Consider the following 54,173-nt stretch of genomic DNA (forward strand, 5'->3'; position numbering starts at 1 on the left):
GGGTCGTGACGCTCGGCGCGCACGTCGTGCTGCTCTTCGCCGCCTCCGACACCCCGCCCGACGCCGCCGATCCCCTCACCGGCGAGGACCCGGTCCGCACGCCGCCCCTGCTCCACGACCTCGACGGAGTGGACGTCGACGTCGACATCACCCCTCCGGCGCAGCCCGGCTCCCTCTCGCTCTCCGTCGCCGCCGACGCCGTCGACCTCGCCGAGTCGGGCTCCACCGCCCTCCAGCGCCGGTTCACGGGCGGGCTCCCCACGGTCACCGTCACCGACTCGCGCGTCGGCGCGCAGAACGACTGGTACGTCCTCGCCTCGGCGAGCGCCCTCACCGGCCCGAGCGCCTCGATCGGAGCCGACCACCTCGGCTGGACCCCGCGCCTGATCACCGGCACCGGCGCCGTCGCGGGCGATCCGGTCGCCTCCTCCCTCGAGGGCGGCGCGGGCCTGCGCGACGCGCTGCTGCTCGGAGCCGCCGGCGGGGCCGGCACCTGGAGCGCCGACGCCGAGCTGCGGCTGCTGGCCGAGCCGGACGTCGAGGCCGGCTCCTACCGCTCGACGATCACGCTGTCGCTGTTCGCCTAGGCGCGGACCAGCGCAACGGCCGGGGACCGCGCCCCGCGGTCACTCCTGAGCGACCGCGACCGCCACGACGAGCGCGGAGTGGACCGTCGGCTCCGAGACGGCGAAGTAGCGGCTCGAGCCCTCGATCCAGGCCTCGGTCCCACCCTCCCTGGTGCGGAAGCGGACGGGCTCGTCGCTCGAGGTCCCACGCCCGTCGGCCTTCGCGACCGCCTGCGAGCGCAGATCGGCGAGCACCTGCTCCGCCGTCGTCGCCCCGGAGGCCACGCGGTCGCGGACGGTGCGGGCGCGCACCGCGTCGATCCCGATGTCGCGTCCGGTCGCCAGCGCCGCGACCACCGCGCCGTCGCAGTGCGCGATGCTGATCCGCATCCGCTCCAGCGCCGGGTGCTCGCCGCGGAGCACCGGGCGGCCGTGCGGTCCGGAGCAGCGCTCGCAGCGCGCGTCCACGGCGACCTCGAGGGGATCGATCCCGAGCGTCTCGGCGGCCAGCTCGCGCACGAGGACCCGGCCGAGGAGGAAGCCGTCCCGGACCTCGCGCCGACTCGTCGCCTCGTAGCGCAGGCGCTCGGCGAGGGTGAGCAGGCGCAGCATCCGGTGGCGGGCGGAGTCGAGGACCTCGGGCCGCGCCCAGCGCAGCTGCACGTCGTCGGTGGCGAGGAGGGGGAGTCCGGTCATGCCCCGGACGCTACGCACGCCAGGCGACATCGGCGTGACGGGAGGGTGGCCGGAGGGAGACGGGCCGCTGTTGACTGGGAGGCGTGCAGACCTTCCTCCCCTACCCCGACTTCCACCGCAGCGTCCGCGCCCTCGACGGCAAGCGGCTCGGCAAGCAGCGCGTCGAGACGCTGCAGGTCATGCGGGCGCTGACCGTTCCGGGGTACGGCTGGCAGAACCACCCCGTCACGCGGATGTGGCGGGGCTACCGACCGGCGCTGATGACCTACCAGCGCGAGACCTGCGCGGAGTGGACGGAGCGCGGCTTCGCCGACACGTCCCTCGTGAAGACCGAGGAGGCCCTCGCCGCCGCCCCGGAGGATCTCGCCGCCTACCTGACAGGCGACTACGCGCTCCCGCCGTGGTTCGGCGACGAGCGGCTGCACCTCTCGCACCGCTCGAAGCTCGTGGCCAAGGACGAGGACCACTACGGCCCGCTGTTCCCCGGCACGCCGCCGGGGCTCGACTACCTCTGGCCCGTCGGCGCCTGAGCTCAGGCCGCGGGCGGGCGGAGGAACGGGATCGCGATGCGCGGACGGAACACCTCGCGCTGGTTCGCCTTCACCAGTCCGCAGATGATCAGCACGAAGTGCACCAGCCAGAGCACGGCGAACAGCGTGATCGGGATGCCGATCGGGTAGAAGCCCTTCGCGAGCGGGGTGTCGGAGGCGGCGAAGAGCAGCACGACGTGCGCGCCGAGCGTCACGACCCCGATCAGGATCACCGTCAGACCCCAGTTCGCCGCGTTCCGCGCGTTCTCGGCGGCGAGCCCGCCCTTCCTCCGGGCGGAGGGGTACACGGACGCCATGACGATGCCGCCCACGATCAGGCTGAGGAACGGGATCCCGATGAACGCGAGGAAGCCGAGAGCGTACGAGAGGGCGCCCGTGGGCGGTGCGGGGACGGCCTGCGGGGGCGCGACCGGAGCGGCCTCCGGGGTCGTCGCGTCGGCCGGTCCGGGGTCGGAGGAGGGGCTCGCCATGCCGACAGCCTAGGGAACACCGTCCCCCGGGTCGCGGTCAGGGTCTTTTCAGGCCTCTGGCCGGGCCTTCGTCTTCGGGGGCTCTCGGGTTAGTCTGTCGAGGTTGACCTGCCGCACGGAGCGTGCAGGGCGTCGGCCGCGGTCGTCGCAGCATCCGGGGGGATTCGCGAAGGAGAAGGTTTGGCGTCCGACAGAAGGACCACCGGTGGTGTGGTCAAGGCGATCGTGGGCTTCCTGGGCATGAGCGTCGTGGCCGGAGTCCTCGTGACCGCCACCGTCACCCCGGCCGTGGCGCTCGCCGGAGTCGCCGCGAACCAGTCGATCGGCGTCTTCGACGGCCTGCCCGACTACCTCGAGGTCGACAAGCTCTCCGAGAAGAGCAACATCTACGCGACCGGCTCCGACGGCCCGCAGCTGCTCGCCTCCTTCTACGTCGAGAACCGCGTCGAGGTGCCGCTCGACCGCATCGCCCAGGCCGCCAAGGACGCCGCCGTCTCGGGTGAGGACCCCCGCTTCTACGACCACGGCGGAGTCGACCTCCCCGGCACGCTCCGCGCCGTCGCGCAGACCTACGTGCTCGGCAACGACGTGCAGGGCGGATCCTCGATCACCCAGCAGTACGTGAAGAACGTCCTCGTCGAGAAGGCCGTCCGCAACATCTCGGACGACGCCGAGCGCGCGGCCGCGATCGACGAGGCCACCCGGACCTCCCCCGAGCGCAAGCTCCGCGAGATGAAGCTCGCCATCGGGCTCGAGAAGCAGTACACGAAGGACCAGATCCTCCAGGGCTACCTCAACATCGCGTTCTTCGGAGGCACCACCTACGGCCTCGAGACCGCCGCGAACTACTACTACGCGACCTCGGCCGCGGACCTCTCGATCGCCCAGGCCGCGAGCCTCATCGCGATCGTCAACAACCCGGCCGTCCTGCGGATCGACCAGCCCGACAACCCGGACAACGGCGCCGCGAACGGCTACGCCCGCAACAAGGACCGCCGCGACTACATCATCGGCAAGATGCTCGAGGAGGGGAAGATCTCGCAGGAGGACCACGACGCCGCCGTCGCCGCTCCGATCGAGCCCCGCATCACCCAGCCCAGCACCGGCTGCTCGACCGCGGGCAACGCGGGCTTCTTCTGCGACTACGTCACCAACGTCCTGAAGAACAACGAGATCTTCGGCGCCGACGAGGACACCCGCTGGACCAACTTCCGCCGCGGCGGCCTCGACGTCTACACGACGCTCGACGTCGGCCTGCAGGACGCGGCCGTCGCCGCCGTCGACGCGCAGGTCCCGCAGACCTGGAACTTCGACGTCGGAGCCGTCTCCGTCAGCGTCGAGGTCGGATCCGGGCGCGTGCTCGCGATGACGCAGAACAAGAAGTACTCGCAGGATCCGGACGTCCTCACGACCGACCCGTCCTACAGCGCCGTGAACTACAGCACCGATCGGGCCAACGGCGGATCCTCCGGGATCCAGCCGGGCTCGACCTACAAGCTCTTCACGCTGGTGGAGTGGCTGAAGGAGGGCCACAGCATCAACGAGTCGGTCGACGGGACGCGCAAGTCCACCTGGGGCACCTTCACGGACTCCTGCGTCTCCGGCGGCACCGACACGAGCAACGAGACGAGCGCGAAGAACGACGAGGGCGGAACCGGCGAGGTCGGCACCCCGGTGTCCTTCACGAAGACCTCCCTGAACACCGGCTTCGTCGGCATGGCCCGTGAGCTCGACCTGTGCGGCATCCGCGACACCGCGGTCGACATGGGCGTGAAGCAGGGCAGCGGCGAGGAGCTCGAGCACAACCCGTCGTCGGTGCTCGGCACGAACTACGTCTCGCCCCTCTCGATGGCCGGCGCCTTCGCCACCATCGCCTCCGGCGGCACGACCTGCGACCCCGTCGCGATCGACCGCATCACCGACTCCGCCGGAGCCGACCAGCCGGTGCCCCCGGCGAACTGCCGCCAGTCGATCGACCGCAACGTCGCCGCCACCGCGGCCGTCGCGCTGCAGGCGACCTTCACCGGCGGCGGGACGGCCGTCGCCTCCCGCACCGGCGACGGCGTTCCGCTGATCGGCAAGACCGGCACCACCGACGACGCGAAGGCCACCTGGATGACCGGAGCGAGCACCCGCGTCGCGACTGCCGTCGGCGTGTTCAACGTGAAGGGCGACGCGAACCTGCGCCTCGGCCGCTACTCCTTCGACTCCGGATCCGCCGCCACCGCGCGCCACCGCATCTGGCCGGTCGTCATGCGCGCCGCCGACGCGACCTACGGCGGGACGGACTTCCCGGAGGCCGACGGCTCGCTGCAGGTCGTCCCGAAGGTCGACATCCCGGATGTCGTCGGGCTCTCCTCCGCCGACGCCGAGGCCAAGCTCGAGGCGGCCGGCTTCGGCGTCGTGCAGGGCGGCACGGAGGCGAGCGACGCCGCGGTCGGGACGGTCACCCGCGCCGACCCGTCGGGCTCGGCCCCGCGCGGCACCGCGATCACCGTGTTCACCAGCTCCGGCAACCAGAAGACCGTGCCGAACGTGACGGGCCAGGATCTGGAGGCCGCGAAGAACGCCTTCGGCGCAGCCGGCTTCACGAAGATCACGCTCGCCTGCGCCGAGAACCCGAAGGCGCCCGACGCCGGTCAGGTCACCGGGCAGGAGCCGGCCGGCGGCTCCCCCGTCGCTCCGGACGCCACGCTGAAGGTGACGATCACCGCGAAGAAGTGCCCCTGACCGGCGCCTGACGGCTCGCGAGAACGCGTCCGGCCCGCGAGGATCCTCGGATCCCGCGGGCCGGACGCGTTCCTGTCGGACGACGGCGTCGGAGCCGGCGCTACTGCCCGCGGCCCCGGATCGCGCCGACGATCGCGACGGTCGCGAAGTAGACGATGAGGGCCAGCACGCCGAACGAGGCGAGCGCCCCGCTGGCCTCGGCCCAGGGCCGTCGCTCGTCCGTCATGGTGCCGGGCATGACGATGTCGAGGGCGAACATGCCCACCGCCAGGGCGAAGCAGACGAGGCTCAGCACGAGCAGCGCCCGGACCGCCTTGCCCACGGGGTCGTAGTAGCGCGGGTTCGACATCGTGCCTCCGGTTCTCGTGCTCTCGTGTCTATCCCGCCCGGACCGCTGTGGCAAGCCGTGGGGACGCGAAGACCCCCGCCCCTCCCTCTCCGCGGGCGCCGCTCACGATGACGGACGGTGCCGTCGTCACGAGCGGTGTCTCGCGGGAGGAGGAGGGACGGGGGTCGGAGCGGGACCGGCTACGCGGCCAGCGGGAGGGCGGCGGCCGAGGTCACCAGCAGCTCGCCGCCGACGGCGTCGACGCGGACAGCGCCTCCGTCGGAGACCTCGCCGCTGACGAACAGGTCGGCGATCCGGTCGTCGATGGAGCGCTGGACGAGCCGGCGCAGGGGCCGGGCGCCGTACTGCGGCTCGTAGCCGTTCTCGGCGAGCCAGTCGACGGCCGCCTCCGTCACCTCGAGCGTCACCTCGCGGGGAGCGAGGCGGGAGCGCGTGGTGTCGAGGACGATGCCGACGATCTCCCGCAGCTGCTCGCGGCCGAGGCGGCGGAACAGGACGATCTCGTCGATCCGGTTGAGGAACTCGGGGCGCATCGCCTCGCGGAGTCGGCCCATGACGCGATCGCGCAGGTCCTTCTCCGAGGCGAAGCCCTCGGCCGACGCGTCGCTCTGAGCGACGAAGCCGAGCGCACCCGACCGCGAGGCCAGGAACTCCGAGCCGAGGTTCGAGGTCATGATGATCACCGTGTTGCGGAAGTCGACCGTCCGCCCCTGGCCGTCGGTCAGACGCCCGTCGTCGAGCACCTGCAGCAGCAGGTTGAACACGTCGGGGTGCGCCTTCTCGATCTCGTCGAAGAGGACCACCGAGTACGGGTTCCGGCGCACGCGCTCGGTCAGCTGACCGGCCTCGTCGTAGCCGACGTACCCGGGAGGGGCGCCGACCAGCCGCGAGACCGTGTGACGCTCGCCGAACTCGCTCATGTCGAAGCGGATGACCGACTGCTCGTCGGCGAAGAGGGAGCCCGCGAGGGTGCGCGCCAGCTCCGTCTTGCCGACACCGGTCGGGCCGAGGAAGAGGAACGAGCCGACCGGGCGCGAGGAGTCGCCGAGGCCTGTGCGGCTGCGGCGGACGGCCCGGGCGACCGCGGTGACCGCGTCGTCCTGGCCGATGACCCGCTGGTGCAGCTCGGTCTCGAGGTGCGCGAGGCGCTCGCGCTCCCCCTCTGTGAGCCGCGACACCGGGATGCCGGTGGCGCGGGCGATGACGGCCGCGATCTCGGTCTCGCCGACGACCGCCTCCGCGGGGGCGCTGCCGGTGGCCGCGTCGAGCTCCGCCTGCACGGCGCTGATCTCGTCGCGGACGCGGGACGCCTCCTCGTAGTGCTCGGCCGAGACGGCCGCGTTCTTGTCGGCCTCCAGGGTCGCCAGACGCTCGAGCAGAGCTCCGGTGTCGACGCCGGCTCCGAGGCGGAGGCGGAGGCGCGCGCCGGCCTGGTCGATCAGGTCGATCGCCTTGTCGGGCAGCACGCGGTCGGTGAGGTACCGGGCCGAGAGCTCGACGGAGGCGCGCAGGGCCTCGTCCGTGAAGCGCACGCGGTGGTGCTCCTCGTAGGCGGGGCGAAGGCCGTGCAGGATGGCGACCGCGTCCTCGATGCCGGGCTCGCCGACGCGGACCGGCTGGAAGCGCCGCTCCAGTGCCGGGTCCTTCTCGATGGTGCGGTACTCCTTGAGCGTGGTGGCGCCGACGAGGTGCAGCTCGCCTCGGGCCAGACGCGGCTTGAGGATGTTGCCCGCGTCCATGCCGCCCTCGCCGCCGCCGCCCGCACCGACGACGGTGTGGACCTCGTCGATGAAGACGATCAGCTCGCCGGAGTGCGCCGCGATCTCGTCCATGGTGCCGGTGAGGCGCTCCTCGAAGTCGCCGCGGTAGCGGGTGCCGGCCAGCATGCCGGGGAGGTCGAGCGAGATCACGCGCTTGCCGCGCAGCTGCTCGGGGACCTCCTCCGCCACGATCGCGCGGGCCAGGCCCTCGACGATGGCGGTCTTGCCGACGCCGGCCTCGCCGACGAGCACCGGGTTGTTCTTGGTGCGGCGGCTGAGGATCTCGACGGTCTGCTCGATCTCGTCGGCGCGCCCGATGACCGGGTCGAGCCGGCCCTCGCGGGCGAGAGCGGTGAGGTCGGTGCCGAACTTGTCGAGCAGCGGAGTGTCGGAGGCGGGCTGTCCCGCCTCCTGCTGCTGCGGGGCCTCGGTCTCGCGCATGCCCTGGGTGAGGGCCTCGGCGGTGACGCCGGCGCGGGCGAGGACCTGCCCGGCGGGGGCGTCCTGGCCGAGCACGAGCGCGAAGAAGAGGTGCTCGGGCTCGATGTAGGTCGAGCCGCTGGAGCGGGCGACCTGGTAGGCGTGGAACAGCGCGCGCTGCGCGCTGGGGGTGATGGTGGCCGCGTTCTGCGAGGCGTGGGCCTCGTCGGCCTGCGGGAGGCGCGCCTCCGCGGCGGTGGCGATGGCGGCGGGGTCGACGCCGATGCGGCGCACGGCCTGCGAGACGGTCTCGTCGTCGATGAGCACGCGGAGCACGTGCAGGGCGTCGAGCTCGGTCTGGCCGCGCTCGAGGGCGAAGCGTCCTGCGGACTGCAGGATGTCGCGGGTACGGGCGGTGAGGAATCGGCTGAGGTCGATTGACCGCGCCGCGCGGGCGCGCTCACCGTCGAGGTAGCGGGCGAGGAAGTCGTCGAACGAGCTCGCTCCGGCCTCGCTGTAGTTGTCGGGCACCTGTCCTCCTGAGGAAGTTGAGTCGGTTACGCTCAAGTTCAACGCAGGGGTGCCGTTCCTATTCCCGCCCCTCCCCCGCGAGATGCCGCTTCGGTCCGCGACGGGCGTACGACCGGCGTCTCGCGGGGACGGGAAGAGGCACGGACTCCGGGGAGTCCGTGCCTCTCTGCGCCGACGCGCATTTCCTCCGGGGTGGGAGCTCTAGGGGACGAGGTAGCCCGCCGCGCGGAACAGCTCGTACCACTCCGGCCGCGTGAGCGGCAGGTCGGAGCCGAGGGCCGCATCGCGCACGCGCTGCTCGTTGGTCGTGCCGAGCACGACCTGCATGCCCGCCGGGTGGCGGGTGATCCAGGCGGTGGCCACGGCGATCGCCGGGACCTCGTAGGTCGCTGCGAGCCGGTCGATGACGGCGTTCAGCTCGGGGTAGGCCGGGTTGTCGAGGAAGACGCCGGTGAAGAACCCCGCCTGGAAGGGCGACCAGGCCTGGACGGTGATGTCGTTCAGGCGGCAGTAGTCGAGGATGCCGGCGTCGCGCATGACGGACTGGTCCTCGCCGACCATGTTGGAGGCGACACCCTGCGCGATCAGCGGCGCATGGGTGATCGAGAGCTGCAGCTGGTTCGCCACGATCGGCTGGTTCAGCGACTTCTTCAGCAGCTCGATCTGGTACGGCGTCTGGTTCGAGACGCCGAAGTGCTTCACCTTGCCGGACGCGTGCAGCTCGTCGAACGCGCGGGCCACCTCATCGGGCTCGACGAGCGCGTCGGGCCGGTGCAGGAGCAGCACGTCGACGTAGTCGGTGCGCAGCGCCTTCAGCGAGCCCTCGACCGAGGCGATGAGGTGCTCGTACGAGAAGTCGAAGTAGGGGCCGTCCGGGACGATGCCCGCCTTGGTCTGCAGGACGACGTGCTCACGCTCCGACGGGGTGAGCGCCATCGCCTCGGCGAAGCGCTCCTCGCAGCGGTGCAGTTCGCCGCCGTACACGTCGGCGTGGTCGAAGAAGTCGATGCCGGAGTCGCGGGCGGCGCCGACGAGGCCGCGGATCGCCTCGTCGCTCATCTCGGGGATGCGCATGAGGCCGAGGACGACGTTCGGGGAGTCGACACCGGAGGTGCCGAGGGGGACGTGCTTCACAGGGAGTGCTCCTTCGTTGGATACCTCGTCCACGGTAGGCGCCCCGCCTGGGCGCCGTCCAACAGGGGGTCGGGGTTGCATTCATCCGGCGGAGTGGTCAATGGACCGCGTGCGCGATCGAGGACGGGACGACCTGCCGGTGCGCTGAGCGCCCGGATCCGTCTCTCATCCTCGGTTGCGTACCTTGTCGGCCCGAGCCCGCGGTGGAAGGCTTCCGGCATGACGATCGAGGTGCGCCCCGCGACCGTCTTCGACGAAGTCGCGACGATGGTCGGCCCGAAGAAGCCCGACTCGAACGTGTGCTGGTGCCTGAGCTACCGCCTCCTCTCGTCGAAGGAGAACCGCGAGCTGAAGGGGCCGGCGCGCGGGGACCGGGTGCGCGAGCTCGTGGCGGAGGATCCGCCTCCGGGCGTCGTCGCGTACGACGGCGACGAGGTGGTCGGCTGGGCGGCGGTGCACCCCCGGGCCGATACGAGCTTCGCGACGAACCGGCGCATCCCGCACGTGGACGGCCTCGACGTGTGGAGCGTGTGGTGCCTCCGCGTGCGGCCCGGCTTCCGCGGGCGCGGCATCTCGCATCCGCTGCTCCAGGGCGCCGTCGAGTTCGCCCGAGCCCACGGGGCCCCGGCGATCGAGGGCTACCCGGTCGACAACGCCGGCGCGGAGGTCGACCCGACGATGGCGTACGTCGGCACGCGCTCGCTGTTCGAGCGCGCGGGCTTCGAGAAGGCCGCGGACACGACCTCGGTGCTGAACGGCTTCCCGCGCGTGCTGATGCGGCTCGCCCTCTGACGGTTTGCGCCGACGGCTCCAGCTGGCTGGACTGGCGGCGCACCCGGTGTTAGCCTCGTCTGGTCGCTCTGAATCGGAAATTATCGGAGCGATTCGCTGTTGTACAGCGCAAGACCGGTTAGCGCAAACGAGGGGCGCGGAAACATCCACGCCCCTCGCTTACTCATAATTCAGGTGATTACTCGGTTGTTCTAAGCCGCTGCAACGGCAGGTTCAACAAGGTGCCGGAAGGCACCTTCACCCTTACGATTAAGGCAAGGCGGGAACGTTGCCCCCTGCCTGAACCATGTGACGTCGCCGTACTGGTCTGCCCACAGCCCCGGTTCAGGTACGCGCTGGCCGGTCTTCCACGTTTCACCAGGCCCCTTTGGCGTATGGCGGTAAATGTTCAATTCAAAATCCAATCGTCAAACTTAGAAGTTTCTCAAGGGTGAGCCTTGCTAATGGCGGCCCTCGCGCATGAGGGGCGGCCTCGCTGACATTTAGTCCAGCGAGGTCGCCCCTCATTTTTGCGCCTACTTCAGGCATCGGATGCACGGGCCTAGAAGTCCCAGTCCTCGTCCTCGGTGTTCACGGCCTTGCCGATCACGTAGGAGGAGCCGGAGCCCGAGAAGAAGTCGTGGTTCTCGTCCGCGTTGGGCGAGAGGGCCGACAGGATCGCGGGGTTCACATCGGTGACCTGCTTGGGGAACATCGGCTCGTAGCCGAGGTTCATCAGCGCCTTGTTGGCGTTGTAGTGCAGGAACTTCTTGACGTCCTCGGTCAGGCCGAGCTGGTCGTAGAGGTCCTGCGTGTACTGCGCCTCGTTGTCGTAGAGCTCGTAGAGCAGCGAGAACGTGTAGTCCTTGATCTCGTCGCGCTTGGCCTGGTCGACCCGCTCGAGTCCCTTCTGGAACTTGTAGCCGATGTAGTAGCCGTGCACGGCCTCGTCGCGGATGATCAGGCGCACGAGGTCGGCCGTGTTGGTGAGCTTGGCGCGCGAGGACCAGTACATCGGCAGGTAGAAGCCCGAGTAGAAGAGGAACGACTCCAGCAGCGTGGAGGCGACCTTCCGCTTCAGCGGGTCGTCGCCGCGGTAGTAGTCCATGACGATGGACGCCTTCTTCTGCAGGTTCGGGTTCTCCATCGACCAGCGGAAGGCCTCGTCGATGTCCTGGGTGTTCGACAGGGTCGAGAACACCGAGGAGTACGACTTGGCGTGGACCGACTCCATGAACGCGATGTTCGTGTAGACGGCCTCCTCGTGAGGCGTGATCGCGTCCGGGATGAGCGAGACGGCGCCGACGGTGCCCTGCACGGTGTCGAGCAGGGTGAGCCCGGTGAACACGCGCATGGTGAGCTGCTGCTCCTGGTGCGTGAGCGTGTTCCACGACTGGATGTCGTTCGACAGCGGGACCTTCTCGGGCAGCCAGAAGTTGCTCGTGAGGCGGTTCCACACCTCGACGTCCTTGTCGTCCTGGATCCGGTTCCAGTTGATCGCCTGGACGGAGTCGACGAGCTTGAGCTTCTCGGGGGGAGTCATGATTCCTTCTCGCTGCTGCGGATGGGTCGTGCGGAGGGGGGTGGGGCTGCGTGCTCTAGAGCATGCACGAGACGCACTGGTCGAGCTCGGTGCCCTCGAGCGCCAGCTGACGGATGCGGATGTAGTAGATCGTCTTGATGCCCTTGCGCCAGGCGTAGATCTGAGCGCGGTTGACGTCGCGGGTGGTCGCCGTGTCCTTGAAGAAGAGCGTGAGCGAGAGACCCTGGTCGACGTGCTGCGTGGCGGCGGCGTAGGTGTCGATGATCTTCTCGTAGCCGATCTCGTACGCGTCCTGGTAGTACTCCAGGTTGTCGTTCGTCATGAACGGCGCCGGGTAGTAGACGCGGCCGAGCTTGCCCTCCTTGCGGATCTCGATCTTCGACGCGATCGGGTGGATCGAGGACGTCGAGTTGTTGATGTACGAGATCGAGCCGGTCGGCGGGACGGCCTGCAGGTTCTGGTTGTAGATGCCGTGCTCCATGACCGAGGCCTTGAGCGCACGCCAGTCGTCCCGGGTGGGGACCGCGATGCCCGAGTCGGCGAAGAGGCGGGAGACGCGCTCGGTGGCCGGCGCCCACTCCTTCTCCGTGTAGGTGTCGAAGAACTCGCCCGAGGCGTACTTCGAGTCGGCGAAGCCCTCGAAGGTGGTGCCGCGCTCGATGGAGAGGTTGTTGGAGGCGCGCAGGGCGTGGAACAGCACCGAGTAGAAGTAGATGTTGGTGAAGTCGATGCCCTCCTCGGATCCGTAGTGGATCCGCTCGCGGGCGAGGTAGCCGTGCAGGTTCATCTGGCCGAGGCCGATGGCGTGCGACTTGTCGTTGCCGTCCTCGATCGAGCGGACCGAGGTGATGTGCGACTGGTCGGACACCGAGGTGAGGCCGCGGATCGCGGTCTCGATGGTGCGGCCGAAGTCGGGCGAGTCCATCGTCAGCGCGATGTTCAGCGAGCCGAGGTTGCAGGAGATGTCCTTGCCGATCTGCGCGTAGGAGAGGTCCTCGTTGTAGGTCGTCGGAGTGTTGACCTGGAGGATCTCGGAGCAGAGGTTGGACATGTTGATGCGGCCCTTGATCGGGTTCGCCTGGTTCACCGTGTCCTCGAACACGATGTAGGGGTAGCCCGACTCGAACTGGATCTCGGCGATGGTCTGGAAGAACTCGCGCGCCGAGATCTTGGTCTTCTTGATGCGCGGGTCGTCGACCATCTCGCGGTACTTCTCCGAGAGGGAGATGTCGCCGAAGGGGATGCCGTAGACGCGCTCGACGTCGTAGGGCGAGAAGAGGTACATGTCCTCGTTGTTCTTCGCGAGCTCGAACGTGATGTCGGGCACGACGACGCCGAGGGAGAGCGTCTTGATGCGGATCTTCTCGTCGGCGTTCTCGCGCTTGGTGTCGAGGAAGCGGAGGATGTCGGGGTGGTGCGCCGAGAGGTACACCGCTCCCGCGCCCTGGCGCGCGCCGAGCTGGTTGGCGTAGCTGAAGCTGTCCTCGAGGAGCTTCATCACGGGGATGATGCCCGAGGACTGGTTCTCGATCTGCTTGATCGGGGCGCCGGCCTCGCGGATGTTCGAGAGCGAGAGGGCGACGCCGCCGCCGCGCTTGGAGAGCTGGAGCGCGGAGTTGATGCCGCGGGCGATCGACTCCATGTTGTCCTCGATGCGCAGCAGGAAGCAGGAGACGAGCTCGCCGCGCTGGGCCTTGCCGGTGTTGAGGAAGGTCGGGGTCGCGGGCTGGAAGCGGCCGGCGACGATCTCCTCGACGAGGGCGGTCGCGAGCGTCTCGTCGCCCTGGGCGAGGCCGAGGGCGGTCATCACGACGCGGTCCTCGAAGCGCTCGAGGTAGCGCTTCCCGTCGAACGTCTTGAGCGTGTACGAGGTGTAGTACTTGAACGCGCCGAGGAAGGTCGCGAAGCGGAACTTCTTCGAGTACGCCAGGTCGTTGAGCTGCTGGATGAACTCGAACGAGTACTGGTCGAGCACGGCCTGCTCGTAGTACTCCTTCTCGACCAGGTAGTCGAGGCGCTCCTTGAGCGTGTGGAAGAACACCGTGTTCTGGTTGACGTGCTGCAGGAAGAACTCGCGAGCGGCCTCGCGGTCCTTGTCGAACTGGATCTCTCCGTTCGGGCCGTAGAGGTTCAGCATCGCGTTGAGCGAGTGGTAGTCCATCTGTGCGGCATCGCGGGGAGCGTCGATCACTGCTGCGTCCAAAACGTGTCCAATCCTTCATCGACGGCGCGGACGTCGTCGGGTGTTCCGAATACTTCGAATCGATAGAGGTGCGGCACCTCGCACTTGCGGGCGATGATGTCGCCGGCGAGGCAGTACGCCTCGCCGAAGTTCGTGTTGCCGGCGCCGATGACGCCGCGGATCAGGGAGCGGTTGCACGGATCGTTGAGGAACCGGATGACCTGCTTGGGGACCGCTCCCCCGCCGTTGCCGCCGCCGTAGGTGGGGAGGACGAGCACGTACGGCTCGTGGACGTGGAGCGTGTCGAGGGCGGCTCCGTCGCGGCGGGCGTGGAGCGGGATGCGCTGCGCCGGCCGTCCGAGCTTCTCGATGAACCGGTGCGTGTTCCCCGAGCTGCTGGAGAAGTACACGAGCCCGCTCATCCTTCGGCCCCTCTCCCCGTCAGCTGCTGTTCTCGGTCCCGCCTCCGAGGCGGCTGCGCGGCGGAGGAGGAGGCCGCAGCGGCGCTACGGCGCCCGCCGACGACGTCGCGGATCGCCGTCCGTGCGCCTCAGAGGGTCGCGATCTTGTCGGGGCGGAAGCCGGACCAGTGGTCGTCGTCCGTGATGACGACCGGCGCCTGGAGGTAGCCGAGGGCCTTGACGGCCTCGAGGGCCTTCTCGTCCACGGAGAGGTCGAACACCTCGTAGTCGATGCCCTTGCTGTCGAGGGCGCGGTACGTCGCGGTGCACTGGACGCAGGAGGGCTTGGTGTAGACCGTCACAGCCATGGGTGTCGCCTTTCGGAGGGGGGTGTCCCGGTGCCGCTCCCCGACCGGCGGCCCGCGATGCGGGCGGGGTCGGAGGGTGGTCCGGGTGAGTTCTGGGTGCCGGTGGGGCTCTCGCTCCGACCTGCTCAGCAATACTACATATAGGGGGCGGGCCGGTGTCAGCCCACTAGACGTAGTAGTTACAGCCGTGTAGTTATCCACCGGTTCCTCCCCCGTTCATCCACAGGCCGGAGTCCGTGGAACCGCGGAAGGACGCGGATCCGGACGAACCATCCACAGGTGTGGACAGAAGGATCCCGTTCACTGTGTACAACGCGCCACGGCGTGTCGGCATGCCCGACCGGTGGGGTCCGCGCGGCGGCTCGACCACAAGATGTGGTGGTCGGATCGCATCGCGGGGCATGCCCGGACGGTACGCCCGACCACCGACACCGCGAACGGTCAGAGGAGCTGCGCGGCCCACTCCCGGGCGACGGCGCGCAGGTGCGGGAGCGGGTCCGCGAGGGCCGCGGACGAGGAGCCCGCCGCCTCCGTCAGCGACACCGCCGCGGTGAAGCCGGGAGTCGGCGCCGCGATCGCCCCGGCGACGAGGAGCGTCCGCGCCCCGGCCGCCTCGGCGAGCGCGAGGACGTGCACCGGGACCTTGCCGGCGGCGGACTGCGCGTCGAAGCGCCCCTCCCCCGTGATGACGACGTCCGCGCCCGCGAGGAGCGCCGGGAGCCCGATCGCCCGTCCGACGGCGTCGGCGCCGGAGGTCGGGCGCGCGCCCCAGGCGAGCAGCCCGAAGCCCGTCCCGCCCGCCGCCCCGGAGCCCGGCGCATCGGGATCCGCGTCCAGGTGCGCAGCGAGACGGCGGAGGCCGCTCTCGAGGAGGAGGACGTCCTCGGGGCCGGCCCCCTTCTGCGGTCCGAAGACGCGGGCCGCCCCGGAGTCGCCGAGCAGCGGGGTCGCGACGTCGCTGAGCACGACCGCGCCTCCGGGCGGCAGAGGACGCAGCCCGCGGAGGTCGGCGGCGGCGAGCGCGGGCAGCGCACCGCCTCCCTCGCCGAGGTCGCGGCCGGAGGCGGTGGAGAAGCGTGCGCCGAGCTCGCGGAGCGCTCCGACTCCGCCGTCGGTCGAGGCGCTGCCGCCGATCGCCAGCAGCAGGGCGTGCGCCCCCGCGTCGAGGGCGGCGGCGATCGCGCGGCCGAAGCCGCGCGTGTGCGCGGTGAGCGGTCGGAGCGGGTCGAGCAGCGTGATGCCGCTCGTGGAGGCGAGCTCGACGACGGCTGTCCCGTCGGGGAGCAGCAGCCACCAGGCGCGGACCGGCCGGTCGTTCGGGCCGGGGACGACGACCGGCCGCCGAAGCGACCCCGGGACCGCGAGTGCGAAGGCCTCGACCGTGCCCTCTCCTCCGTCGGCCATCGGCGCGAGGACGATCTCGTCCCCCGGGCGCGCAGCGCTCCAGCCCTCGGCGATCGCCCGCGCGACCTCGACCGCGCTCGCCGACCCCTTGAAGGAGTCGGGCGCGACGACGACCCTCAGCCTGCCCACGCGCTCAGTGTGGCACCGCGCCGCCGCTCAGAGCGGGGTCGCGAGCCGGTAGCCGCGCTTGATCACCGTCGCCACGAGCCGCGGTTCGGGGAGGGCCTGACGGAGGCGGCTGACGGCGACGTCGACCGCGTGGTCGTCGAGAGCCTCCGGCGCGGAGGCCGCGAGGACGTGACGCGCGACGGTCGCGCCCTCGGCGGCGACGAGAGTCCGGAACAGCGCGAGCGCGACCGGGGTCAGCGCCACCCGGGTCCCGGCCAGGACGGCGTGCCGGCCTCGGAGCTCAAGAGTGCCGAAGGCCGTCTCGATGCGGGGCGACGCCTGCTCGAGGTGCTCGCAGGTCAGGCGGATGAGCGCACCCATCCGGAACCGGTCCGGCACGACCGGGAGGATCCCTGCCTCGACCAGGGGTACTGCGGTCACGGGGCCGACGGCGGCGGCGACCACCGTCTCGCGGAAGGCCGCCTGGAGGTCGTCGAGGCGGCCCGCGGCCTCCGCGACCGTGAAGAGCGCCTCCACCGCCGGCGCGCTGGTGAAGGTGACGGCGTCGATGCCCCCTCCGCAGACCGCGTCGATCAGCCGCAGCACCCGGGCGGAGTCCTCGTGCACGCTCCAGCGGTAGGGCGCGGCCGTGAGCACCCGGGCGCCGGCGTCGCGGAGACGCTGCAGCTGAGCCGGGTCGGTGAATCCGTGCAGCTGCACCGCGATCGTGCGGCCGGCGACGCCCTCGCGCAGAGCCAGGTCGACGAGGGAGGTGGTCGTCTCGCGCTCGCTCATCCCGTGGTCGTCGAGACCCGCCGCACGGATCGCTCCGCGCGCCTTGGGTCCGCGGACGAGGATCCGCGCGGAGGACAGCGCGTCGGCCAGCTCGATCCCCGCGGCGTCCGCGGCCTCGAGCCAGCGCCGCAGGCCGTAGGAGGTGGTGGCGAGGAGCACGTCGGGACGGGCGGCGACGATGGCGCGGGTCTCCTCCTCGAGCGCGCCCTCGGTGTCGACGCCGCGCATTCGGATGGTGGGGGCGTGCGTGACGGCGGCACCGCGGCGCTCGAACGCGGCGATCAGGTCCTCGGAGCGGCGGTCGGAGGTGACCCCGATGCGGAAGCCGTCCAGCTGGTCGGGTCGGAACCCCACGGCGGCGTCGGGATCGGTGCCGGTCATGCTCGGCCCCCTCGGGGTCTCACGCGGTCAGTGCATCGACCGCTCGGGCGATGCTCTCGGGGTCCCCCGCATCATGGCACGCGGCCTGCCGGACCACCTCGCCGATGACGATCACGGCGGGCGAGCGCGGTGCCAGCTCGGCGAGCAGGCCGAGCACTGCGCCGACCGACGAGACCGTCGTGCGCTGGTCGCGCGACCAGCCCCGCTCGACGATCGCGAGGGGCGTGTCGGCGCGCATCCCGGCGCGCTGCAGCCCGGCGACGAGGTGCGGGAGGGTGTTCACGCCCATCAGCACCACGATCGTCCCGCCCAGCCCGGCCAGATGGCCGAGCTCCTGCTCGCTGAACGGCGCATGGCCCGAGACCACGGTGAAGGCCCTGCTGACCTCGCGATGGGTGACCGGGATCCCGGCGGCGGCGGGCACCGAGATCGCGCTGGTCACTCCGGGGAAGACCGTGGAGCCGACGCCGGCCAGCCGGCACGCGCGCACCTCCTCCGACCCGCGGCCGAACACGAACGGATCGCCGCCCTTCAGGCGCACGACGTCCAGACCCGCGAGGGCCCGCTCGATCATCAGCCGCTCGATCTCGTGCTGCGGCACCGCATGATGACCCGGCGTCTTGCCGACGTCGATCAGCTCGGCGCCGGGCGCCCACTCGGCCAGGCCCTCGTGCGGACCGAGCCGGTCGTAGAGCACCACGTCCGCGTCGCGGAGGGCGCGGCGGGCGGCGAGGGTCATCAGATCCGGATCGCCGGGGCCGCCGCCGACGATGCTGACGTGCCCGACCGGCCGGGTCGGCGCGGGGGCCTCGTCGACGATCCAGGGGCAGAGCTCGGCCGCCGCTGCTCGGAGCGGCGCCGGCCCCTCCACCCACACGATCAGGGCCGGGGGCGCCGGGGTGAGCGCGTCCTCCGCCTCGTGCCGCTCGACGAGTGCGCCGGCGGCTCGGTAGCGGGCGAGCACGCGGCGGGTCCCGGAGGCGGTGCCGATCACGAGCACACGGCGTCCGGCGAGGTCGAGGGAGAGCTGCATCACGAGTCCGATCCGATCCCGGCCGGACCGACGGGGATCCTCGGCCCCGCGACCAGCACGGGTCCGTCCGGTCTCTCGTCCCGGCCGGCGGGCCGGACCTGCCCGCGCTCGCGCACGGTCGCGACGCGCGGATCCGCGGTGTCCGGGGCGTTCACGAAGGAGCGGAAGCGGCGGAGCCGGTCGGGATCGGCGAGGGTCGCCGCCCACTCGTCGACGTAGGTGTCGACGTGCGTGGCCATGGCGGCCTCCAGCTCGGCGGCGATGCCGAGCGAGTCCTCGCAGACCACCTCGCGCACGTGCTCGAGGCCGCCGGGGAGCTCCTCCTGCCAGCGGGCGGTGCGCTGGAGCCGCTCGGCCGTGCGCACGTAGTACATGACGTAGCGGTCGATGTAGCGCACCAGGGTCTCGTCGTCGAGGTCCTGCGCGAGCAGCTGGGCGTGCGCCGGCTGGTAGCCGCCGTTGCCGCCGACGTAGAGGTTCCAGCCGAGGTCGCTCGCGATGACGCCGATGTCCTTCCCCCGCGCCTCGGCGCACTCGCGGGCGCAGCCGCTGACCCCGAGCTTGAACTTGTGCGGCGAGCGGAGACCCCGGTACCGCTCCTCGAGGAAGACCGCCATCCCGACCGCGTCCTGGACTCCGAAGCGGCACCAGGTCGATCCGACGCACGACTTGACCGTGCGCAGCGACTTGCCGTACGCCTGACCCGACTCGAAGCCGGCGTCGACGAGGAGGCGCCAGATCTCGGGCAGCTGCTCGAGGCGGGCGCCGAACATGTCGATCCGCTGCCCGCCGGTGATCTTCGTGTAGAGGCCGTACTGCTCGGCGACCTCGGCGATCACCTTGAGCTTCGCCGGCGTGATCTCGCCCCCGGGGATCCGCGGGACGACGGAGTAGGTGCCGTCCTTCTGCATGTTGGCCAGGGCGCGGTCGTTGGTGTCCTGCAGCGGCGCCTGGCCGCCGTCGAGGATGTAGGCGTTCGTCTGGGTGGCGAGGACGGAGGCGATCACCGGCTTGCACACGTCGCAGCCCAGCCCGGAGCCGAAGCGCTCCATCACCTGCTCGGCCGAGTGCAGCCCGAGGATGCGGACCGACTCGAACAGCTCGCTGCGGCTGAGCGCCACATGCTCGCAGAGGGCGCGGGAGACCTCGACGCCCGCACGGATCAGCTCCGTGTCGAGCAGCTTCTTCACCAGGGGCACGCACGATCCGCACTGGGTGCCCGCGCGGGTGCAGGCCTTGAGCGGCCCCAGCTCGGTGCACCCCTCGCCGATCGCGTGGCGGACCTCGCCGACCGAGACGTTGTTGCACGAGCAGACCTGGGCGTCGTCCGGAAGGTCGCCCGAGGGCGCCTCCGCCCCCGCCGCCGCGAGGTAGGCGCCGGGCTCGGCCGGCAGCTCGCGCCCCAGCAGCGGGCGGAGGGAGGAGTAGGGGCCCGCGTCGCCGACGAACATCCCGCCGAGCAGCGTGCGCGCATCGTCCGAGACGACGACCTTCTGGTAGAGACCGCGGGCCGGATCGGCGTAGACGACCTCGAGCGCTCCCTCCGTGGTGCCGAGGGCGTCGCCGAAGCTGGCGACCTCCACGCCCGAGAGCTTGAGCTTGGTGGCGTCGTCGACCCCCGGGAAGGTCGCGTCGCCGCCGAGGATCCGGTCGGCGACAACCTCCGCCATCGCGTTGGCGGGTGCGACGAGCCCGACGGTGCGGCCGTCGATCGCGGCGACCTCGCCGATGGCCCAGACTCCCGCCCTGCTGGTGCGGCAGGCCTCGTCGACGACCACGCCTCCGCGCGGTGCGACCTCGATCCCGACCGCTCGGGCGAGCTCGTCGCGCGCCGTGATCCCGATGGAGAAGACCACGAGATCGGCGCTGATGCTGCTGCCGTCGGTCAGCGCGACGCCGAGCACCGTCCCCGTCGGCGAGGTGAGGATCGCGGTGGGCCGGTTGCCGAGGTGCAGCGCGATCCCCTGCGCCGAGATGATGCGGCCGAGGGCCTGCCCGGCGCCCTCGTCGAGCTGCGCGCTCATCAGCCAGCGGCCGGAGTGGACGAGGGCGGTGCGCGCACCGAGCCGGTGCGCGCCTCCCGCCGCCTCGAGGCCGAGCAGACCGCCGCCGACCACGACCACGATCGCGGGGCGTCCGCGCCGGGCGCGGAACGCGGCGAGCTCGGCGACGAGCCCGTCCACGTCCTCGAGCGTGCGGTAGACGCGGCCGTGCTCGGCGCCCTCGATCGGCGGGACCGTGGCGGAGGAGCCCGTCGCCAGGACGATCTCGTCGCCCTCGAGGGAGCGGCCGTCCGCGAGCTCGACGCGCAGGCGGTCGGGATCGATCGCGACGACACGGGAGGAGGTGATCAGCCGCGCCGACTCCCACAGAGCGCCGTCGCCCAGAGTCAGGTCGTGCTCGCCGTCGAGGCGCTTCGAGAGTGCGACGCGGTCGTAGGGACGGTGCACCTCCTCGCCGAGGACGGTGATCTCCAGCGCCTGGTCGCCGGCCCGGGCGACGAGCGCGTCGACCAGGCGGTGCGCGGCGGGTCCCGCTCCGACGACGAGCACGCGTCGGGGCCGGGCGGCGGGGTTCGCTCCAGGAGTCATGACGTCCACCGTAGGGACGGCCCGTTTCCCCGCCGTTGCCCCGGTGTAACAGCGTGTGACGCGCGCCTCTCGGCGAGCGCCGCAGGCCGTGAGGGCTTCGTTACGCCCGTGACACCGGAGGCGTGCTCGCACGAAACGTGCGATCCCTACCGTTGCCTCATCGCGTCCGACCGGATGCGGTGGCCCACCCGCAGGAAGAAGGCGTAGCGATGACCCTCCTCGATCGGCTCGCCCCCGCGACCGCCACCACCTGGGTGCCGGTCTGCGCCGTCGGCGACCTCGAGCCGCTCTGGGGCGAGGCCGCCCTGGTCGGCGGTGTGCAGCTCGCCCTGTTCCTCCTGCCCGACGGGCGGGTGCGGGCCGTCTCGAACCTCGACCCCGCGACCGGCGCGGCCGTGCTCTCGCGCGGCATCGTCGGCTCGCGTCTGGTCGACGGGGTGCAGCGGCCCACGATCGCCTCGCCCCTGCACAAGGACGTCTTCGACCTCGAGACCGGCGCCTGCTTCACACGAGCGGAGCTGCACCTCGCCACCTGGCAGGTGCGCGAGAGCGACGGCACGATCGAGGTCGCCCAGCGGACCGCTCTGGTCGCCGCGTCCCACGGGACCTCCGACGACGACGGGAGACGTGCCGTCGCCGCGCTGGTCGAGGCGGTCCGCCGGGCCAACCCGGCGCTGGACGTGCTCGACTCCTTCGTCGACGTGCAGCAGCCCGACGTCCCCGCGACCCTGGGCTCTCTCGAGCCGGGCCGACCGGCGGTGGTCGTGCCGCTGCTGCTCTCGGCCGGCTACCACGTGCACGTCGACCTCGCCGAGGCCGCGGCGGAGGCGGAGCGGCCGGTGCGGGTCTCGGGCGCGCTCGGACCCGATCCCCGCCTGGCGCGCGTGCTCGCCCGCCGGCTCCACGAGGCAGGGCTCGACGACGGCGACCGCGTCGTGCTCGCCGCTGCCGGCTCGAGCGACGCCGGTGCCGTCGCGGACTGCTGGACCACCGGCCGCCTCCTCGCCGCCGAGCTCGGCCGCGAGGTGAGCACCTCGTTCATCTCGGCCGCCGAGCCGCGGATCGCGGAGGCGGTCGCCGCCGAGCGCGCCGCCCACCCCGGCGCGCGCGTCGTGGTCGCCACCTACCTGCTCGCGCCCGGCTACTTCGCCGGCCTGGCCGCCTCCGCGGGGGCCGACCTCGCCTCCGCTCCCCTCCTCACCGCCGTCGATCCGCCCGCCCGCGAGCTGGTCGACATCGTCTCGGAGCTGTTCGGGCGCAACGCCTGACGCCTCCTCCCCGCACCACCACCGCTCCACCTCCCCGTCCCGAGCGCGCCCTCGCGCGCGCCGCCCACCCTCCGGAGGACCACGATGACTGCTGCACCCCCGACCACCGTCCCCACGACCGCCGCCACATCCACCGGCATCATCCGACGGCCGGGCCGCTGGATCGACGGCTGGAACCCCGAGGACCCCGCCCAGTGGGAGGCGGAGGGACGCTCCGTCGCCGCTCGCAATCTGAGGTGGTCGATCTTCGCCGAGTTCCTCGGCTTCGTCGTCTGGCAGCTCTGGTCGGTCGTCGTCGTCTCGCTGCCGGCGGCCGGGTTCGCCTTCGACACCGGGCAGATCTTCTGGCTCATCTCGATGCCGAGCCTCGTCGGCGCCACCCTGCGGATCCCGTACACGTTCATGGTCCCCCGCTTCGGCGGCCGCAACTGGACGATCGTGTCGGCGGGCCTCCTGCTGATCCCGAGCGTCGGACTAGGCATCGCGGTCTCGAATCCGGAGACCCCGTTCGGCGTCATGCTCCTGGTGGCCGCGCTCGCCGGCTTCGGCGGCGGCAACTTCGCCAGCTCGATGGCGAACATCACCTTCTTCTACCCGCACGCGCAGAAGGGCTGGGCTCTGGGGCTCAACGCCGCGGGCGGCAACCTGGGCGCCTCCGTCGCGCAGCTCGTCGTGCCGATCGCGATCACCGTCGGCGCCGCGGCCACGCTGAACCTGCCGATCGCAGGCTTCCTCTGGGTCCCCCTGATCGTCGTGGCGATGATCGGCGCCGCCAAGCGCATGGACAACCTCTCGACCGCGAAGTCCGACGTCGCCGCCTCCCTCGCCGCGCTCCGCGAGCCGCACCTCTGGCTGCTGGCCGTGCTCTACATCGGCACCTTCGGGTCCTTCATCGGATTCGCCGGCGTGTTCCCGAAGCTCATCGCCGACACCTTCCCCGAGTTCTCCGGCTTCGCCGTCGGCTCGGCGACGGTCGGCCTCGCGTTCCTCGGCTCCCTGGTGGGCTCGCTGTCCCGCCCCTCCGGCGGCCGTCTGGCCGACCGCTTCGGCGGAGCGCCTGTCACGGTCCTCGCCTTCGTCGCCATGGGCGCCGGGATCCTCGGCGTGATCGCGACACTGCCGCTCGGCAGCTTCTGGCTCTTCCTCGCCTGCTTCCTCGTGCTCTTCTCGGCGGCCGGTATCGGCAACGGCGCGACCTACCGCATGATCCCCACGGTGTTCGCCCTCCGCGCCCGCCAGCGCGGCGACGACGGCATCGGCGCCCAGCGCACGTCCGCCGCGGCGCTCGGCCTGATCTCGGCGATCGGCGCCTACGGCGGCTTCGTGATCCCCCAGCTGCTCGGCTTCTCCAAGACCGAGTTCGGCGACTACACCACGGCGCTGGGCTGGTTCGTCGGCGCCTACGCGGTGATGCTCGCGATCACGGCCGGCGTCTACCTCCGCCTCGCCGCGAAGACGGGGACCCGGATCTGACGATGAGCGCACCCGCCCCGACCGACTCCCACTGCCCGTACTGCGCCCTGCAGTGCGCGATGACGCTGACACCCGCGGCGGGCCCCGTGCCCCTGGCGGTCGAGGGGAGGGAGTTCCCGACGAACCGGGGCGGGCTCTGCGCCAAGGGCTGGACCTCCGTCGAGCTGCTGGCGAGCGGACAGCGACTGGTCTCCCCGCTGCTGCGCGGCGCCGACGGCGTCCTCGCGGAGGCGTCGTGGGAGGAGGCGCTCGACGCGGTCGCCGCGGCGGTGCGCGGCGTCCGGGCGCGGCACGGCGCCGACGCGGTGGCCGTCTTCGGCGGCGGGGGCCTCACCAATGAGAAGGCCTACCAGCTCGGGAAGTTCGCTCGAATCGCTCTCGGCACCTCCCGGATCGACTACAACGGCCGCTTCTGCATGTCCTCGGCCGCGGCGGCCGGCAACCGCGCCTTCGGCGTCGATCGCGGACTGCCGTTCCCGGTGTCCGACCTCGACGACGCCGACACGATCCTGCTCCTGGGCTCGAACGTCGCCGCGACGATGCCGCCGCTGCTCGCCCACTTCGCCGGTGCCCGCTCGCGGGGCGGCCTGGTGGTCGTCGACCCGCGCCGCTCGGCCACCGCGCGGCTGACGGAGGACGGCGCCGGCACGCATCTGCAGCCCGCTCCCGGGACGGATCTGCCGCTCCTGCTCGGGCTGATCCACCTGGTCTTCGCCGAGGGCCTCGCCGACACCGCCTACCTCGCCGCGCGCACGACCGGCGCCGAGGCGGTGCGCCGCAGCGTCTCGGCGTGGTGGCCGGAGCGCACGTCCGCGGTCACGGGCGTGCCGACCACGCTCCTCCGCTCCCTCGCGCGCCGGCTCGCCGCGGGGCGGTCGTTCGTGCTGACCGGCCGCGGGGTCGAGCAGCACGTCGACGGCACCGACACCGCGACCGCCGCGATCAACCTCGCTCTCGTGCTCGGCCTGGTGGGTCGCGAGGGGTCGGGGTACGGCACGCTCACCGGTCAGGGCAACGGCCAGGGCGGACGCGAGCACGGCCAGAAGGCCGATCAGCTCCCGGGGTACCGCTCCATCCGCGATCCGGAGGCGCGGCGCCACGTCGCCGCCGTCTGGGACGTGACGCCCGAATCGATCCCCGGCCCGGGCCTGCCCGCCACCGCCCTGCTCGCCGAGCTCGGACGCTCCGTGCACTGCCTGCTGGTGCACGGCTCCAACGTGGTCGTCTCGGCTCCGGACGCCGACGCCGTCCGCGCCGGGCTCGAGGCCCTGGACACGCTGGTCGTCTGCGACTTCTTCCTCTCCGAGACCGCCGCGCTGGCCGATGTGGTGCTCCCGGTGCCGCAGTGGGCGGAGGAGGAGGGCACGATGACCTCGCTCGAGGGCCGGGTGCTCCGCCGCCGCCGGGCGATCGACCCGCCGGCAGGAGTGCGCAGCGAGCTCTGGATCATGAGCGAGCTGGCGCGCCGTCTCGACGCCCCCTCGAGCTGGTCGGCGGTCCCCTCGGAGGTGTTCGACGAGCTGGCCCGCGCGTCCGCGGGAGGCGTGGCCGACTACTCCGGCCTCTCGCACGCCCTGCTCGACACCGGGATCGCCGCCCACTGGCCCTACCTCGCGGGCGGCACGGGGACGCCGCGCCTCTTCGCTGAGCGCTTCGGGCACCCCGACGGCCGGGCGCGCCTGGTCGCCGTCATCCCCGCCGTCCCCGTCGTCGTGGACCGCGGCGAGGAGCTGACCCTCGTGACCGGCCGCTACCTCCAGCAGTACCAGTCGGGCACCCAGACCCGGCGGGTCGCGGAGCTCGATGCGGCCCGCCCCGAGGCTCGGCTCGAGATCCACCCGGCGACCGCCTCCCGGCTCGGCGTCCGCGACGGAGCACCTGTGGCGATCGGGAACGCGCGCGGCGTGGTCCGCGCCCGCGCGAGCGTCACCGCGGACATCCGCCACGACACGGTGTTCCTGCCCTTCCACTACGCGGGTGAGCAGTGCGCGAACCTCCTCACCGAGGCCGTCGTGGACCCGGTGTCGTCGATGCCCGAGTTCAAGCGCACGCGGGTCTGGGTCCGCGCGGAAGGGACGGCACATGCCTGAGACACCTCCCGAGCGGATCGTCCTGATCGGCTATGGCCCCGTCGGCTCGCGCTTCGTCGAGGAGCTGCTGCCGGCCGTGCGGGCCGGTCTGGTCGCGCTGACGGTGGTCGGCGCCGAGAGCGACGACCCGTACAACCGTGTCCTGCTCGCGGAGTACGCCGTCGGCCGGGCGACCCGCGAGCGCCTCGACCTCGGCGACCGGACGGCGGCGGAGGCGGCGGGCGTCGTCCTGCGCCTGGGAGCGGCCGTCGTGGGGATCGACCGCGCGCGGAACGTCGTGCGGCTGCACGACGGCGAGCGGCTGCCCTACGACCGCCTCGTCCTGGCCACCGGCGCCCGGGCGAACGTGCCGACCCTCGCCGGGATGGAGCGGTCCCGACGCGAGCGGACGGTGCGCGCCGCCGATCCGGAGTCGCTCGACGCGGGCTCCCGGCCCCTCCCGGAGCGGGTGGTGGCGCTGCGCGACCTGGCCGACGCCCGGGTGGTCCGCGAGTCCGTGCGCTCCGGCGCGCGCCTCGTCGTGCTCGGGGCGGGAGTGCTCGGGATCGAGTTCGCCCTCGCGGCCGCCGAGCAGGGCGCGCAGGTGGTGGTGGTCTTCCACGGCGACATCCCGATGGCCCGCAATCTCGACACGGGCGGGGGCCGGATGCTGGCCGCGGCCGCCCGCGCGGCCGGCGTCGAGATGGTGGCGCACGCCCGGTCCGAGAGCGTCCTGCTCGCGCACGACGACCGCGGCCGTGCGCACTTCCAGGCGCTCGTCTGCGCTGACGGCAAGCAGATCGAGGGGGATCTGCTGGTGCTCTCGTGCGGTGTCGGTGCGCGTGTCGAGCTGGCCGCGGGCGCGGAGCTCGCCGTCTCGACCGGGATCCTGGTCGATGAGCAGCTGCGCAGCTGGAGCGACCCGGACGTCTTCGCGATCGGCGACTGCGCGCACGTCGCCCCCCGCGGCTCGGCCCTGCCCGACGGCCGCGTGCCCGGCGGACCGAGCGGACTGATCGGTCCGGGATGGGAGCAGGCGGACCGGCTCGCAGCGCGGATCCGGGCGGAGGCGGAGGGCCGCTGCGGCGAGGAGCGCGTCCCCGACGCCAGACCGGCGGTCGTGATGCTGAAGGCCGAGGGCGTCGACCTCGTGGCAGGAGGCGACGTGGCCCCGGAGCCGTGGGACCCGCACCGCCCGGGCGAGGAGCACCTCGAGGTGACCCTGTGGGCGGACCCCGCCCGCGGCGGCTACGCCAAGCTCGTGACCGCGGGAGGAGTGCTGCGCGGGTTCGTCTCGGTGGGTCTGCCCCGGGTCGGCGCCGAGCTCAGCCTCCTCTTCGAGCGGGGCTCGGAGCTGCCGGCGGACCGGTCGAGCCTCCTGCGTCTGGACGCCCCGGATGCGGGCGCCGCGGCGACCGGCGATCCGTTCGCCCCCGATGCCACGGTCTGCTGGTGCAACGGCGTGACGGCGGCGGTGATCACCGATGCGGCTGCGGCGGGACACGGGACGGTCGCCTGCGTCGGGCGGGCGACCCGCGCCGGCACGGGCTGCGGCGGCTGCACCGGTCGTATCGCCGAGCTGCTCGCGCGGACGGCGGTCCCCGCCTGATCGCCGCGAGGACCGGGCCTCGCCGCCTCAGCGGTCGAGCGCCTCCGCGAGGCGCCGGGTGACCGCCCGCAGTTCGAGCTCGGCCCCGCGGACGCGCTCGTCGAGAGCCGCCGCGGTGTCGGCGGCCTGCTCGGCGGCCGCCGCACCCGCCGCCTCGGACGAGGCTCGGTCGGCCGCGACCGACGCGCTGAGCTCGTCCAGCGCCTCCCGGAGGCCCGCCGACTCGTCGCGCAGCACGGAGACGTCGCCCTGCACCGCGCTCAGCTCGCCGCGGAGCCCGGCCACCTCGTCGCGCAGGGCCGCCGTCTCGGCGCGCAGCTCCTCCGTGCGCAGCCGCGCCTGCTCGAACCAGGGGGCGACCAGCCGGTGCACCGCGTCGCGGAGCACGACGCCGCCGCGGCCGAGCCGGGTGGGCGCGGAGCCGGGGTCCTGGAGGAAGTCGTGGTCAGTGGTCATCGTCGTGGTCCCGTCCGGAGAAGCGGCGGTGGAGCACGTCCATCGCCCGCAGATCCTTGTTCATGATGTCGGCCTCGAGGGTGGTGTCGGCGAGGCGGTCGGCGAGGCCCGGCCGGGAGCGGCGCTCGAGCGAGGCCTCGATCAGCTCGACGGAGCGCTCGAACGAGAGCGGTCCGCGCGCCGCGGCCCGGCCCCGCCGACCGAGCGCCTCGAGGTCCACCGCCCCGCTCGCCACGTCCCGCATCGCCTCGAGGAGCGCCGGGGCGGAGCGGGTGATCTTGATGCAGTCGACGCCGTCGATGAGGAACTCCGCTACTCCGCTGGCCGCCGTCACGATCGGCACGGCGCCCGCCGCGGCCGCCTCGACCGGCGCGACGCCGAACGCCTCTCCGGCCCAGGTCGGGAAGAGGAACGCGTCGGCGCGGCCGTGCGCGGCGAGCACCTCGGCGTGCGGCGTCGCTCCGTGGAACTCGACCAGGCCGGCCAGGCCCGCCTCGTCCGCCCGGGCGCGCCAGCCGTCCACGTCTCCGTCGCCGTAGAGGTCCACGCGGAAGTCGCGGGTCTCCTCCGCGAGAGACGCCGCCGCCTCCAGCACCAGCCCGACGCCCTTGTGCTCGCCGAGCGACGCGGCGAACGTGAACCGGGTGGTCCCGCCCTCGCGGTAGCGCCGCGGCTCCGCGGTGTCGGGGGGAACGGACACTCCGCGCCCGATCACCTCGACCTCGCCCAGGCTCAGCCCGCCGGCCTCGATCGCGTCGACGAGGGAGCGGCTGACCGCGACGATCTCGCCGCGGTCGAAGTGGTCGGGGGCCTGGGCGCCGTAGACGCGGAGCACGCGCTCGGGCAGCCCGTCGACCAGGGCGTTCGGGATGCGGTCGCCGAGGTTCCACATCCACGGCGCCTCCACCGCCCGCAGCAGGTCGATCATCGCGAGGCCGCCGATCCCGAGCAGGTTGAAGGCCACCACGTGGGTCGGCGCGAAGTCGCGCAGCTCCTCGAGCAGGATGCGGGTGTTCTCGAACCGCGAGACGGCGCTCTCGTGGTGCAGCAGCTGAGCGATCTCGCCGCCGGTCTGCGGCAGCGGGAAGTAGGTGCGCAGGCTCAGCGTGCGGTGCACCTCGACGCCCGAGGGCTCCGGCGGCAGGTAGGTCGGCGTGGTCAGCACGCGCACGGTGTGGCCGCGGGCCGCCATCGCCTCCGCGACGCGCGCACAGGTCATCTCGTATCCGCCGAGCACCTGCGGCGGGTAGAGGTTGCTCACGAACAGCAGGCGCATCAGCGCACCTCCCCTCTCGCGGACGCGTCCGCCGCGATCCGCGCCGTCACCTCGGGCGTGTAGGCCGCGCGGGCCTGGCGGTCGTTGCCGCCGTCCCAGTAGTTGACGAGGTAGAGCCCGGACTGCTGCGTGCGCGGCACGAACGGGAACAGCTGGGCCCGGGGCTCGATCTGCGCGATCCGGTAGCCGGCGTCGACCGCGCGCACGTGCAGCCAGATGTCGTCGGCGTCCGGGGCGATCTCGCGGAACGCCTCCCCGTGCGCGGCGATCTCGCCGAGGAGCGCGGCGGGCAGCAGCTGCCCGGAGACGGAGGTGCCGAAGACGTCGGTCGACGCGCGCGTGTCGGCGACCGGCGTCCAGCTCGTGTACGGAGCCACGGCGCCGTCGACGATCCCCACCCGGTGGGCGCGGTAGCAGAGCACGGTCTCGCGGGGGTAGCGCGAGCGGGCGTCGAGCAGACCCCTCAGCCAGGTGCGCGGGTACACGATGTCGTCGTCGGAGGTGACGAGGTCGCGCTCCCCCGCCCGGCCCGAGAGCAGGTGCGGGTAGTACTTCGTGTGCACGCGGTAGCCGTCGACCAGGCGGATCTCGACGCCGCGGCGGCGGAGGCGGCGCAGCGGCGCGGGCAGGTCGGCGTGCAGGGCCGGGTTGTCGAGCCAGAGCACCAGGCGCGCGGGCCGGGCGTCGCCGCGGGCGATCGACTCGAGCGCCACGTGGACCCGCTGCAGCCGCTCGCCGTGCGTGGTCATCGTCACCACGACCTCGCCCGCCGGATCGACTGCGGAGCGGCGGGAGAATCGGTTGGCCAGGGCGAGCAGCAGCAGCTCGCGCCGGAGCGCGGGCGAGGGGTGGTCGATCGGCCGGGCGGCGATCACGGCGGCGCGGCGCTCCGAGAGGCGCTGAGGGGCGGAGCGGACGACCCGGGCCGCGGAGCGCAGCCGCGTGCGGGGACGGACACGACGGCCCAGCGCCGCGAGGCGCGTGCGGGGCCGGACGCGCCGGCCGACGGCGGCGAGAGCGGGATGCATCGGTCCAGGTTAGCCGGAGGCGCCCGGGCGCCCTGCGCCGGTCAGGGCTCGTCGACGACCGCGAAGGCCCGCACCGGGAAGGTCCCGAAGCCCCGCACCTTCGGCGGCACGGCGGTGAAGCGCGCCCCTGTCGCCGGCAGCCCGCCGAGGCCGGTGAGGTGCTCGACGACGTGCACTCCCGCGGCGAGGAGGGCCGAGTGCGCGGGCCGCGATCCGCCCGACTCCGTGTCGTCGATGTTCACCGAGTCGATGCCGACCAGCACCGCGCCGGCGGCGACGAGCGCCTCCGCCGCCTCGCCGCTGAGGAAGGGGGCGCCCCTGCCGTACCCGGGCGTGGCGAAGTGCGCGTCCCAGCCGGTGCGGAGGAGGACGGCGGCGCCGCGGACGTCGAGTCCCGCGACCGCGTCCGAGCCGATGCCCCGTTCGGTGGCTCCGGTCGCGTCGACCACGACGGTCGGCAGGTCGACCAGCGTCTCGAGCGGGAGAGCGGCGAGATCGGCTCCGCCCTCGTAGCGGTGGAACGGGCTGTCGAGGTACGTGCCCGTGTTCCCGATCATCTCGATGACGTCCATCGCGAACTCGGTGCCGGGTGCGTAGGAGGCGCGGGACGCCTCACGGGTGAGGTGCGGCCGGATGCGCGGAGCGGGCAGGCCCGGGTAGGTCACCAGCCCGTCCGCGACGGTGTGGCTGAGATCGACGAAGCGGCGCGAGGAGGTCATGCGCCCGATCCTGGCAGGGGCCGGATCGGGCGCACCATCGAGATGCCGCCCCGCGGGGCGGCGTTCCCGCCTCTACTTCTTCGGCAGCGCCGCCGACAGGTCCGCGATCAGGTCGGACGAGTCCTCGAGGCCCACCGAGAGGCGCACCAGCGACTCCGAGACCTCCAGCGGCGTGCCCTTCACCGACGCGTGCGTCATCTCGCTCGGGTAGCCGATCAACGACTCGACGCCGCCCAGCGACTCCGCGAGCTGGAACAGCTCGGTCGACTCGGCGAACTTCCGGGCCGCGCGCGGCGTCGCGAGCTCGAGCGAGAGCATCCCGCCGAACCGCGACATCTGGCGCTTCGCCAGCTCGTGGCCGGGGTGCGAGGGCAGGCCCGGGTAGTGCACGGCCGTCACCGCCGGGTGCTCGACGAGGAACTCGGCGACCGCCTGCGCGTTGACGGAGTGGCGCTCCATCCGCACCCCGAGGGTCTTGATGCCGCGGACCGTGAGCCACGCGTCCATCGGGCCCGAGATCGCTCCGACCGCGAACTGCAGGAACGCGATCTTCTCGGCCAGCGGCCCCGAGCGCAGGGCGAGCGCGCCGCCGACGACGTCCGAGTGGCCACCGAGGTACTTCGTGGTCGAGTGCACGACCACGTCGGCACCGAGGGCCAGCGGCTGCTGCAGGGCGGAGGAGGCGAACGTGTTGTCGACGACGACGATCAGGTCGTGCGCGTGGGCCAGGTCGGCGAGCTCGGCGATGTCGCTGATGGTCATCAGCGGGTTCGACGGGGTCTCGACCCAGAGCATCTTCGTCTCGCCGGGGACGATCGCCCGCTGCACCTCGCGGAGGTTCGACATGTCGACGGCCGTGTTGCGCACGCCCCAGGCGCTGTGCACCCGGTCGATCAGGCGGTGGCTGCCGCCGTACGCGTCGTTGCCCAGGACGACGTGGTCGCCGGGCGCGAGGGCGGCGCGCAGCAGGGTGTCCTCGGCCGCGAGGCCGGAGGAGAAGGAGTAGGCGACGTCCGCACCCTCGAGCGAGGCGATGAGCTCCTGGAGCGAGTCGCGCGTCGGGTTCGCCGAGCGGGCGTACTCGTAGCCGCCCCGGAGTCCGCCGATGCCGTCCTGGACGAACGTGGAGGTCATGTAGACGGGCGGCACGACCGCGCCGGTGGTCGGATCGAACTCCTGGCCGGCGTGGATGGCGCGGGTGTCGAAGTGCTGCTTCTTGGGCATGGTGCGGGCTCCCTGGGTCGGAGGTGCGGAGGCGGCGGCCGTCAGGCCGTGGCGTAGGTGAGGAGGTCCTGTCGGGTGATCACCGCGACGGGCTTGCCCTCGTCGGTGACGAGGAGGGCGCTGCGCTCGGTGAGCGCGGCGCGGGCGGCGGTGATGCTCTCGCCGAGCCCGATCAGCGCGAGCGCGTCGCCCACGCAGTCGCCGAGCGGGTCGTTCATCGAGGCGGATCCGGCGAAGACGCGGTCGAGCAGCTCGCGCTCGTCGACGGCTCCGACGACCTCGCCCATCACGACGGGCGGCTCGGCGGTCAGCACCGGCAGCTGCGAGACGCCGTACTCGGTCATGATGCCGATCGCGTCGCGGATCGTGTCGGTCGGGTGAGCGTGCACGAGCGCCGGGAGGTCGGCCTGCCCGCTGGCCGCCCGCGCGCGGAGCACATCTCGGACGGTGCCCTCGTCGCGCATCTCGAGGAAGCCGTAGGAGCGCATCCAGCGGTCGTTGAAGATCTTGCCGAGGTAGCCGCGCCCGCCGTCCGGCAGGAGCACGACGACGACGTCGTCCGGCCCGAGACCGGCGGCGGCCTTGAGCGCGACGGAGACGGCGAGCCCGCTCGATCCGCCGACGAGCAGCCCCTCCTCGCGGGCGAGGCGGCGGGTCATCGCGAACGACTCGGCGTCGCTGGAGGCGATGATCCGGTCGACGACGCTCGGGTCGTACGCGCTCGGCCAGAAGTCCTCGCCGACGCCCTCGGTCAGGTACGGGCGACCCCCGCCGCCGGAGTAGACGGAGCCCTCGGGATCGGCGCCGACGATCTGCACGCGGCCCTCCGACACCTCCTTGAGGTAGCGGCCGACGCCGCTGATGGTGCCGCCCGTGCCGACTCCCGCGACGAAGTGGGTGAGCCGGCCGGCGGTGTCGCGCCAGATCTCGGGGCCCGTGGTCTCGTAGTGGCTGAGCGGTCCGTTGAGGTTCGCGTACTGGTTGGGCTTGAAGGCGCCGGGGATCTCGCGGGCGAGGCGGTCCGAGACGGAGTAGTAGGAGGCGGGGTCCTCCGGAGCGACGGCCGTCGGCGTCACGACGATCTCGGCCCCGTAGGCGGTGAGGACGTTGCGCTTGTCCTCCCCCACCTTGTCCGGCAACACGAACACGCAGCGGTAGCCGCGCTGCTGCGCGACGAGGGCGAGGCCGATGCCGGTGTTGCCGCTGGTCGGCTCCACGATGGTGCCGCCGGGCTTCAGCAGCCCGTCGCGCTCGGCGGCGTCGATGATGCGGGTCGCGATGCGGTCCTTCGACGAGCCGCCGGGGTTCAGGTACTCGACCTTGACCAGCACGGTCGCCTGCACGCCCGCCGCGACCGGGCCCAGCTTCACCAGCGGGGTGTCGCCGATGAGGTCGAGGACCGAATCGGCGTAGGCCATCCCGGTCTCCGGGCGTGCGGGAAGGGCGCGATCCAGGCTCATCCCGCCAGCGTAGCAACCGGCTCCGGGCGTGTGACGGGGGTGGGCGGAGGCACAGGTAGCGGTCTCGGGAGGGGAGTGCCGCCGGTCGCGCCGGTGCCCTATCGTGGGGGTCCGCGAGCGCCGCCGTCGACCCGGAACGGACCCCGAATGACCTCACCGATCGCCGCACCGCCGCGGCGTCCGGCCGACATCCACCTCCTCCGCCTGCTCGGCCCGGCGCTGGTCGCCGGAGTCGCCTACCTCGACCCGGGCAACGTCGCCAGCAACATGACGGCCGGCGCCCGGTTCGGCTACCTCCTGGTCTGGGTGGTGGTGCTCGGCAACCTGATGGCCTGGCTCATCCAGTACCTCTCGGCGAAGCTCGGCCTGATGACCGGCCGCAGCCTCCCCGAGCTGCTCGGCGACCGCCTGCGCGGCCGCTGGGGCCGCCGGGCCTACTGGCTGCAGGCCGAGACCGTCGCGATGGCGACCGACCTGGCCGAGGTGATCGGCGGTGCGATCGCGCTCAACCTGCTCTTCGGACTGCCGCTGCTGGCCGGCGGCGTGGTCACCGGCGCGGTCTCGCTGGTGCTGCTGCTCGTGCAGACGCGGGGCGGGGCGCAGCCGTTCGAGCGGGTGATCACGGCGCTGATGGTGCTGATCGCCATCGGCTTCACGGTCGGCGTGGTCGTCGATCCCCCGGACGCGGGCGCGACCGTCGCCGGTCTCGTGCCGCGCTTCGAGGGCTCGGAGTCGGTGCTGCTCGCCGCCTCGATCCTGGGCGCGACCGTCATGCCCCACGCGATCTACGCCCACTCCGCGCTCGCCCGGGACCGCTTCGGCCACGTCGAGGGCGTCGGCGCGCGCCGGAGGATCCTGGTCGCCACCCGGATCGACGTGACGATCGCCCTCGCCATCGCCGGCACCGTGAACCTCGCGATCCTGCTCCTCGCCGCGCACTCCCTCGCGGGAGTCGCCGGGACCGACAGCCTCGAGGGCGCCCACGCGGCCATCGGAGCGGCGCTCGGCCCGGTGGTCGCGACCCTGTTCGCCGTCGGCCTGCTCGCCTCCGGCCTCGCCTCGACCTCGGTCGGCGCGTACGCGGGGGCCGAGATCATGCACGGTCTGCTCCAGGTGCGGGTGCCGCTCGTCGCCCGTCGTCTGGTCACGCTGATCCCGGCGCTCCTGGTGCTCGCGATCGGCTTCGACCCGACGCGCGCGCTGGTGCTCAGCCAGGTGGTCCTGTCGTTCGGCATCCCCTTCGCGCTCGTGCCGCTCGTGATCCTGACATGCGACCGCCGCCTGATGGGCGACCAGACGAACCGCTGGTTCACCACCCTCGCCGCCGCTCTGGCCGCCGTCTTCCTCATCGTCCTGAACGGCCTGCTGCTCTGGCTCACCTTCGCCCCCTGAGCGGAGCGGCGGCGCGCCGTCCCACTCCTCCGCGGCCTCCTCTCCCGCTGATCGAGCGGCCCGCTCCTCGGGCGCATCGAGATCCCCCTGACCGCGCATTGATCCGATCCGAAGCCTCGCTCGTTATCCTCTGAGAGCGCCTCTCAGGCGCCTGCGCCCGCCCCAGGCGCCTTCCGCCCTCAGAACGAGAGACGCCGCCGTGCCCAAAGACACGATGTCCGCCAAGAACCGCGCCCGACAGGAGAAGCTCGAGGCCTACAAGCGCGAGCAGGACCGCCGCAAGCGCGGCTCCCGCATCTGGATCTGGTCGCTGTCGGCCCTGGCCGTCCTCGCGGTCGGCGGGATCGTCGCGGTCACCGTCTTCGGGAACCAGCAGATCGTCGAGGCGCGCGAGATCGACGGCCTGCAGACCTTCGACAACGACGCCACCCACGTCGCCGGCGCCGTCGACTACCCGCAGACCCCGCCGGCGGGCGGCCCGCACAACGCCGTGTGGATGAACTGCGGCGTCTACGACGAGCCCGTCCCGAACGAGAACGCGGTGCACGACCTCGAGCACGGCGCCGTCTGGGCCACGTACGACCCCGAGCTCCCGCAGAGCGAGGTCGACGCGCTGATCGCCGCGATGCCCGACACCTACTCCGTCGTCTCGCCCTACGAGGGCCTCGAGTCGCCCATCGTGCTGAGCGCCTGGGACGCCCAGGTCGCGATCGACTCGCCCGAGGACCCCCGCATCGACGCCTTCGTCGAGCGCTTCTGGCAGTCCTCGAGCGCTCCGGAGCCCGGCGCCCCCTGCACCGGAGGGATCGATGCGCCCGGCAAGCAGTAGGGGCCGGATCCTCGTCGCCGCGGTCGCCGTGGTCGCGCTCCTCCTCGGGGCGGCCGGCGGCTACCTCTTCGGCGCGCTCGCCCCGTTCGCCTCCGCGGCGACGCCCTCGAGCGCCAGCGCCGAAGCGGGCTTCGCGCGCGACATGCAGGTGCACCACCTGCAGGGCGCCGAGCTGGCGATGATCGCCCGCGAGCGCAGCGCCGACGACGAGGTCCTCACCGTCTCGAAGGACATCCTGCTCACCCAGCAGCAGCAGGCCGGGCAGCTCTTCGGCTGGCTGAACTCGTGGGGCCTGCCGCAGGCCGCTCCAGAGCCCTCGATGACCTGGATGGGCCGGCCGACCCTGGCCGGAGCCGCCGACGAGCACTCGTCGATGGGGATGGGGACCGAGGACGGCGTCGTGCCCGCGAGCATGCCCGGTCTCGCGACACCGGACCAGATCACCGCCCTCAGCAGCGCGTCGGGCCGCGACTTCGACCGGATGTTCCTCGAGCTGATGATCGCCCACCACCGCGGCGCGATCGACATGGCCGAGGCGCTGCTCGCCCGGAGCCGCGTGACGGTCGCCACCGACTTCGCCTCCTCCGTCGTGAAGGCCCAGGAGGCCGAGATCTCGCTGATGGAGCAGATGCTCGAGGACCGGCCGGCGGAGTGACCGCCTCCGGCGCGCACGACAGCGGCTGAGAGTGGTGCGCCTCCCCACCCGGGAGGGGCACGTGCTCTCCGCCGACGTCGTGCACGGGGCCTGGCGACTCAGACGGCGTCGGCTGCGAGTAGCCCCGCGGAGTCCGGCCGCCGATCCGCGGCTCAGCCCTGGAGGGCCGACTCCGTCTGCTGCGCGTAGAGCGAGGCGTAGAGACCGCCGAGGCCGAGCAGCTCGCGGTGGGTGCCCGACTCGACGATCCGGCCGCCCTCGACCACGTGGATGACGTCGGCCGACACGATGGTCGAGAGCCGGTGAGCGATCGCGATGGTGGTGCGGCCGCGGGCGGCGTCGTCGAGCGCGGTCTGGACGATCCGCTCCGAGACGGTGTCGAGGGCGCTGGTCGCCTCGTCGAGGATGAGGACCGCCGGGTCCTTCAACAGGACGCGCGCGATCGCGAGCCGCTGCTTCTCGCCTCCGGAGAGCCGGTAGCCGCGCTCGCCGACCAGCGTGTCGTAGCCGTCGGGGAACGACGTGATCGTCGCGTGGATGTTCGCGGCGCGGGCGGCCGCCTCCAGCTCCTCCTGCGTCGCGTCCGGGCGGGCGTAGCGGAGGTTGTCGCCGATCGTCGCGTGGAAGAGGTAGGTCTCCTGGCTGACGATGCCGATGTGCGAGACGAGCGACTCCTGCCGCAGCTCGCGCACGTCGGTACCGGCGAAGCGCACCGCTCCCCCGGCCACGTCGTAGAGGCGCGGGACGAGATACGAGATGGTGGTCTTGCCCGCGCCGGAGGGACCGACGAAGGCGACGAACTGGCCCGGCTCGATCGCGACCGAGACGTGGTCGAGCGTCGGGCGCGCGTCCTCCGCCTGGTCGGGGTAGCGGAACACGACGTCGTCGAGCTCGACCCGGCCGAGCTCGCCCGAGACCTCGCGTGCATCTGCCCTGTCCGTGATCGCCGGGCGCAGGTCCAGGTACTCGAAGATGCGGGCGAACAGCGCTCCGGCCGTCTGCAGGTCGAGCGCGACGCGCATCAGGCCCAGGAGCGGCCACATCAGGCGCGCCTGCACGGTGGTGAAGGCCACGACGGTCCCGGCGGTGACGGTGGTGCCGCCGAGGATCAGCCAGGCGGCCACGAGGTACACGATCACGGGGATGACCGAGAGGAAGATCTGCACCATCGCGAAGAACCACTGGCCGGACATCTGCTGCCGCACCTGGAGCTCGATCTGGCGGCCGTTCTCGTCGGCGTAGCGCGTCACCTCCGACTCCTGGCGGCCGAAGCTCTTGGCCAGGAGGATGCCCGAGACGCTCAGGGTCTCCTGGGTGATCGCGGTCATCTCGGACAGCGACTCCTGCGTCTTCGTCGCGATGCGCGCCCTCACCTGGCCGACGCGGCGCTGGGCCACGACGAGCACCGGAGTGAGGACGAGGGCGACGATCGTCATCTGCCACGAGAGCAGGAGCATCGCGACGACGGCCGCGATCACGGTGACGGTGTTGCCGAGGACGCTCGAGACGGTGTTCGTGAGCACGTTGGCCACGCCGCCCACGTCGTTGGCGAGGCGCGACTGGATGACGCCGGTGCGGGTGCGGGTGAAGAAGCCGAGCTCCATCGCCTGCAGGTGGCGGAAGAGGCGGATGCGCAGCTCCCCCATGACCGTGTTGCCGACGGTCGCGGTGAGGTAGGTCTGCCAGACGCCGAGGATCGCCGAGAACGCCCAGACCAGCACCATGACGCCGACCAGCTCGAGCAGCACCGGGAGGTTCGGGCGTCCGCCTGGCGGGAAGAGCCCGCGGTCGAAGGCCAGCTGAGTGAGGAGCGGGGGCACCACCGTGAGGGCGGCGCCGACGAGCACGAGGATCACGGTGAGCGTGAGCTTGGGGCGGTGGTCGCGGAAGAGTCCCGCGATGCGCCGGAGCAGGTCGTCGACCTTCGGAGCCGCCGCGTTGATCTCCCGCTGGCTGTCCGGATCGCTGCTCGAGATCCTCCCGCCGCGCGCCCCTCCGCGCATCCCGCCGCCTGCCGCGACGTCACCCATCCTGCTCACGGCTCGACCCTAGCCCCGCCCGCCTCCGGACCCCCGCCCTTCCGCCCACGGCGAAGTCGTGCAATCCCGCGCCGCGCCGACGCGCCGTCCCGCACCCGATGCCCGTGCCGGGTACCTCCCCGGTGCCCGATCTCGACACCCCGCTCCACCGCTACTCGACCACCATGCGGTCCGCGGGTCGTCAGCCCTTGGTGGCGCCGGCGAGGAGGCCGCGGACGAAGAACCTCTGGAGGGAGAAGAACACGATGAGCGGCACGATGATCGAGATGAACGCGCCGGCCGTGAGCAGCTCCCACGATTGGCCGTAGGAGCCGGTGAGGTCCTGCAGCGCCTTCGTGATCGGCAGCCCTTGTCCGGAGGTGAAGACCGTCGCGACCAGCAGGTCGTTCCAGACCCAGAGGAACTGGAAGATGCCGAAGGAGGCGATGGCGGGGACCGAGAGCGGGAGCACGATGCGGAAGAAGATCTGGCCGTGTCCGGCGCCGTCCACTCGTGCCGCTTCGATGACCTCGCCGGGGATCTCGGAGATGAAGTTGTGGAGCATGAAGATCGCGAGCGGGAGCGCGAAGATCGTGTGCGCGATCCACACCTTCGCGTAGGAGCCGTCCAACCCGTTCACCCCGAGGCCGGGGAGGATGTAGAGCCCTCCGATGCGCAGGCCGTCCGAGAACAGCTGCAGCAGCGGCACGAGCGCCATCTGGATGGGGACGATCTGGAGTGAGAACACGAGGACGAAGAGCGTGTTGCGGCCCTTGAAGTCGATCCAGGCGAACGCGTAGGCGGCGAGGCTGGCGATCGTGATCGGGATCAGCGCCGCCGGCAGCGTGATGACCAGCGAGTTCACGAACGCCTTGCCCAGGGTCAGGCTGTCGCCCGAGTTGAGCGCGTTCGCGTAGTTGTCGAGGGTGAAACCGGGGTTGGCGAAGATCGTCCACCAGCCGGTCGTCTTGATGTCGTTCGCGGGGCGGAACGACGAGATGAACAGGCCGAGGGTGGGGACGGTCCAGATGACGGCGATGATCAGCGCGGCGAGAGTGGCGCCGCGCGATGTCGTCGCCTTCTTGACCTTGCCGCTGGCCGCCTCGATCCTGGACTCGCCGCGGGCGAGCGCGCGCTCGGTGCTGCGGTCGACCGGAACCTGGATCGGAGTGGGCGTGACGCTCATCGGATCTCCCTCTGCTTGGCGAGCTGGCGGGCGTTGTAGACGACGATCGGGAGCACGAGCAGGAACAGGATGACCGCGAGGGCCGCGCTGTAGCCGCTGCGGGCGCCGAGCTGGAACTGGCGGACCATCTCGAACGCGAGGACCGTGGTGTCGGAGCGGCCACCGGTCATCGCCGAGACGATGTCGAAGACCTTCAGCGACGCGATCGAGATCGTCGTGAGGACGACCACGATCGAGGAGCGGATGCCGGGGACGGTGACGTTCCAGAAGGACTGCCACGCGCTGGTTCCGTCGAGCGAGGCCGCTTCGAGCTGCTCGGAGGGGACGCCCTTGATGGCGGCGGAGAGCACCGTCATGGCGAATCCGGCCTGGGTCCAGATGAGGACGACGACGAGGAACAGCGTGTTCCACGGCTCGAGTCCCAGCCAGTCGACCGGCGGGGCGCCGAAGGCGGTGAGGATGCCGTTGAGGAGGCCGATCTGCTCGCCCTGGCGCACGTCGTAGAAGAACTTGAAGATGATCGACGCGCCGACGAACGAGATCGCCATCGGCATGAAGACCAGCAGCTTGAAGAACTTCTCGCCGCGGCTCTTGTCGATGAAGACCGCGTAGGCGAGACCGATCGCGGTCGCCGTGATCGGGGCCAGGAGCACCCAGACCACCGTGTTGAGGAAGGCGGTGATGCCGTCGGGGCTGGTGAAGACCCAGACGAAGTTGTCGATGCCGGCGAATCCGGAGCCGTCGTTCTTCATGAACGCGTTGATGGCCGTCGTGATCGTCGGGTAGATCAGGCCGATGAGGATGAAGAAGGCGGCCGGTGCCATGAACGCGATGAGCTGGAGTCCGTAGCCCGCGCCTTTGCGGGACCGGAAGTCGAGCAGGAACAGCGCGCCGCCGATGACGGCGGCCACCACCGCGACCCAGAGGACGGAGTTGTAGAGGCCGAAGACCAGCAGGAGGACGACCGGCAGGACGACCGTCACCGCGAGCCGGAGGACCGTGTAGCCGGTGCCGCGGCGGGGCGCGATCTCGACGAAGAAGAGGATGAGCGCCACCACGGCCGCGAAGGCCAGGAGGATGAGCGGGATCTGCGCGAGCGGCGGGATTCCCGCCAGCCATTGGAAGAACCCCGAGATGGTGATGGGGGACATGGACGCCCTTTCGAGTGCGACTCTGGACTCAGGAGGGGCCCGGCCCCGGGATCCGTGGATTCGGGGGCCGGGCCGTCACAGCTGAGCCGCCACTCGGGAGCGGCGGCTCTGCTCCGCTGCTAGGAGGTGTAGCCGGCCTGGATCTCCTCGAGCGCCTGGTCGGTGCTCGTGCCGTCGATCCAGTCGACCATGCCCTTGAAGAAGCTGTCCGAGCCCACTGCCTTCGGCATGAGGTCGGACGCGTCGAAGCGGAACGTGGTGTCCGGGTTCTGGAGGATCGCGATGGAGTCCTTCAGGACGTCGCTGCCCGCGTTGGCCGGGTCGAGACCGGTGTTCGCGGAGATGACGCCGCCGAGGGAGACGCGGCTGTTGGCCCAGTCGGCGCTGGCCAGGTACTCCTGGACCTTCGCGGTGTCCTCGTCGTTCGAGAACGCGGCGACCATCTCGCCACCACCGGTGACGGCCTGGGCGTCGTCGGCCTTGACCGGCGGGGTGAGGAAGGCCCACACGTCGCCGTCCTCGGCCACGTTGGCGCCGGCCGAGGTCAGGAAGCCCTCGAAGAACGAGGCCTGGTGGGTCAGCGCGCAGGTGCCGTTCGCCATGTTCTGGGCGACGTCGCCGAAGGCGGTGGAGTTGATCGACTTCACGTCGCCGTAGCCGGCGTTGACGAGGGTCGGGTCGAGGAGGATCGATCCGACGGAGTCGAACGCGGACTTGATGGCCGGGTCGGTGAAGGGGGTGTCGCCCGCGACCCAGGAGTCGTAGACGTCGGGGCCGGCCTCGCGGAGGACGGCGTCCTCGATCCAGTCGGTTCCGGGCCAGCCGGAGGCCTCACCGGAGTTGAAGCCCGCGCACCAGGACGGTCCGCCGGTCTTCTCGGCGATCGTCTTGCCGAGCGCCTCCATCTCGTCCCACGTCGTGGGAACGGAGACGCCCCACTCCTTGAACTTGGCCGGGGAGTACCAGATGTAGCCCTTGACCGACGCCATCAGCGGCGCGCCGTACTGGGTGCCGTCGACCTGGCCGTACTTCTGCCAGTCCTCGGACCAGTTCTGCTTGACGTTGGCGAGGGCGCCCTCGGGGAGCTCCTGCACCTTGCCGGAGGCGACGGTGTCGGCGAGCAGACCCGGCTGCGGGAAGATCGCGAGGTCGGGGGTGTCGCCACCCTGGACCTTGATGCCGATCTGCTTCTCGAACTCCTTGTCGCCCGTGTACTTGATCTCGATGCCGCTCTCCTTCTCCCAGTCCGCCCAGGACTGCTCGAGAAGGGTGGCCTCGTCGCCGTTGATGGTGCCGTAGACGTTGACGACGCCGTCGGCGGTGCCGACCGTGCCGGCCGAGCTGCCGCCGCCGGCGTTCGGGTCGTTGGGGTCACTGCTGCTGGAGCAGCCCGCGAGTGCGATGCCGGCCGCTGCCAGAACGGCGACCGGGACGGTGATACGGCGGTGCAGGGATGACCGCATTCTTCCTCCTCATTGAGTGGTGGAACCAGCCGAGCAGGCCGCTCCTCGCCGATCGGGATCGGGAGGCTGTGGCGGCTCGAAGCGTGTGCCGCGACGACTCGGATGCTGGTGATGGCGATGCCAGGAGGAACTCCGAGCGGATCACCGGATTCGTGTGGGTGGGCTCCCACGGAGGGAAACCTTTCCACAAGAACGATGAAAGCACAACGCCGATGATAGAGCGCTCTCTGAGATAACGATTCGGCGTCAGAACAGCGATCGCGGCCGCCGGGCCGGGCGGAGATCGATCTCGGCGCGACGCCCGGCCGCCGGGCGGGGTATAACTTCCTGGAACCGTTTCCAGCATCGAGGCCGGACGGTCGGGAGGAACGCCGTGCCAGGCATCGAAGAGGTGGCCGAGCTCGCAGGAGTGTCGAAGGCGACGGTCTCGCGCGCGCTCAGCGGCCGGGGCTACGTCTCCGCGGGGACGAAGCAGCGCGTCGAGCGCGCCGCGACGAGCCTGGGCTACGTCGTCTCCGCCAACGCCTCCAGCCTCGTCACCGGCCGCAGCAACAACATCGCCGTGATCATCCCGATCATCAACCAGTGGTTCTTCGCCGGGATCATCGAGGGCATCGAGCGCGCCCTGCTCGCCGCCGGCTACGACCTGCTCCTCTACAACATCGACAAGCACCTCGACGCCCGCCGGAGCGTGTTCGAGTACTACCTCGTCCGCAAGCGCGTCGACGCGATCGTCGCCGTCACCCTCGAGATCTCGCCGCACGAGACGGAGGCGCTCCTCGCCCTGGGCAAGCCCATCGTCGGCATCGGCGGCGAGCTCCCCGGCATCCCCACCTTCAGCATCGACGACGTCGCCGCCTCCCGCCTCGCCACGGAGCACCTGCTCTCCCTCGGCCACGAGCGGGTCGTCCACATCGGCGGGCTCGCGGAGGAGGAGATGGACTTCCACGTCCACACGCAGCGCCGCGACGGCTTCCGCCAGGCGCTCGAGGCCGCCGGCCTCGAGCCGGGCGCGCAGGACATCGTGCCCACCACCTTCGACATCCCCGGCGGGCACAGCGCCGGACGGCAGGTCCTCGGCGACCCGCGGACCCGGCCGACGGCGATCTTCGCCGCCTCCGACGAGATCGCGATCGGGATCATCCTCGCGGCGCGCGAGCTCGGCCTCTCGGTGCCCGAGGACGTCTCCGTCATCGGGATCGACGACCACCCCCTCGCCGAGCTCTTCGGTCTCAGCTCGATCCGCCAGGACCCGCGCCAGCAGGGCGAGCTCGCAGTCGCGCTGGTGCTGGACGCGCTGGCCGCCCTCGGTCGCGGCGAGCCCCCTCCCCCGGCCCGCCACACGCTGATCCCCGCCTCGCTGGTGATCCGCACCAGCACCTCGGCGCCGCGGGGGGCGAGAATCGGAGCATGAGCGACTCCGACACCCCCACCGTCCGCGACGTCCCCGAGCGGTCCCGCTTCGTGATCGAGGTCGGCGGCACCCCGGCCGGCTTCGCCGCGTACACCCGTCAGGGCGACGAGGTGACGCTCACCCATACCGTCGTCGACGACGCGTGGGAGGGCCACGGCCTCGGGAGCATCCTCTCGCGGGCCGCGGTCACCGCGATCACGGAGGCGGGCGGCACGGTCGTCCCGCGCTGCCCCTTCGTCGCGGCCTGGCTGCGCAAGCACCCCGACGTCGACGCCCGGGTCCGCTGGCCCGAGGACTGACTCACTCCGGGGGCGTCCTGCTCCCGATCTCCTGGAGCGCCCAGGTGTTGCCGTCCGGATCGGCGAAGTACGCGTACTGCACGCCGCCCAGGTCCTGGACCTCGCTGATCTCGAGCGAGCGGCCGACGAGCTCCGCGCGAGCGGCGGCGATGTCGTCGACGACGAGGTGGAGGGAGCGGACGACGCCCTCCTCCGGACCGGGGCCCATCCCGCTGCCGACCACGATCGAGCAGGCCGAGCCGGGCGGGGTGAGCTGGACCACGCGCATCGCGGCGGAGGGCCGCACGTCGTGGTCGAGGTGGAAGCCCATCACCTCCGTATAGAAGGCGACCGCGCGGTCGACGTCGCCGACGGGGAGGGGGACGAGCTCGAGTCGCATCTGCACGCGACCAGTGTGCCGCGCGGCGGAACCGCGCGGGAGGGGTCAGTCCCGCGGGCCGACGACGAGGCGCTCGTGCATGATCTCGACGGCGCGCTCGAGGACGCGGCGGTCCTCGGGGGTGAGATCGGCGAAGATCGGCGTCAGCGCGTCGCCGAGGTCGGTCCGCCAGGCGTTCAGCGCGTCCGCGCCGGCGGGAGCCAGGCGGATCTGCCAGGCGCGCGCGTCGAGGGGATCGGCGATCCGGTCGAGCCAGCCGGTCTCGACGAGGTTCTTCACGATCTTGGTCATCGTGGGCTGCGAGACGCGGCTCTGGGAGGCGAGCTCCCCCAGGCGCATCGGGCCCATCGAGAGGAGCACCGAGAGCGTGCGCCAGGCGGCCTGCGACTCCTGGTTGCCGGTCGCCTGGGCGGCGAGGCGGGTGATCCGGTGCGTCACCGAGACGAAGTCGCTCAGGAGCTCGCTGAGCGAGACCTCGCTGGGCGGGACGTCGCGGGCGGGGAGCCCGGCGAGCAGATCGTGAGCAGTCACGCTCCGATCCTAGGGGCGCGCGCCTCCAACGGCCGGGAACGACGAAGGGCGCCGCCTCCGAGGAGACGACGCCCTGCGTCTGCAGGCGTGCCTGCGTCACCCTGACGAGCGACCGGCCGGAGCCGGCACCCGCGACGGGTGAGGGGGATTACTTGACGGTGACGGTCGCGCCGGCGCCCTCGAGCTGAGCCTTGGCCTTCTCGGCGGTCTCCTTGTTGACGGCCTCGAGGACCGCCTTGGGGGCACCGTCGACGAGCGCCTTCGCCTCACCGAGGCCGAGGCTGGTGAGGGCGCGCACCTCCTTGATGACCTGGATCTTCTTCTCGCCGGCGGCCTCGAGCACGACGTCGAACTCGGTCTGCTCCTCGACCTCTTCGGCGGGGGCGGCCGGGCCGGCCACACCGGCGGCGGCGACGGGCGCCGCAGCGGTGACCTCGAAGACCTCTTCGAACTTCTTGACGAACTCCGAGAGCTCGATGAGCGTGAGCTCCTTGAAGGCCTCGATGAGCTCGTCCTGCGTGAGCTTTGCCATGATTTTTCTCCTTGTTTTTCTTTGTCTACGAACCGCGCGCGCACTGCTTCCCGGAAGGGGAAGACGTCAGCTCGCGGACTCCTGCTTCTCGCGCAGCGCCTCGACCGTGCGAACGGCCTTCGAGAGCGGAGCGTTGAACAGATATGCGGCGCCGAACAGCGAGGCCTTGAAGGCGCCGGCGAGCTTGCCGAGCAGAACTTCGCGGGACTCGAGGTCGGCGAGCTTGCCCACCTCTTCTGCGGTCAGCGGGTTACCGTCGAAGTAACCGCCCTTGACCACGAGGAGAGGGTTTGCCTTGGCGAAGGCACGCAGCGACTTCGCGACGGCGACAGGGTCGCCGTGCACGAACGCGATGGCCGAGGGGCCAGCGAGCTCGTCGTCGAAGGACGAGATACCGGCGTTGTTCGCCGCGATCTTGGTCAGCGTGTTCTTCACCACGGCGTAGGTTGCGTGCTCACTGATGTCCTTGCGCAGCGTCTTGAGCTGAGCAACAGTGAGACCGCGGTACTCGGTCAGCAGAACGGCCGTCGAGCTCTGGAACTTCTCCGTGAGTTCGGCAACCGAGGCTTCCTTGTTCGCCATGGCTACTCCTGTGAATTCTCGTGCCGGTAGCCCGAAGGCAGGCAAAGAAAAAAGCTCCGGCACAGGGGCGCGGAGCTTCGGGATCGCGGTGAGGCGGAACTGAACTCGTGCACCTGCGCGGGCAATTCGCTTCGCGAATCCTTCGTCCGGTGGCGATCCGCGGGGCCGGGGCCCTGCTCGTGCGCACACCGGAAACCGGCGGTCTTTGGCTTCGGGAAGCGTACGTCATCGCGGCGCGCGGGCGCAAGTCGAGGAGGAGGGTCCTCGCGCGGGATGCTGGAGGCATGACCGGCCCGACCCCCGACTCCGCCCGCGACGTCGACTCCGCGATCGCCTCGGTGGAGGGCGAGCTCAGCACCCTCTTCAACCGTGTGCGGGCGGCGATGCGCTCCTACGCCGAGCGTCTCCACCCGGAGCTGACGCCACTGGGCTACAAGACGATCTCGGCGCTCGAGCGCCGCGGACCCGTGCACTCGGGCGTGCTGGCCGAGCTCCTCGAGATGGACAAGTCGGCGCTCAGCCGCCAGATCACGGCGCTCGACCGCCTCGGCTTCCTCGAGCGCACCCCCGACCCGCAGGACGGCCGCGCCACGATCCTCTCGGTGACTCCGGCGACCGCCGCGCGGCTGCGCGAGATCCGCAGCTCGAACCAGGCGCTGATGCACGAGGAGCTGCGCAGCTGGGCGCTCGCCGACGTCGAGCTCTTCGCCTCTCTCCTGCACAGGATCAACGACCTTGACATCTGACGCTTAGCACCCCGTCCGTTCGGGGACAATCGCCGGACGCCGCCCGCTCGACTGCGTAGTTTCGGAGGCGATGGACCAGCACTCCTCCTCTCTCCTCCCCCACGACGTCGACGGCGCGCTCGGCTTCGCGCGCGGTCTGAGCGCCGACGCGCCCCGGCCCGGCACCGGTCGCACCGCCGAGCTGCACGGTCTCCTCGAGCGCCTGGCTCGGCACGACCTCGGCGTCGCGCGCGCGGTGGAGCCGCACCTCGACGCTCTCGCGATCCTCGGCGAGGCGGAGCTCGACCCGTCCGGACTCGGAGTCGCCGCCGACGCCGCCTGGGGGGTCTTCGCGGCCGAGGGCGGCGGGGATCCTCTGGTCGCCCGCGAGAGCGACGGCGACTGGCTGCTCGACGGCGTGAAGCCCTGGTGCTCGCTGGCCGACCGCCTCGACGCCGCCCTCGTCACCGCCCACGTCGGCGACGCCTCCGGCGAGCGCCGCCTCTTCGCCGTGGCGCTGCGCGACGGGTCGGCGACGCCGGAGCAGGACGCCTGGCACGCGCGGGGCCTGACGGAGGTGCCCAGCGGACCGGTCCGCTTCTCCGGCACCCGCGCCGTCCCCGTGGGGGACGCCGGCTGGTACCTCTCGCGGCCCGGCTTCGCCTGGGGCGGCATCGGCGTCGCCGCCTGCTGGCACGGCGGAGCCCTCGGAGTCGCGGCTGCCGTCGCGGCAGCGGCAGCCCGACGCGAGGACCCGCACCTCCTGGCCCACCTCGGAGCGATCGACACGGCGCTCTCCGCGTCGCGCCGGGCGCTGGACGAGGCCGCCGCGGCGGTCGACGCGGGCGAGGCCGACGGCCCCCGCGGCTCACTGCTCGCCAAGCGCGTGCGGGCGAGCGTCGCCGGAGCGGTCGAGGAGATCCTGCTCCGCGCCGGCCGCGCGCTCGGCCCGGCTCCGCTCGCCCTCGACGCCGAGCACGCCAAGCGCGTCGCCGATCTCGCGCTCTACGTCCGCCAGCACCACGCCGAGCGCGACGACGCCGCTCTCGGCCGCGCCGTGCTCGCTTCGGGCGAGGCGGCCTCCTGGTGAGCCGGCCCTTCGACGGGCGCCTCGAGGGCACTCCTCTCGAGCGCTGGACCGCGGACGGCCGCCGCGACCGCCTCCCGGAGCTGACCCTGCCCGACGGGATCCGGCGCGTCCTGGTGGTCGTGGCGCACGCCGACGACGAGACCCTCGGCTGCGGCGGCACCATCGCGCTCGCGCGTCGGCGCGGGATCGCGGTCGACGTCGTCGTCGTGACCGACGGAGCCGCGGCCCACGGGGAGCGGGACGCGGACCTCGCTGCCGAGCGCCGGCGGGAGGCCTCGGACGCACTGTCGGAGCTCGGCCCCGGCATCGGGCTCGCCTTCCTCGACGTGCCGGACTCGGCGACCCCGGAGCACCACGAGCGCATCGCACGCGAGGTGCGCGAGCGGGCGGCCGGCGCCCCCGGGACCGTCCTGCTCCTCTCCACCTGGACCGGGGACGGGCACCGGGACCACCGCGTGGTCGGCGAGGTCTGCGCGGAGGTCGCTCGCGAGCTCGGGCAGCCGCTCCTCGCCGCGCCGATCTGGCTGTGGCACTGGGCGGACCCGGAGGACCCCGAGGTGCCGTGGGGCGATCTCGTGCGCCTGCCGCTCGACGACGAGCTGCTCGAGCGCACCCGCCGCGCCCGCTCCCGCTACCCCAGCCAGACCCGCCCCGCGCCCGACGGGACCGGTCCGGTGCTCCATCCGCTCTTCCTGCGCACCTTCACCGGGGACGACCGGCTGGTGAGGATCGCATGAGCTACTTCGACGAGCTGTACGCCCGCCACGAGGACCCGTGGGGGTACACGAGCCGCTGGTACGAGCAGCGCAAGCGCGCCCTGACCCTCGCGAGCCTGCCGGAGCAGCGCTACGGCTCCGTGCTGGAGATCGGCGCCTCGATCGGCGTGCTGGCCGAGGCGCTGGCCGACCGGGCCGACCGCCTGCTGGCGATCGACGTGTCGAGCGCCGCCGTCGAGCGCGCCGCCCGCCGCCTCGCTCCGCTCGAGCACGTGCGGGTCGAGCACCACGACATCACCCGCGGCGTGCCGGAGGGTCCGTTCGACCTGGTCGTGCTCTCGGAGGTCGGCTACTACCTCGGCGACGCCCTCCCCGGCGTGCTGCGCACCATCCGCGACGCCCTCGCCCCCGCGGGGGAGCTCGTCACCGTGCACTGGCGGCATCCGATCGAGGGGCTCGCTCTGGACGGCGACGCCGTGCAGTCCGCCGTGGCGGAGCTGGGCCTGCACCGCCTCGCCCGCCACGAGGAGGAGGACGTCCTGCTCGAGGTCCACGCCCGCGACTCCCGCTCGGTCGCCCGCCGGACGGGGCTGGTGTGAGCCGGCTCGCGCAGGTGCTGGTCGTCGTCCCGGCCCTCGACGAGGAGGAGCGGATCGGCGGCCTGATCGCCTCCGTCCAGGCCAGTGCGACCCACCTCGCCCACCGGGTGCCCGGCATCGGGATGCGCCTCGTGGTCGCCGCGGACGGCTGCTCCGACGCGACCGGCGAGCGGGCCCGCGCCGCCGGCGCCGAGGTGCTGGAGCTCGCCCGCTGCGGAGTCGGCGCCGCCCGCTCCGCCGGGATCGCGCACGCCCTCTCCTCCGTCACCGCTCCGCTCGAGCAGGTGTGGATCGCCAACACCGACGCCGACACCGTGGTCCCCCGCGACTGGCTGGCCGCCCACGTCGAGCACTCCCGACGGCACGACGCGCTGCTCGGCACGGTCCGGCCCGACCCGGCCGACCTCTCCCCCGGTGCCTACTCGCGCTGGCGAGACGTCCGCGCGCGGGAGGAGTCGATCGGCAGCATCCACGGCGCGAACCTCGGCGTCCGCGCGAGCGCATACCTCGCGGCGGGCGGCTTCGGCCGGGAGCCGCTGCACGAGGACGTCCTGCTCGTCGAGCGGCTGCGCGCGAGCGGCGCCCGGGTCGGAGCGACGGACCGCGGCGAGGTGGTCACCTCCGGCCGCCGCGACAACCGGGTCGAGGGCGGCTACGGCCACTACCTCCACGCTCGCTTCCCGGCCGAGACGTCTCCGGCCTGCGGCTGAATCGGGTACACGCGCACGCGGAACACGATGCGAGGGGTCCCTGTCAATGGTCGGGCCGTGGTTTGTCACGGATTGCGCAGGAGAGTCAAATGGGTGTCGAGCACGACCCGGTGCTCTCCGATGGAAGGGTCACCGCATGAATCCCCGCCTCGTCCTGCTGGCACTGGTCGCCTTCACCGCCTACGTGTTCGGCTCCCGCGCCGGCCGTGGCCGCTACGAAGAGCTGCGCCACCTCGCACTCGGCGTGTGGAACGACCCGGCCACGAAGAAGACCCGCAAGAAGCTCAAGAAGACCTCCAAGCGCGAGGCCAAGCAGCTCACCGCCATCGCGAGCAAGGCCCGCGACAAGGTGCAGCGCCGCCTCCGCTGACCCCCGCTTCCACGACTCACCGGACACCGGCCCGCCGGTGTCTCCGCTCGCATCGGAACGGCCGATCGAGCACGAACTGAAGGAGAAACATCATGGGCATCATCAGCTGGATCATCCTCGGCCTCATCGCCGGGGCGCTCGCCAAGCTCATCCTCCCGGGCAAGCAGGGCGGCGGATGGATCATCACGATCGTCCTCGGCATCGTGGGCGCGCTGCTCGGCGGCTTCCTCAGCACGCTGTTCGGCATCCAGGACGCCGTCAACGGCATCAACATCGTGAGCATCATCGTCTCCGTCGTCGGTGCGATCGTCGTCCTCCTCATCTACGGCGCGATCGTCGGCCGCAAGTCCCGCGCGTAAGTCGCGCTCCCCGAAGGCCCCCGGCATCCGTGCCGGGGGCCTTCGGCGTTCCCGGAGCGGGCGCACCTCTGCTCAGGGGATCCGACTCCTCCTCCGCGGGGAAGCTGGATGTCCGCCGAGCGCGCAAGGGGTTGATGCTGAGAGCCGCAGGCGATGGACTGGAGGCACGACGGCGCGGCTCCACTGCGCCTTCGCCCCGACGAAAGGACGTACTCGCTCATGAGCGACGACACCGCAACGGTCCCCACGATCACCCTGAACAACGGCGTGGAGATCCCGCAGCTGGGCTTCGGCGTGTTCCAGATCGACCCGGCCGAGACCAAGGACGCGACCCTGGCGGCCCTCGAGGTCGGCTACCGCCACATCGACACCGCCGAGATGTACGGCAACGAGGCGGGCGTCGGCGAGGCCGTCCGCGCCTCCGGCCTCGACCGCTCCGAGGTCTTCGTGACCAGCAAGCTCAACAACGGCTTCCACGCCCGCGAGGACGCTCTCGCCGCGATCGACGTCACCCTCGGCGAGCTGAAGTTCGACTACGTCGACCTCTTCCTCATCCACTGGCCGCTCCCGAACGTGGGCGACTACCTGGAGACCTGGAAGGCGATGGAGGAGATCTACCGCAGCGGCAAGGCGAAGGCGATCGGCGTCTCCAACTTCCAGACCAACCACCTCAACCGGCTCCGCGCCGAGGCGACCATCGTCCCGGCCGTGAACCAGATCGAGGTGCACCCCTACCTCGTGCAGCAGGAGCTCCGCGCCTACGGCACCGAGCACGGCATCGCGACCGAGGCCTGGTCGCCGATCGCGCAGGGCCTCGTCCTCGACGACGACACCATCACCCGCATCGCGCGCAACGTCGACCGCAGCCCGGCGCAGGTCGTGCTCCGCTGGCACATCCAGCGCGGCGACATCGTCTTCCCGAAGTCGGTCACCCGCAAGCGCGTGGAGGAGAACTTCGCCCTCTTCGACTTCGAGCTCGACGACGAGGCGATGACCGACATCACGGCGCTCGACCGCGGCCACCGCACCGGCCCCGACCCCGACACCTTCAACTACATCCCGAGCTGATCCTCGGCTCCACGGAGCGCGCCCGGCCTGCAGTCGTCCTGCGGACCGGGCGCGCTCGTGCGTGGGGCGGCGAGCCGAGCCGCGCACGAACAGGGCGGGTCTCGAGACGCCGCGCTGCCGCTCCTCGACCGGCACGGTCACGGGCCGACCGCACCCCTGCTGATCGAGGAGCGGGCGCAGCCCGCGTATCGGGATCCACCCCACCGACGAACAGCGCGGATCCCGATGCGCCGGGCCCGCGGGTCAGCCCTGCTGCGAGTCGCGCCAGGAGTGCTCGGGGGCGTAGCCGAGGACCTCGCGGGCGTGGTCGATCGAGAGCAGGGTGCCGGTTGTCCCGAGGTCGCCGCGCAGCTCGACGCCGGGGAACACCTCGGCCACCAGCTCGGCGTTGGGGCGCGTCATCACGGTGTCGGCCGCGGCGATGATGAAGCGGTCGAACCCGGTCGTCTCGGCGAGCAGCGCCTTCTCGACCGCCTGCGCTCCGTCGCGTCCGTCGATGTAGCCCCAGAGGTTCCACTTGCGCAGCAGCGCGTCGGAGTCGAACGACGGGAACTCGGCGTAGTCGGCCTCGTCCATGACGTTCGAGAAGCGCAGGCCCGTGATCTTCAGGTCCGGGTGCCAGCGGCACAGCTCGATCGCCATCTGCTCCTCGAGGTGCTTGGTGAGCGAGTAGACCGACTCCGGGCGCGCCGGGTACTGCTCGTCGACCGGGATGTAGGGCGGCGGGACGTCGAAGGGCAGGCCCAGCACGGTCTCGCTGGAGGCGTAGACGACGTTGCGGATGCCGGCACGGATCGCTCCGTGGAACGCGTTGAACGTCGCGATCATGTTGTTGTGGAACGTGGCGACGTCGGGCACGAGGCCCGGCGCGGGGATCGCGGCGAGGTGCACGAGCGCGTCGATGCCCTCGTACTGGTCGTTCACCGACTGCAGCGCGTCCACGACCTGGCCGTAGTCGGCGATGTCGATGCGGACGAAGCCCGCGCCGCGGTCCCCCGCACGGTCCAGATTGAAGACCTCGTGCCCGGAGGCGCGGAGGCGGGTGACGACGTGGCGGCCGAGCTTGCCGGATCCACCGGTGACTGCGATTCTCATGCTCGAACGCTAACGGGCCTGAGCGACGAGGGACGAGGGTTGCGGATCAGCTCCGGGCATGGAGCGAGATCGCGCCGCCGACCTCGGGCGTCGTCTCGTCGGCGACGAGCTCCGTCCAGCGGCGGAGCACGGCGGCGCCGGCCGCGTCGTTCACGGCTCCGTCGACGACGAGGACCGGGTAGGGCTTCTCGGGCACGCCCTCTGCGGGCCGCACGTCGACGTGGGCGACGTCGTAGGCGTGCTCGAACAGCCAGTCGGCCATCGCGTAGTCGCTCCGGGAGTCGCCGACCGTGCGCCAGCGCTGCGGGATCGCGCCGGTCGCTCCGAGCAGCTCCACGGCGCGCTGGGCGCCGAGGTCCTTGCCGAGCCGGTTCGACTCGATGTCGGTCGAGATGACGGTCGGGTCGATGCGGAAGTCGACCGTCCCCTCCTCGTTCGGGTACCGGATGCCGCGGCGCTCGACTCCGAGGCCCGCGGCGGTCATGATCTGCAGGGCGTCGGCGTCGAAGACGAGCTGGCGCTCGAGGTAGTCCTCGCTCGGCAGGTCGACCAGCTGCTCGGCCGAGACCATGGCGCGCTTGGTCTCGTCGAAGAAGACCAGGTCGTCGTAGTCGGAGCGGATCATCCGCTCGAGGTCGCGGGCCACCGGCTCGGGGATCGCGAGCGACTCGTCGACGATCGGCTCCGAGGTGCCGCGGTAGTCGACGGTGAACCAGACGGCGCCCTTCTCGCAGACGCAGACGATGCGGGCCTCGGCCGAGACGCCGCGCTCGAGGAGCGCGGGCAGGACCCGCTCGCGCAGGAACGCGTCGGAGCGGCCCGTGTTGAACACGATCGGGATGCCGGCGTTGGCCAGGGTGACGAGGTCGTCGGCGATCTCGGGGATCGAGATCGTGCGCGTGACGGGGCTCGCGATGGGCCCGTCGACGTCGAGGAGCAGGCCGAGCGGAGGGGGTGTGGAGGTCATCGTGTCCCATTCTGCCGTGCCGGGGCCGCTCGACGCCTCCGGGACCGCCTCCGCGCGGGCGGAGCGGTTCAGGAGGCGGGGACGACGAGGGTGCGCTGAGCGGTGGTGCCGTCGGGAGCGAGGACGGCGAGGGTGATCAGGGTCTCGGAGTCGCGGCAGTCGGCGGTGACGGCGGCGGAGCCGGACGCCGCGAGGTCGACGGGCTCGCCCGCGCTCGCGTCGGTGGTGCCGACGGCCAGGCGGGCGGTGGCGCCTCCGCTCGTCTCCCACGACAGGGCGAGCGGGACGGATGCGGTGCGGTCGCCCTCGCAGTCGACGGAGGCGGGGGTGGAGGCGAAGGAGACGATCGCGGGAGGAGCGTCGGATCCGGTGCCCGGCTCGGTGCCGGACGGAGCGGCGGAGACCGTCGGTGCGGGGGCGGCGGCGCCGTCGGCCGCCTCCGCGGAGCCGGGAGCGGCGGACGTCGCCGGAGCGGTCCCGGACGGCGCCGAGGACGGGCCCGCGGACGCCGTGGCTGCGCCGGGCGCTCCCCCGCCGGCGGGCCGGACGAGCAGCACGATCGCGAGGACGACGGCGACGAGTCCGAGGGCGGCGAGGACGATCCCGGTGGTGCGGGCGGAGCGGGACGGCATCGGTCCTCCTGGGACGGGACGGGACGGGACGGGACGGGACAGGGG

General features: G+C 71.9%; 51 protein-coding genes. 21 read left to right on the forward strand and 30 right to left on the reverse strand.

Annotated features, from left to right (window positions below; translation table 11 throughout):
- The coding region (locus C5C50_RS16995) for a hypothetical protein (RefSeq protein ID WP_104273418.1) at positions 1-587 on the forward strand (587 nt) is incomplete at its 5' end.
- 39 nt (positions 588-626) lie between these two features.
- Here C5C50_RS16995 and C5C50_RS10630 read toward each other — a convergent pair.
- Positions 627-1,262 carry a 4'-phosphopantetheinyl transferase superfamily protein gene (locus C5C50_RS10630; RefSeq protein WP_104273419.1) on the reverse strand — a complete coding sequence of 212 codons (636 nt, stop codon included), beginning with the start codon at positions 1,260-1,262 and terminating at the stop codon, positions 627-629.
- Between the two features lie 83 nt (positions 1,263-1,345).
- Here C5C50_RS10630 and C5C50_RS10635 point away from each other — a divergent pair, with 83 nt between their 5' ends.
- Complete coding sequence (locus C5C50_RS10635) at positions 1,346-1,792, forward strand: MSMEG_6728 family protein (protein ID WP_104273420.1); 447 nt, start codon at positions 1,346-1,348, stop codon at positions 1,790-1,792.
- Between the two features lie 2 nt (positions 1,793-1,794).
- Here the strand turns inward: C5C50_RS10635 and C5C50_RS10640 are convergent, their stop codons facing one another.
- Entirely contained in the window at positions 1,795-2,283 is a 489-nt protein-coding gene (locus tag C5C50_RS10640; protein WP_104247716.1) for a DUF4870 domain-containing protein, read from the reverse strand.
- A 180-nt stretch (positions 2,284-2,463) separates the two neighbouring features.
- Between C5C50_RS10640 and C5C50_RS10645 the strand changes: the two genes are divergently transcribed.
- Positions 2,464-5,013: a transglycosylase domain-containing protein gene (locus C5C50_RS10645; RefSeq protein ID WP_258067736.1), complete on the forward strand. Its 2,550-nt coding sequence runs from the start codon at positions 2,464-2,466 to the stop codon at positions 5,011-5,013.
- A gap of 100 nt (positions 5,014-5,113) precedes the next feature.
- Here C5C50_RS10645 and C5C50_RS10650 read toward each other — a convergent pair whose 3' ends face one another.
- The 3 genes from C5C50_RS10650 to C5C50_RS10660 form a co-directional block, all read right to left on the reverse strand.
- A complete protein-coding gene (locus tag C5C50_RS10650) occupies positions 5,114-5,362 on the reverse strand; it encodes a hypothetical protein (RefSeq protein WP_104224361.1) in 249 nt (82 codons plus the stop codon).
- Between the two features lie 179 nt (positions 5,363-5,541).
- Positions 5,542-8,073, reverse strand: coding sequence for an ATP-dependent Clp protease ATP-binding subunit (locus tag C5C50_RS10655; protein WP_104273421.1), 2,532 nt, complete (start codon positions 8,071-8,073; stop codon positions 5,542-5,544).
- 201 nt (positions 8,074-8,274) lie between these two features.
- On the reverse strand, positions 8,275-9,207 hold the full coding sequence (locus tag C5C50_RS10660; protein ID WP_258063708.1) for an aldo/keto reductase family oxidoreductase: 933 nt from the start codon (positions 9,205-9,207) through the stop codon (positions 8,275-8,277).
- Positions 9,208-9,426: 219 nt separating this feature from the next.
- Here C5C50_RS10660 and C5C50_RS10665 point away from each other — a divergent pair, with 219 nt between their 5' ends.
- Positions 9,427-9,999 (forward strand): GNAT family N-acetyltransferase, encoded by a 573-nt coding sequence (locus C5C50_RS10665; RefSeq protein WP_104273423.1) that lies wholly within the window; start codon positions 9,427-9,429, stop codon positions 9,997-9,999.
- A gap of 541 nt (positions 10,000-10,540) precedes the next feature.
- Here the strand turns inward: C5C50_RS10665 and nrdF are convergent.
- From nrdF to nirB, 8 genes are all read right to left on the reverse strand, one after another.
- Positions 10,541-11,521: a class 1b ribonucleoside-diphosphate reductase subunit beta gene (gene nrdF, locus C5C50_RS10670; RefSeq protein WP_104224358.1), complete on the reverse strand. Its 981-nt coding sequence runs from the start codon at positions 11,519-11,521 to the stop codon at positions 10,541-10,543.
- Between the two features lie 55 nt (positions 11,522-11,576).
- Complete coding sequence (nrdE, locus tag C5C50_RS10675; protein ID WP_104250945.1) at positions 11,577-13,682, reverse strand: class 1b ribonucleoside-diphosphate reductase subunit alpha; 2,106 nt, start codon at positions 13,680-13,682, stop codon at positions 11,577-11,579.
- 26 nt (positions 13,683-13,708) lie between these two features.
- The gene (gene nrdI / locus C5C50_RS10680; RefSeq protein ID WP_104224357.1) at positions 13,709-14,125 is read right to left on the reverse strand and encodes a class Ib ribonucleoside-diphosphate reductase assembly flavoprotein NrdI; all 417 of its coding nucleotides are present in this window, start codon (positions 14,123-14,125) and stop codon (positions 13,709-13,711) included.
- 128 nt (positions 14,126-14,253) lie between these two features.
- The gene (gene nrdH, locus C5C50_RS10685; RefSeq protein WP_068255139.1) at positions 14,254-14,472 is read right to left on the reverse strand and encodes a glutaredoxin-like protein NrdH; all 219 of its coding nucleotides are present in this window, start codon (positions 14,470-14,472) and stop codon (positions 14,254-14,256) included.
- Positions 14,473-14,913: 441 nt separating this feature from the next.
- Complete coding sequence (locus C5C50_RS10690; protein ID WP_219814097.1) at positions 14,914-15,996, reverse strand: glycerate kinase; 1,083 nt, start codon at positions 15,994-15,996, stop codon at positions 14,914-14,916.
- 36 nt (positions 15,997-16,032) lie between these two features.
- Complete coding sequence (locus tag C5C50_RS10695; RefSeq protein ID WP_104273425.1) at positions 16,033-17,160, reverse strand: uroporphyrinogen-III synthase; 1,128 nt, start codon at positions 17,158-17,160, stop codon at positions 16,033-16,035.
- A 19-nt stretch (positions 17,161-17,179) separates the two neighbouring features.
- Complete coding sequence (gene cobA, locus C5C50_RS10700; protein ID WP_104273433.1) at positions 17,180-18,193, reverse strand: uroporphyrinogen-III C-methyltransferase; 1,014 nt, start codon at positions 18,191-18,193, stop codon at positions 17,180-17,182.
- A complete protein-coding gene (nirB, locus tag C5C50_RS10705) occupies positions 18,193-20,784 on the reverse strand; it encodes a nitrite reductase large subunit NirB (protein ID WP_104273434.1) in 2,592 nt (863 codons plus the stop codon). The genes cobA and nirB overlap by 1 nt, the downstream gene beginning before the upstream one ends.
- 209 nt (positions 20,785-20,993) lie before the next feature.
- On the opposite strand from nirB, the gene nirD reads away from it, so the two are divergent.
- From nirD to C5C50_RS10725, 4 genes are all read left to right on the forward strand, one after another.
- Positions 20,994-22,052 carry a nitrite reductase small subunit NirD gene (gene nirD / locus C5C50_RS17435; RefSeq protein WP_104224353.1) on the forward strand — a complete coding sequence of 353 codons (1,059 nt, stop codon included), beginning with the start codon at positions 20,994-20,996 and terminating at the stop codon, positions 22,050-22,052.
- Between the two features lie 84 nt (positions 22,053-22,136).
- Complete coding sequence (locus C5C50_RS10715) at positions 22,137-23,525, forward strand: MFS transporter (RefSeq protein WP_104224352.1); 1,389 nt, start codon at positions 22,137-22,139, stop codon at positions 23,523-23,525.
- 2 nt (positions 23,526-23,527) lie between these two features.
- Complete coding sequence (locus C5C50_RS10720; RefSeq protein WP_104273426.1) at positions 23,528-25,615, forward strand: molybdopterin oxidoreductase family protein; 2,088 nt, start codon at positions 23,528-23,530, stop codon at positions 25,613-25,615.
- On the forward strand, positions 25,608-27,203 hold the full coding sequence (locus C5C50_RS10725; RefSeq protein WP_104227174.1) for an NAD(P)/FAD-dependent oxidoreductase: 1,596 nt from the start codon (positions 25,608-25,610) through the stop codon (positions 27,201-27,203). The genes C5C50_RS10720 and C5C50_RS10725 overlap by 8 nt, the downstream gene beginning before the upstream one ends.
- A gap of 27 nt (positions 27,204-27,230) precedes the next feature.
- Here the strand turns inward: C5C50_RS10725 and C5C50_RS10730 are convergent, their stop codons facing one another.
- The 6 genes from C5C50_RS10730 to C5C50_RS10755 form a co-directional block, all read right to left on the reverse strand.
- Positions 27,231-27,659 (reverse strand): hypothetical protein, encoded by a 429-nt coding sequence (locus tag C5C50_RS10730; protein ID WP_104247711.1) that lies wholly within the window; start codon positions 27,657-27,659, stop codon positions 27,231-27,233.
- Positions 27,649-28,935, reverse strand: coding sequence for a glycosyltransferase (locus tag C5C50_RS10735; RefSeq protein ID WP_104273427.1), 1,287 nt, complete (start codon positions 28,933-28,935; stop codon positions 27,649-27,651). Before C5C50_RS10735 ends, C5C50_RS10730 begins: the two co-directional genes overlap by 11 nt.
- Positions 28,935-29,963 (reverse strand): glycosyltransferase, encoded by a 1,029-nt coding sequence (locus tag C5C50_RS10740; RefSeq protein WP_104273428.1) that lies wholly within the window; start codon positions 29,961-29,963, stop codon positions 28,935-28,937. The genes C5C50_RS10735 and C5C50_RS10740 overlap by 1 nt, the downstream gene beginning before the upstream one ends.
- Positions 29,964-30,004: 41 nt before the next feature.
- A complete protein-coding gene (locus C5C50_RS10745) occupies positions 30,005-30,682 on the reverse strand; it encodes a cyclase family protein (protein WP_104261750.1) in 678 nt (225 codons plus the stop codon).
- Positions 30,683-30,754: 72 nt separating this feature from the next.
- A complete protein-coding gene (locus tag C5C50_RS10750) occupies positions 30,755-31,906 on the reverse strand; it encodes a cystathionine gamma-synthase (RefSeq protein ID WP_104224345.1) in 1,152 nt (383 codons plus the stop codon).
- Positions 31,907-31,947: 41 nt separating this feature from the next.
- Entirely contained in the window at positions 31,948-33,324 is a 1,377-nt protein-coding gene (locus tag C5C50_RS10755; protein ID WP_104227178.1) for a cystathionine beta-synthase, read from the reverse strand.
- A 189-nt stretch (positions 33,325-33,513) separates the two neighbouring features.
- On the opposite strand from C5C50_RS10755, the gene C5C50_RS10760 reads away from it, so the two are divergent.
- From C5C50_RS10760 to C5C50_RS10770, 3 genes are all read left to right on the forward strand, one after another.
- On the forward strand, positions 33,514-34,758 hold the full coding sequence (locus C5C50_RS10760; RefSeq protein WP_104273429.1) for an Nramp family divalent metal transporter: 1,245 nt from the start codon (positions 33,514-33,516) through the stop codon (positions 34,756-34,758).
- 199 nt (positions 34,759-34,957) lie between these two features.
- Positions 34,958-35,587 carry a DUF3105 domain-containing protein gene (locus C5C50_RS10765; RefSeq protein WP_244230507.1) on the forward strand — a complete coding sequence of 210 codons (630 nt, stop codon included), beginning with the start codon at positions 34,958-34,960 and terminating at the stop codon, positions 35,585-35,587.
- Positions 35,568-36,242 (forward strand): DUF305 domain-containing protein, encoded by a 675-nt coding sequence (locus C5C50_RS10770; RefSeq protein ID WP_104224341.1) that lies wholly within the window; start codon positions 35,568-35,570, stop codon positions 36,240-36,242. Before C5C50_RS10765 ends, C5C50_RS10770 begins: the two co-directional genes overlap by 20 nt.
- Before the next feature lie 152 nt (positions 36,243-36,394).
- Here C5C50_RS10770 and C5C50_RS10775 read toward each other — a convergent pair whose 3' ends face one another.
- From C5C50_RS10775 to C5C50_RS10790, 4 genes are all read right to left on the reverse strand, one after another.
- Positions 36,395-38,272, reverse strand: coding sequence for an ABC transporter ATP-binding protein (locus tag C5C50_RS10775; protein WP_104247708.1), 1,878 nt, complete (start codon positions 38,270-38,272; stop codon positions 36,395-36,397).
- A 190-nt stretch (positions 38,273-38,462) separates the two neighbouring features.
- Entirely contained in the window at positions 38,463-39,446 is a 984-nt protein-coding gene (locus C5C50_RS10780; protein WP_104224339.1) for a carbohydrate ABC transporter permease, read from the reverse strand.
- Complete coding sequence (locus tag C5C50_RS10785; RefSeq protein ID WP_181027270.1) at positions 39,443-40,597, reverse strand: carbohydrate ABC transporter permease; 1,155 nt, start codon at positions 40,595-40,597, stop codon at positions 39,443-39,445. Before C5C50_RS10785 ends, C5C50_RS10780 begins: the two co-directional genes overlap by 4 nt.
- A gap of 119 nt (positions 40,598-40,716) precedes the next feature.
- A complete protein-coding gene (locus tag C5C50_RS10790) occupies positions 40,717-42,060 on the reverse strand; it encodes an ABC transporter substrate-binding protein (protein WP_104227181.1) in 1,344 nt (447 codons plus the stop codon).
- A 373-nt stretch (positions 42,061-42,433) separates the two neighbouring features.
- On the opposite strand from C5C50_RS10790, the gene C5C50_RS10795 reads away from it, so the two are divergent.
- Together C5C50_RS10795 and C5C50_RS10800 are read left to right on the forward strand one after the other, a co-directional pair.
- Complete coding sequence (locus tag C5C50_RS10795) at positions 42,434-43,474, forward strand: LacI family DNA-binding transcriptional regulator (protein WP_104227182.1); 1,041 nt, start codon at positions 42,434-42,436, stop codon at positions 43,472-43,474.
- Positions 43,471-43,773, forward strand: a complete 303-nt coding sequence (locus tag C5C50_RS10800) for a GNAT family N-acetyltransferase (protein ID WP_104273430.1) — start codon at positions 43,471-43,473, stop codon at positions 43,771-43,773. Before C5C50_RS10795 ends, C5C50_RS10800 begins: the two co-directional genes overlap by 4 nt.
- A 1-nt stretch (position 43,774) precedes the next feature.
- Here the strand turns inward: C5C50_RS10800 and C5C50_RS10805 are convergent, their stop codons facing one another.
- The 4 genes from C5C50_RS10805 to rplJ form a co-directional block, all read right to left on the reverse strand.
- A complete protein-coding gene (locus C5C50_RS10805; RefSeq protein WP_181027271.1) occupies positions 43,775-44,158 on the reverse strand; it encodes a VOC family protein in 384 nt (127 codons plus the stop codon).
- A 39-nt stretch (positions 44,159-44,197) separates the two neighbouring features.
- On the reverse strand, positions 44,198-44,683 hold the full coding sequence (locus C5C50_RS10810) for a MarR family winged helix-turn-helix transcriptional regulator (RefSeq protein ID WP_258067738.1): 486 nt from the start codon (positions 44,681-44,683) through the stop codon (positions 44,198-44,200).
- Between the two features lie 148 nt (positions 44,684-44,831).
- Positions 44,832-45,215: a 50S ribosomal protein L7/L12 gene (rplL, locus tag C5C50_RS10815; protein ID WP_104224335.1), complete on the reverse strand. Its 384-nt coding sequence runs from the start codon at positions 45,213-45,215 to the stop codon at positions 44,832-44,834.
- A gap of 66 nt (positions 45,216-45,281) precedes the next feature.
- Positions 45,282-45,797, reverse strand: coding sequence for a 50S ribosomal protein L10 (gene rplJ / locus C5C50_RS10820; RefSeq protein ID WP_055791018.1), 516 nt, complete (start codon positions 45,795-45,797; stop codon positions 45,282-45,284).
- Positions 45,798-46,081: 284 nt separating this feature from the next.
- On the opposite strand from rplJ, the gene C5C50_RS10825 reads away from it, so the two are divergent.
- From C5C50_RS10825 to C5C50_RS10860, 8 genes are all read left to right on the forward strand, one after another.
- Positions 46,082-46,543 (forward strand): MarR family winged helix-turn-helix transcriptional regulator, encoded by a 462-nt coding sequence (locus C5C50_RS10825; protein ID WP_104224334.1) that lies wholly within the window; start codon positions 46,082-46,084, stop codon positions 46,541-46,543.
- A gap of 70 nt (positions 46,544-46,613) precedes the next feature.
- Positions 46,614-47,612: an acyl-CoA dehydrogenase gene (locus C5C50_RS10830; protein ID WP_219812390.1), complete on the forward strand. Its 999-nt coding sequence runs from the start codon at positions 46,614-46,616 to the stop codon at positions 47,610-47,612.
- The gene (locus C5C50_RS10835) at positions 47,609-48,349 is read left to right on the forward strand and encodes a PIG-L deacetylase family protein (protein WP_181133922.1); all 741 of its coding nucleotides are present in this window, start codon (positions 47,609-47,611) and stop codon (positions 48,347-48,349) included. Before C5C50_RS10830 ends, C5C50_RS10835 begins: the two co-directional genes overlap by 4 nt.
- Positions 48,346-48,927: a class I SAM-dependent methyltransferase gene (locus C5C50_RS10840; protein WP_104234596.1), complete on the forward strand. Its 582-nt coding sequence runs from the start codon at positions 48,346-48,348 to the stop codon at positions 48,925-48,927. Before C5C50_RS10835 ends, C5C50_RS10840 begins: the two co-directional genes overlap by 4 nt.
- The gene (locus C5C50_RS10845; protein ID WP_104273431.1) at positions 48,924-49,637 is read left to right on the forward strand and encodes a glycosyltransferase family 2 protein; all 714 of its coding nucleotides are present in this window, start codon (positions 48,924-48,926) and stop codon (positions 49,635-49,637) included. The genes C5C50_RS10840 and C5C50_RS10845 overlap by 4 nt, the downstream gene beginning before the upstream one ends.
- A 136-nt stretch (positions 49,638-49,773) precedes the next feature.
- The gene (locus tag C5C50_RS10850) at positions 49,774-50,007 is read left to right on the forward strand and encodes a hypothetical protein (RefSeq protein WP_104227476.1); all 234 of its coding nucleotides are present in this window, start codon (positions 49,774-49,776) and stop codon (positions 50,005-50,007) included.
- A gap of 92 nt (positions 50,008-50,099) precedes the next feature.
- A complete protein-coding gene (locus C5C50_RS10855) occupies positions 50,100-50,366 on the forward strand; it encodes a GlsB/YeaQ/YmgE family stress response membrane protein (RefSeq protein ID WP_104224330.1) in 267 nt (88 codons plus the stop codon).
- Between the two features lie 219 nt (positions 50,367-50,585).
- Positions 50,586-51,434 carry an aldo/keto reductase gene (locus tag C5C50_RS10860; RefSeq protein WP_104224329.1) on the forward strand — a complete coding sequence of 283 codons (849 nt, stop codon included), beginning with the start codon at positions 50,586-50,588 and terminating at the stop codon, positions 51,432-51,434.
- A gap of 243 nt (positions 51,435-51,677) precedes the next feature.
- On the opposite strand, the gene C5C50_RS10865 is transcribed toward C5C50_RS10860, so the two are convergent.
- From C5C50_RS10865 to C5C50_RS10875, 3 genes are all read right to left on the reverse strand, one after another.
- A complete protein-coding gene (locus C5C50_RS10865) occupies positions 51,678-52,529 on the reverse strand; it encodes an NAD(P)-dependent oxidoreductase (RefSeq protein ID WP_104227477.1) in 852 nt (283 codons plus the stop codon).
- 46 nt (positions 52,530-52,575) lie between these two features.
- Positions 52,576-53,496 (reverse strand): hypothetical protein, encoded by a 921-nt coding sequence (locus tag C5C50_RS10870; protein ID WP_104234599.1) that lies wholly within the window; start codon positions 53,494-53,496, stop codon positions 52,576-52,578.
- Positions 53,497-53,564: 68 nt separating this feature from the next.
- Positions 53,565-54,128 carry a hypothetical protein gene (locus C5C50_RS10875; RefSeq protein WP_104224326.1) on the reverse strand — a complete coding sequence of 188 codons (564 nt, stop codon included), beginning with the start codon at positions 54,126-54,128 and terminating at the stop codon, positions 53,565-53,567.
- Between the last annotated feature and the right edge of the window lie 45 nt (positions 54,129-54,173).

The sequence above is a fragment of the Rathayibacter sp. AY1D9 genome (assembly GCF_002932395.1).
Lineage (GTDB): Bacteria > Actinomycetota > Actinomycetes > Actinomycetales > Microbacteriaceae > Rathayibacter.

What these genes read in the sequence shown, in the direction of transcription:
- C5C50_RS10730 (WP_104247711.1), bottom strand. Translation starts at nt 27,659, where the DNA reads ATGACCACTGACCACGACTTCCTCCAGGACCCCGGCTCCGCGCCCACC.
- C5C50_RS10735 (WP_104273427.1), bottom strand. Translation starts at nt 28,935, where the DNA reads ATGCGCCTGCTGTTCGTGAGCAACCTCTACCCGCCGCAGGTGCTCGGC.
- C5C50_RS10630 (WP_104273419.1), bottom strand. Translation starts at nt 1,262, where the DNA reads ATGACCGGACTCCCCCTCCTCGCCACCGACGACGTGCAGCTGCGCTGG.
- C5C50_RS10830 (WP_219812390.1), top strand. Translation starts at nt 46,614, where the DNA reads ATGGACCAGCACTCCTCCTCTCTCCTCCCCCACGACGTCGACGGCGCG.
- C5C50_RS10850 (WP_104227476.1), top strand. Translation starts at nt 49,774, where the DNA reads ATGAATCCCCGCCTCGTCCTGCTGGCACTGGTCGCCTTCACCGCCTAC.
- C5C50_RS10865 (WP_104227477.1), bottom strand. Translation starts at nt 52,529, where the DNA reads ATGAGAATCGCAGTCACCGGTGGATCCGGCAAGCTCGGCCGCCACGTC.
- C5C50_RS10665 (WP_104273423.1), top strand. Translation starts at nt 9,427, where the DNA reads ATGACGATCGAGGTGCGCCCCGCGACCGTCTTCGACGAAGTCGCGACG.
- nrdI (WP_104224357.1), bottom strand. Translation starts at nt 14,125, where the DNA reads ATGAGCGGGCTCGTGTACTTCTCCAGCAGCTCGGGGAACACGCACCGG.
- C5C50_RS10755 (WP_104227178.1), bottom strand. Translation starts at nt 33,324, where the DNA reads ATGGCCTACGCCGATTCGGTCCTCGACCTCATCGGCGACACCCCGCTG.
- nrdH (WP_068255139.1), bottom strand. Translation starts at nt 14,472, where the DNA reads ATGGCTGTGACGGTCTACACCAAGCCCTCCTGCGTCCAGTGCACCGCG.
- C5C50_RS10785 (WP_181027270.1), bottom strand. Translation starts at nt 40,597, where the DNA reads ATGTCCCCCATCACCATCTCGGGGTTCTTCCAATGGCTGGCGGGAATC.
- C5C50_RS10760 (WP_104273429.1), top strand. Translation starts at nt 33,514, where the DNA reads ATGACCTCACCGATCGCCGCACCGCCGCGGCGTCCGGCCGACATCCAC.
- cobA (WP_104273433.1), bottom strand. Translation starts at nt 18,193, where the DNA reads ATGCAGCTCTCCCTCGACCTCGCCGGACGCCGTGTGCTCGTGATCGGC.
- C5C50_RS10825 (WP_104224334.1), top strand. Translation starts at nt 46,082, where the DNA reads ATGACCGGCCCGACCCCCGACTCCGCCCGCGACGTCGACTCCGCGATC.
- C5C50_RS10775 (WP_104247708.1), bottom strand. Translation starts at nt 38,272, where the DNA reads ATGGGTGACGTCGCGGCAGGCGGCGGGATGCGCGGAGGGGCGCGCGGC.
- nrdE (WP_104250945.1), bottom strand. Translation starts at nt 13,682, where the DNA reads ATGGACTACCACTCGCTCAACGCGATGCTGAACCTCTACGGCCCGAAC.
- C5C50_RS10855 (WP_104224330.1), top strand. Translation starts at nt 50,100, where the DNA reads ATGGGCATCATCAGCTGGATCATCCTCGGCCTCATCGCCGGGGCGCTC.
- C5C50_RS10695 (WP_104273425.1), bottom strand. Translation starts at nt 17,160, where the DNA reads ATGACCGGCACCGATCCCGACGCCGCCGTGGGGTTCCGACCCGACCAG.
- C5C50_RS10790 (WP_104227181.1), bottom strand. Translation starts at nt 42,060, where the DNA reads ATGCGGTCATCCCTGCACCGCCGTATCACCGTCCCGGTCGCCGTTCTG.
- C5C50_RS10875 (WP_104224326.1), bottom strand. Translation starts at nt 54,128, where the DNA reads ATGCCGTCCCGCTCCGCCCGCACCACCGGGATCGTCCTCGCCGCCCTC.
- C5C50_RS10725 (WP_104227174.1), top strand. Translation starts at nt 25,608, where the DNA reads ATGCCTGAGACACCTCCCGAGCGGATCGTCCTGATCGGCTATGGCCCC.
- C5C50_RS10715 (WP_104224352.1), top strand. Translation starts at nt 22,137, where the DNA reads ATGACTGCTGCACCCCCGACCACCGTCCCCACGACCGCCGCCACATCC.
- C5C50_RS10860 (WP_104224329.1), top strand. Translation starts at nt 50,586, where the DNA reads ATGAGCGACGACACCGCAACGGTCCCCACGATCACCCTGAACAACGGC.
- C5C50_RS10770 (WP_104224341.1), top strand. Translation starts at nt 35,568, where the DNA reads ATGCGCCCGGCAAGCAGTAGGGGCCGGATCCTCGTCGCCGCGGTCGCC.
- rplJ (WP_055791018.1), bottom strand. Translation starts at nt 45,797, where the DNA reads ATGGCGAACAAGGAAGCCTCGGTTGCCGAACTCACGGAGAAGTTCCAG.
- C5C50_RS10780 (WP_104224339.1), bottom strand. Translation starts at nt 39,446, where the DNA reads ATGAGCGTCACGCCCACTCCGATCCAGGTTCCGGTCGACCGCAGCACC.
- nrdF (WP_104224358.1), bottom strand. Translation starts at nt 11,521, where the DNA reads ATGACTCCCCCCGAGAAGCTCAAGCTCGTCGACTCCGTCCAGGCGATC.
- C5C50_RS10740 (WP_104273428.1), bottom strand. Translation starts at nt 29,963, where the DNA reads ATGCATCCCGCTCTCGCCGCCGTCGGCCGGCGCGTCCGGCCCCGCACG.
- nirB (WP_104273434.1), bottom strand. Translation starts at nt 20,784, where the DNA reads ATGACTCCTGGAGCGAACCCCGCCGCCCGGCCCCGACGCGTGCTCGTC.
- rplL (WP_104224335.1), bottom strand. Translation starts at nt 45,215, where the DNA reads ATGGCAAAGCTCACGCAGGACGAGCTCATCGAGGCCTTCAAGGAGCTC.
- C5C50_RS10650 (WP_104224361.1), bottom strand. Translation starts at nt 5,362, where the DNA reads ATGTCGAACCCGCGCTACTACGACCCCGTGGGCAAGGCGGTCCGGGCG.
- C5C50_RS10840 (WP_104234596.1), top strand. Translation starts at nt 48,346, where the DNA reads ATGAGCTACTTCGACGAGCTGTACGCCCGCCACGAGGACCCGTGGGGG.
- C5C50_RS10720 (WP_104273426.1), top strand. Translation starts at nt 23,528, where the DNA reads ATGAGCGCACCCGCCCCGACCGACTCCCACTGCCCGTACTGCGCCCTG.
- C5C50_RS10640 (WP_104247716.1), bottom strand. Translation starts at nt 2,283, where the DNA reads ATGGCGAGCCCCTCCTCCGACCCCGGACCGGCCGACGCGACGACCCCG.
- C5C50_RS10800 (WP_104273430.1), top strand. Translation starts at nt 43,471, where the DNA reads ATGAGCGACTCCGACACCCCCACCGTCCGCGACGTCCCCGAGCGGTCC.
- C5C50_RS10870 (WP_104234599.1), bottom strand. Translation starts at nt 53,496, where the DNA reads ATGACCTCCACACCCCCTCCGCTCGGCCTGCTCCTCGACGTCGACGGG.
- nirD (WP_104224353.1), top strand. Translation starts at nt 20,994, where the DNA reads ATGACCCTCCTCGATCGGCTCGCCCCCGCGACCGCCACCACCTGGGTG.
- C5C50_RS10745 (WP_104261750.1), bottom strand. Translation starts at nt 30,682, where the DNA reads ATGACCTCCTCGCGCCGCTTCGTCGATCTCAGCCACACCGTCGCGGAC.
- C5C50_RS10750 (WP_104224345.1), bottom strand. Translation starts at nt 31,906, where the DNA reads ATGCCCAAGAAGCAGCACTTCGACACCCGCGCCATCCACGCCGGCCAG.